The sequence below is a fragment of the Bacteroides sp. An19 genome, from assembly GCF_002160215.1.
Taxonomy (GTDB): domain Bacteria; phylum Bacteroidota; class Bacteroidia; order Bacteroidales; family Bacteroidaceae; genus Phocaeicola; species Phocaeicola intestinalis.
This window is the reverse complement of sequence record NZ_NFKD01000028.1, coordinates 1-53,196: the sequence shown is the minus strand read 5'-3', so window position 1 is coordinate 53,196 and position 53,196 is coordinate 1. Positions and strand designations below refer to the sequence as shown.

At 47.8% G+C, this 53,196-nt stretch carries 42 protein-coding genes and 1 pseudogene; 15 read left to right on the top strand and 28 right to left on the bottom strand.

The genetic code is table 11. From position 1 onward, the window contains the following. Positions 1 to 117: 117 nt before the first annotated feature. Positions 118 to 1,596 (bottom strand): family 10 glycosylhydrolase, encoded by a 1,479-nt coding sequence (locus B5F25_RS11580; RefSeq protein ID WP_087249699.1) that lies wholly within the window; start codon positions 1,594 to 1,596, stop codon positions 118 to 120. Between the two features lie 220 nt (positions 1,597 to 1,816). Here B5F25_RS11580 and B5F25_RS11575 point away from each other — a divergent pair, with 220 nt between their 5' ends. Both B5F25_RS11575 and B5F25_RS11570 read left to right on the top strand, forming a co-directional pair. After that, positions 1,817 to 3,064, top strand: a complete 1,248-nt coding sequence (locus B5F25_RS11575) for a DcaP family trimeric outer membrane transporter (RefSeq protein WP_087249697.1) — start codon at positions 1,817 to 1,819, stop codon at positions 3,062 to 3,064. 975 nt (positions 3,065 to 4,039) lie between these two features. Continuing rightward, complete coding sequence (locus tag B5F25_RS11570) at positions 4,040 to 6,151, top strand: glycoside hydrolase N-terminal domain-containing protein (protein WP_087249695.1); 2,112 nt, start codon at positions 4,040 to 4,042, stop codon at positions 6,149 to 6,151. A gap of 265 nt (positions 6,152 to 6,416) precedes the next feature. Here B5F25_RS11570 and B5F25_RS11565 read toward each other — a convergent pair whose 3' ends face one another. Continuing rightward, positions 6,417 to 8,708: an inorganic phosphate transporter gene (locus B5F25_RS11565; protein ID WP_022039772.1), complete on the bottom strand. Its 2,292-nt coding sequence runs from the start codon at positions 8,706 to 8,708 to the stop codon at positions 6,417 to 6,419. A 177-nt stretch (positions 8,709 to 8,885) separates the two neighbouring features. Between B5F25_RS11565 and B5F25_RS11560 the strand changes: the two are divergent. The 6 genes and pseudogenes from B5F25_RS11560 to rodA form a co-directional block, all read left to right on the top strand. Continuing rightward, positions 8,886 to 9,473: pseudogene (locus tag B5F25_RS11560) on the top strand (IMP cyclohydrolase); the annotation flags it as partial. A gap of 76 nt (positions 9,474 to 9,549) precedes the next feature. Next, positions 9,550 to 10,572, top strand: a complete 1,023-nt coding sequence (locus B5F25_RS11555; RefSeq protein WP_022039774.1) for a rod shape-determining protein — start codon at positions 9,550 to 9,552, stop codon at positions 10,570 to 10,572. Positions 10,573 to 10,579: 7 nt separating this feature from the next. Further along, positions 10,580 to 11,419 (top strand): rod shape-determining protein MreC, encoded by an 840-nt coding sequence (gene mreC / locus B5F25_RS11550; RefSeq protein ID WP_022039775.1) that lies wholly within the window; start codon positions 10,580 to 10,582, stop codon positions 11,417 to 11,419. 17 nt (positions 11,420 to 11,436) lie between these two features. Then, positions 11,437 to 11,937, top strand: coding sequence for a rod shape-determining protein MreD (mreD, locus tag B5F25_RS11545; RefSeq protein WP_087209821.1), 501 nt, complete (start codon positions 11,437 to 11,439; stop codon positions 11,935 to 11,937). Further along, a complete protein-coding gene (gene mrdA / locus B5F25_RS11540; RefSeq protein ID WP_022039777.1) occupies positions 11,937 to 13,787 on the top strand; it encodes a penicillin-binding protein 2 in 1,851 nt (616 codons plus the stop codon). The genes mreD and mrdA overlap by 1 nt, the downstream gene beginning before the upstream one ends. Then, on the top strand, positions 13,768 to 15,222 hold the full coding sequence (gene rodA / locus B5F25_RS11535; RefSeq protein ID WP_022039778.1) for a rod shape-determining protein RodA: 1,455 nt from the start codon (positions 13,768 to 13,770) through the stop codon (positions 15,220 to 15,222). Before mrdA ends, rodA begins: the two co-directional genes overlap by 20 nt. Here rodA and B5F25_RS11530 read toward each other — a convergent pair. The 8 genes from B5F25_RS11530 to B5F25_RS11495 form a co-directional block, all read right to left on the bottom strand. Continuing rightward, complete coding sequence (locus B5F25_RS11530; RefSeq protein ID WP_022039779.1) at positions 15,154 to 15,666, bottom strand: gliding motility lipoprotein GldH; 513 nt, start codon at positions 15,664 to 15,666, stop codon at positions 15,154 to 15,156. The two genes, rodA and B5F25_RS11530, sit on opposite strands and share 69 nt — an antisense overlap. A gap of 84 nt (positions 15,667 to 15,750) precedes the next feature. Continuing rightward, complete coding sequence (ricT, locus tag B5F25_RS11525; protein ID WP_087249693.1) at positions 15,751 to 17,226, bottom strand: regulatory iron-sulfur-containing complex subunit RicT; 1,476 nt, start codon at positions 17,224 to 17,226, stop codon at positions 15,751 to 15,753. Positions 17,227 to 17,325: 99 nt separating this feature from the next. Next, positions 17,326 to 18,453, bottom strand: coding sequence for a DNA polymerase III subunit delta (locus B5F25_RS11520; protein ID WP_087209827.1), 1,128 nt, complete (start codon positions 18,451 to 18,453; stop codon positions 17,326 to 17,328). Between the two features lies 1 nt (position 18,454). Then, the gene (gene metF, locus B5F25_RS11515; protein WP_087249691.1) at positions 18,455 to 19,408 is read right to left on the bottom strand and encodes a methylenetetrahydrofolate reductase [NAD(P)H]; all 954 of its coding nucleotides are present in this window, start codon (positions 19,406 to 19,408) and stop codon (positions 18,455 to 18,457) included. Between the two features lie 134 nt (positions 19,409 to 19,542). Then, positions 19,543 to 20,742 (bottom strand): cardiolipin synthase, encoded by a 1,200-nt coding sequence (gene cls / locus B5F25_RS11510; protein WP_241148404.1) that lies wholly within the window; start codon positions 20,740 to 20,742, stop codon positions 19,543 to 19,545. Between the two features lie 574 nt (positions 20,743 to 21,316). Then, complete coding sequence (locus B5F25_RS11505; protein ID WP_087209846.1) at positions 21,317 to 22,990, bottom strand: glycoside hydrolase 43 family protein; 1,674 nt, start codon at positions 22,988 to 22,990, stop codon at positions 21,317 to 21,319. 154 nt (positions 22,991 to 23,144) lie between these two features. After that, positions 23,145 to 24,368, bottom strand: coding sequence for a DUF4861 domain-containing protein (locus B5F25_RS11500; protein WP_087249687.1), 1,224 nt, complete (start codon positions 24,366 to 24,368; stop codon positions 23,145 to 23,147). 141 nt (positions 24,369 to 24,509) lie between these two features. Next, positions 24,510 to 26,117, bottom strand: a complete 1,608-nt coding sequence (locus tag B5F25_RS11495; protein WP_087249685.1) for a glycoside hydrolase family 28 protein — start codon at positions 26,115 to 26,117, stop codon at positions 24,510 to 24,512. A 266-nt stretch (positions 26,118 to 26,383) separates the two neighbouring features. On the opposite strand from B5F25_RS11495, the gene B5F25_RS11490 reads away from it, so the two are divergent. The 3 genes from B5F25_RS11490 to B5F25_RS11480 are packed head-to-tail and all read left to right on the top strand — an operon-like array spanning position 26,384 to position 28,979. Continuing rightward, positions 26,384 to 27,241: an enoyl-ACP reductase gene (locus tag B5F25_RS11490; RefSeq protein WP_087209834.1), complete on the top strand. Its 858-nt coding sequence runs from the start codon at positions 26,384 to 26,386 to the stop codon at positions 27,239 to 27,241. 14 nt (positions 27,242 to 27,255) lie between these two features. Further along, the gene (locus B5F25_RS11485) at positions 27,256 to 28,242 is read left to right on the top strand and encodes a gliding motility lipoprotein GldB (protein WP_087209837.1); all 987 of its coding nucleotides are present in this window, start codon (positions 27,256 to 27,258) and stop codon (positions 28,240 to 28,242) included. A gap of 32 nt (positions 28,243 to 28,274) precedes the next feature. Continuing rightward, complete coding sequence (locus B5F25_RS11480; protein WP_013617660.1) at positions 28,275 to 28,979, top strand: SAM-dependent methyltransferase; 705 nt, start codon at positions 28,275 to 28,277, stop codon at positions 28,977 to 28,979. 128 nt (positions 28,980 to 29,107) lie between these two features. Here B5F25_RS11480 and lipA read toward each other — a convergent pair whose 3' ends face one another. The 6 genes from lipA to frr all read right to left on the bottom strand — a co-directional run bounded on the left by lipA (position 29,108) and on the right by frr (position 35,761). Continuing rightward, positions 29,108 to 29,959, bottom strand: a complete 852-nt coding sequence (gene lipA, locus B5F25_RS11475) for a lipoyl synthase (protein WP_087249683.1) — start codon at positions 29,957 to 29,959, stop codon at positions 29,108 to 29,110. Between the two features lie 32 nt (positions 29,960 to 29,991). Continuing rightward, positions 29,992 to 30,144 carry a hypothetical protein gene (locus B5F25_RS21785; RefSeq protein ID WP_158100070.1) on the bottom strand — a complete coding sequence of 51 codons (153 nt, stop codon included), beginning with the start codon at positions 30,142 to 30,144 and terminating at the stop codon, positions 29,992 to 29,994. A gap of 124 nt (positions 30,145 to 30,268) precedes the next feature. After that, entirely contained in the window at positions 30,269 to 32,470 is a 2,202-nt protein-coding gene (locus tag B5F25_RS11470) for a S9 family peptidase (RefSeq protein ID WP_022038890.1), read from the bottom strand. Between the two features lie 182 nt (positions 32,471 to 32,652). Beyond that, on the bottom strand, positions 32,653 to 34,116 hold the full coding sequence (locus B5F25_RS11465) for an MFS transporter (protein ID WP_087249681.1): 1,464 nt from the start codon (positions 34,114 to 34,116) through the stop codon (positions 32,653 to 32,655). 15 nt (positions 34,117 to 34,131) lie between these two features. After that, complete coding sequence (gene rsgA, locus B5F25_RS11460) at positions 34,132 to 35,067, bottom strand: ribosome small subunit-dependent GTPase A (protein WP_087211701.1); 936 nt, start codon at positions 35,065 to 35,067, stop codon at positions 34,132 to 34,134. A 133-nt stretch (positions 35,068 to 35,200) separates the two neighbouring features. Continuing rightward, entirely contained in the window at positions 35,201 to 35,761 is a 561-nt protein-coding gene (frr, locus tag B5F25_RS11455; RefSeq protein WP_022038887.1) for a ribosome recycling factor, read from the bottom strand. A gap of 492 nt (positions 35,762 to 36,253) precedes the next feature. Between frr and thrA the strand changes: the two genes are divergently transcribed. The 4 genes from thrA (at position 36,254) to B5F25_RS11435 (ending at position 41,590) form a co-directional block, all read left to right on the top strand. After that, positions 36,254 to 38,686, top strand: coding sequence for a bifunctional aspartate kinase/homoserine dehydrogenase I (gene thrA / locus B5F25_RS11450; RefSeq protein ID WP_087249679.1), 2,433 nt, complete (start codon positions 36,254 to 36,256; stop codon positions 38,684 to 38,686). A gap of 124 nt (positions 38,687 to 38,810) precedes the next feature. After that, a complete protein-coding gene (locus B5F25_RS11445; RefSeq protein WP_087249677.1) occupies positions 38,811 to 40,022 on the top strand; it encodes a cofactor-independent phosphoglycerate mutase in 1,212 nt (403 codons plus the stop codon). Positions 40,023 to 40,039: 17 nt separating this feature from the next. Next, positions 40,040 to 41,344, top strand: a complete 1,305-nt coding sequence (gene thrC, locus B5F25_RS11440) for a threonine synthase (RefSeq protein ID WP_022038883.1) — start codon at positions 40,040 to 40,042, stop codon at positions 41,342 to 41,344. Positions 41,345 to 41,419: 75 nt separating this feature from the next. Continuing rightward, on the top strand, positions 41,420 to 41,590 hold the full coding sequence (locus tag B5F25_RS11435; protein ID WP_158098050.1) for a hypothetical protein: 171 nt from the start codon (positions 41,420 to 41,422) through the stop codon (positions 41,588 to 41,590). A gap of 210 nt (positions 41,591 to 41,800) precedes the next feature. On the opposite strand, the gene rfbB is transcribed toward B5F25_RS11435, so the two are convergent. The 12 genes from rfbB to B5F25_RS11375 form a co-directional block, all read right to left on the bottom strand. Then, on the bottom strand, positions 41,801 to 42,940 hold the full coding sequence (rfbB, locus tag B5F25_RS11430) for a dTDP-glucose 4,6-dehydratase (RefSeq protein WP_022038882.1): 1,140 nt from the start codon (positions 42,938 to 42,940) through the stop codon (positions 41,801 to 41,803). A 57-nt stretch (positions 42,941 to 42,997) separates the two neighbouring features. Next, positions 42,998 to 43,489 carry a metallophosphoesterase family protein gene (locus B5F25_RS11425; protein ID WP_022038881.1) on the bottom strand — a complete coding sequence of 164 codons (492 nt, stop codon included), beginning with the start codon at positions 43,487 to 43,489 and terminating at the stop codon, positions 42,998 to 43,000. Positions 43,490 to 43,495: 6 nt separating this feature from the next. Beyond that, positions 43,496 to 44,128, bottom strand: a complete 633-nt coding sequence (locus B5F25_RS11420) for a cytidylate kinase-like family protein (RefSeq protein ID WP_087211689.1) — start codon at positions 44,126 to 44,128, stop codon at positions 43,496 to 43,498. 98 nt (positions 44,129 to 44,226) lie between these two features. Continuing rightward, positions 44,227 to 44,397, bottom strand: a complete 171-nt coding sequence (locus B5F25_RS21780; protein WP_162614407.1) for a hypothetical protein — start codon at positions 44,395 to 44,397, stop codon at positions 44,227 to 44,229. A 94-nt stretch (positions 44,398 to 44,491) separates the two neighbouring features. Next, positions 44,492 to 44,713 (bottom strand): immunity 17 family protein, encoded by a 222-nt coding sequence (locus B5F25_RS11410; RefSeq protein ID WP_022038879.1) that lies wholly within the window; start codon positions 44,711 to 44,713, stop codon positions 44,492 to 44,494. A gap of 13 nt (positions 44,714 to 44,726) precedes the next feature. Further along, positions 44,727 to 45,152: a tRNA (adenosine(37)-N6)-threonylcarbamoyltransferase complex ATPase subunit type 1 TsaE gene (gene tsaE / locus B5F25_RS11405; RefSeq protein ID WP_022038878.1), complete on the bottom strand. Its 426-nt coding sequence runs from the start codon at positions 45,150 to 45,152 to the stop codon at positions 44,727 to 44,729. Between the two features lie 28 nt (positions 45,153 to 45,180). Then, entirely contained in the window at positions 45,181 to 45,996 is an 816-nt protein-coding gene (locus B5F25_RS11400) for a metal ABC transporter permease (RefSeq protein WP_087249701.1), read from the bottom strand. A 109-nt stretch (positions 45,997 to 46,105) separates the two neighbouring features. Next, positions 46,106 to 46,537, bottom strand: coding sequence for a phospholipase (locus B5F25_RS11395; protein WP_087211684.1), 432 nt, complete (start codon positions 46,535 to 46,537; stop codon positions 46,106 to 46,108). A gap of 2 nt (positions 46,538 to 46,539) precedes the next feature. Beyond that, positions 46,540 to 47,775 carry a 3-phosphoshikimate 1-carboxyvinyltransferase gene (locus tag B5F25_RS11390; RefSeq protein ID WP_087249671.1) on the bottom strand — a complete coding sequence of 412 codons (1,236 nt, stop codon included), beginning with the start codon at positions 47,773 to 47,775 and terminating at the stop codon, positions 46,540 to 46,542. A gap of 88 nt (positions 47,776 to 47,863) precedes the next feature. Further along, positions 47,864 to 48,826, bottom strand: coding sequence for a PepSY-associated TM helix domain-containing protein (locus B5F25_RS11385; RefSeq protein WP_087249669.1), 963 nt, complete (start codon positions 48,824 to 48,826; stop codon positions 47,864 to 47,866). Between the two features lie 255 nt (positions 48,827 to 49,081). Beyond that, positions 49,082 to 50,536: a DUF4374 domain-containing protein gene (locus B5F25_RS11380; protein WP_087209953.1), complete on the bottom strand. Its 1,455-nt coding sequence runs from the start codon at positions 50,534 to 50,536 to the stop codon at positions 49,082 to 49,084. A gap of 40 nt (positions 50,537 to 50,576) precedes the next feature. Then, positions 50,577 to 52,898 (bottom strand): TonB-dependent receptor, encoded by a 2,322-nt coding sequence (locus B5F25_RS11375; RefSeq protein WP_087249667.1) that lies wholly within the window; start codon positions 52,896 to 52,898, stop codon positions 50,577 to 50,579. Positions 52,899 to 53,196 lie beyond the last annotated feature (298 nt).

The window sequence follows — 53,196 nt, the reverse complement described above, 5'->3', positions numbered from 1 at the left end:
TTTTGTATTGCCGGATGACCCGAAGCCCGGCTTCCACCGCCTTCCTCCGCCCTTTCCGCTACGCTCCAAGGACGGAGGAAGGCGGTGGAGGAGTTGCACTTCTAACTTGACGGTGGGCTATTCATAATTTGTCAATTGGAAAAATTCCAGCGGTTCGCTTTCGTTCCCGCACCGGTCTACGGCGGTCACCGCCCAATAGAGGTATTCTTGCCAAGGCACTTCGGGCACATAGGTGTAGCGGGTGTCCTCGATGCGTGGGGCAATCAGGTTGAGGGGGTTCCGCGTGTCTACCGGATAAGTGTCCGACGCATAGAGGCGGTAATATACCGGCGAGAGGTTATCGGTAGAGGCTTCCCAGCGGAAACGGATGCCTCGGTCTAAAAGTGTGAAAGACGGCTCTTGGGGCTTGGCAGGTGCGATGCTGTCCGTCCATGTCATGGGCGGGACGAGTGCCGGAAGCGGGTAGAAATGTTGCCTCAGCTCGTCGAATACGCTTTTGGTATTGTCGAGCAGGAAGCGGGTACGGAAGTAAGCCTGTCCGTCCAGCCCGATGGAACGGATAAAATAGATTTGCCGGATGACTTCGTCCAGTTGCCAGTCCTGTTCTTTGGGGTGCAGGAAGTAGATGCCCAGTCCGGGCACAATCCACCGCCCGTATGCATTCTCTTTCCAGTCGAGGGCAAACGGGTAAAAGTGGTTTCCTTGGAAATACATCATGGGGAAAAGTGCGTCGTGGATGCCTTCTTTCAGCCATTGCTGGGCGTCCTGATACACCTCTTCATAGGCGTTCCAGCCGTGCGAAGAATAGCGTTCCGTATCGCGGTATTTGCCGATGGGCGAGCTGCTTACCTTTACCCACGGTTTCATTGACTTGACTTCGGTATATATCCGGCGCACGATGCGTGTGATGTTGTCCCGCCGCCATTGTGTCAGGCCTTGCCGTTTCCCATACTTGCGGTATGTGTTTTGGTCGGGGAAGCGTTCCCCCTGCTCGGGGTACCGGATGTAATCGAGATGGATGCCGTCCACATCGTATCCGGATACGATTTCGCGCACGATGTTTGCCAGATAATCGTCCGTTCCGGGATTGCCCGGGTCCAGGTACCAGCTTCCCTTGAATTGCCTGCAGAGCGAGGGGTGTTTGCGGGTCAGGGCGTTTTTCCCAAGCATCCGTATCTGGCGGGTGTTCCCGATGGGGATAGCCACGAGCCAGGCATGCAGTTCCATGCCCCGCCGGTGGCATTCTTCTATGGCAAATTTCAATGGGTCGTAGCCGGGATGCTTGCCTTCGGTACCCGTCAGCGATTCGGCGAAAGGCTCGAATGCCGAGGGGTAGATTACGTCTCCCCGCAGGCGGGTTTGGAAAAGTACCGTATTGAAGTTGGCTTGTTTCAGCTGGTCAAGGATATGGCATAGTTCGGCCTTCTGGCGTTCGATGCCTTGGGGAGAGACGGCTTTATGGCTAGGCCAGTCCATACCGCCCAGCGTAGTGAGCCACGTGGCGCGTATCTCGTATTTCGGGGCTGTTTGCGCGAAAGCGGTGAGGAAGGGGAAGAGCAGCAGGGCGAGAATCGTATATCGTAGCTTTTGTCTCATGTCGTGATGTTTTTAGGCGGGCAAAGATACAAACATTTTTCTTTTTTATTACTTTTGCGGGCGATGTTTATAAATGTGTTTTTGTTTGAAACGCGGATTAACGCGGATTAACGCAGATTATTTGATGTATTCTGTAGTCCCAGTGGGGTCGTGGATATTTATTAAATATAATTTGTGTTAATCTGCGCTAATCTGCGTTTCAAAAACGATAAGGATAAGTATGAAAAAGCAAGTTGTATTATTGGCAGCCCTGCTGGGAGGTACACTGGCAAGCAATGCGCAGAAGAAAGGATTCGACTATAAATTTTATGGTCAGGTGCGTACCGATTTGTTCTATAACAGCCGGTCGAATTCGGAAACGGTGGACGGATTGTTCTATATGTATCCGCTGGATAAAGTGGAAGACCCTAACGGAAAAGACCTGAACGATAACGGGAACAGCGATTTCTATACCCTTTATACCCGTTTGGGCGTGGACGTGACGGGACCGATGCTGGGCAAGGCAAAGACTTCGGCAAAGGTGGAAGTGGACTTCCGCGGTTCGGGCACAACGTATTCGCTCTTCCGCATCCGCCACGTGTATTTCAATCTTGACTGGGGCAAGTCGGCGTTGCTGGTGGGGCAGACCTGGCATCCGCTCTATGGCGATGTGGCTCCCGAAATACTGAACCTCAACATGGGTGCTCCTTACCAGCCCTTCAGCCGCGCTCCGCAAATCCGGTACCGCTTCACTTCGGAAAACTTCCGCCTGACCGCCGCCGCTATCTGGCAATCGCAATACCTCTCGGTAGGTCCCAGTTCCAACGAGCCGGGCGCTACCGCTACCCGCAAGCACCAGGATTTCATCAAGTGGAGCAGCATCCCCGAGTTTTATGTAGGTATGGATTACAAAAGACCGGGCCTGATAGCTGGGGCGGGCATCCATGTCAGTTCCATTACTCCCCGTACCCAGTCGGAAACCGACCACGGGACATATCATGTGGACGAACGCATCACGGGCATTTCGGGCGAAGCACATGTGAAATATACCCACAATAACTGGTTGGTGGCGGCTAAGAGCGTGTTGGGTACGAATCTTACCCAAGCCAGCACCGTAGGCGGATACGGTATCCGGAGCATTGATGACAAGACGGGCGAGCAGACGTATGCACCTCTCCGTACGTCTACTACGTGGGTGAATGTGGCATACGGCAAGACGTGGCGTCCGGCGTTGTTCTTTGGTTATCTGAAAGGATTGGGCGCTACGGAAGAAGTGCCCTACGGCACGTTAGGCACAGGAACCACCCTCGACCAGCTTTTCACCGGCACCGCCGAACTGACTTATAACCGCCCGCACTGGAAGTTCGGTGCCGAATATTCGGTGTGCAACGCCTGGTACGGCGATGAATTCGATGCGAAAGCCAAGGCGCTTTCTTCGCATACCGTCTTGAACCACCGCTTGGTAGTGACGGCTATTTTCCAGTTTTAAGGGGAAAAGTGTATTCGATTCCATGGCATCCCCGAAATGCCTATCGGTGACATTACGCCGAAGCATGTCTGTATCCGTGCATGCGAGGACGCTGAGTTCCGCTATTGCAAGAACGTACACCAGGAGGATGTGGAAGTTCAGGTAGTGAAGTAATCGGTTGGTTTCCATAGCGTTTTGTGATTTTGGTTCGAAGGCAAAGGTACGTCTTTTTTCCCGTCCGGCAATGGATTTGAAACGGGTGGGTGTGAAAATCTGTTAACGCTATGCGGCGATTGTTTGTATGATGCTGTAAATGAGTTGTATATGAATTATAAAAAATGAATATCCGCAAACATCCCATGTAGGGGCGTATCGCATACGCCCGAATGCGTCCACTTATCCACGTGGATGTCTTCAGGGCGTATGCGATACGCCCCTACAGCTTGTTTGGCGAAATGCGGTATTCACATAGGGTAATTTGAAATCACGTTATCCTACATTTTTCGCAAGCACAACAAACAATCTAACAGTTCTAACAGATAACAGTTATCTAAATTGAAAATTTGAATCGCAGAAAGTGCGCATATAAATATAATATATTATATTTATTAACATTCTCTCTACTCGTTGCTCGCTTGCCGTTTTCAAAAAAAAGAACTGTTATCTGTTAGAACTGTTAGATTTATTGACGGATTGCAAATTCGGCGTAGCAAATTTATATGTTATGCGCATATATATGCATAAGCTATTCCAGTTAAGTGCAGGAGGGGTAGCATATAGCTGCGCCGCGCCCCGGAAAAGCTTGCATGATTCAAAACTTTTTCGTAACTTTGTAGCGTAACCAAAACCTGATGCTATGCCGTTTCTACCTTTGTTTTTGCCCTTGTATTTTGCCTCTTGTGTATGTTTTTCCATGTTGATTTGAGTAAGAAGCCTTATCTTCGCAGCATCAAGATAATCAACGGAAACATTTATTTTAAAAAAGAAAAACGATACATGAAGAAACAGTTACTTTATTCGTTGGCTGCCCTTACGCTGGCAGCATGTGGCGTGGAGAAGCAGGAACCCATCGACCGCCGGGCGTTGGTGGAGCGCAACAATCCGCAAGTGGCGGCGATGGATTCGCTATCGTCGCTCTCGGTGGGGAACGGCGAGTTTGCCTATACCGTAGACGCGACCGGGCTTCAGACTTTCCCCGAAGTGTATAAGAACGGAGTGCCTCTGGGCACACAGAGCCAATGGGGCTGGCACAGCTTTGCCAATACGGGCAACTACAAGCCCGAAGACGCCCAGAAGGAATACGATTTCGGGCGCGGGCACAAGGAGGTGTATGCGTGCCAGTTCAAGGAAGAAGGCCGTCAGAAAGACGCTTCCAACTGGCTTCGCGTCAATCCGCACCGCCTGCATCTGGGCGTCGTGGGCCTGGAGCTGGACGAGTCGGTTACGCCCGGCCAGGTGAAGGATATCCGTCAGACGCTGGATATGTGGGACGGAGAAATCACCAGCAGCTTTTCGCTGGACGGAACCCCTTACCGGGTACAGACCGTTTGCCATCCTGAACGCGACATGATAGCCGCACGGGTGTCTTCCACTGCTCCTGCGGGCATCAAGCTCCGTTTCCCTTACCCTACGGGCAAGCATTGCGACGATGCGTGCGACTGGGAAGCGAACGACAAACATTCGACTACGGTGGTGGAACAAGACGGGCAGAGCGCCGTGCTGAAACGCCAGCTGGACGCCACGACCTATTATGTGACGGTGCGTTGGGAAGGCGATGCTACCCTGAAGGAGAAAGAAAAGAACTATTTCGTCCTGACTCCGGCAGACACGGCTTTTGCCTTTACCTGCCAGTTTACGCCCGAGCCGTCTGACGCGCCTGCCGTGACGTTTGCCCAGTCGGAACAGGCTGCATTGGCGTATTGGAACACGTATTGGACGAAAGGCGGGGCGGTGGACTTCTCGCTTTGCACCGACCCGCGCGCCAAGGAACTGGAACGCCGCGTGGTGCTGAGCCAGTACCTGATGGCTATCCAGTGCGCAGGCTCTACGCCTCCGCAGGAAACGGGTCTGACGTATAACTCGTGGTTCGGAAAGTTCCATTTGGAAATGATTTGGTGGCATCAGGCGCATTTCGCCTTGTGGGGACACCCCGAAATGATGGGACGCACCTTGGGCTGGTATGAAAAGGCGGAATCCGTAGCCCGACAGATTGCCGAGCGCCAGGGATTCGAGGGCGTGCGCTGGATGAAGATGACCGACCCGAGCGGCATCGAAGCGCCGTCGAACGTGGGAAGCTTCCTCATCTGGCAGCAGCCCCACCTGATTTACCTTGCCGAACTGCTTTACCGTGCCGAGCCGTCGGACTCGATTATCCGGAAATATAACAAGCTGGTACAGGAAACCGCCGAGTTTATGTACTCGTTCGCTACCTACGACAAGGAAAACGACCGCTATATCCTGAAGGGTGCCATTCCGGCCCAGGAAACCTTGCGTGCCGCCGATACGGTAAATCCTCCTTTCGAGCTTTCTTACTGGCATTATGCCATGGGCGTGGCTCAGGAGTGGCGCGAACGTGCCGGCATGGAGCGTGTGCCCGAATGGGACGTGCTGATAGAGAAACTCTCTCCGCTGGCATACAACGAAGACCACCTGTATCTTGCCGCCGAGACCGCTACGGATACGTATAAGGACATCCGTTTCACCTCCGACCACATGGCGGTGCTGGGTGCCGTGGGCATTCTTCCGATGAACAAGCTCATCCATGCCGACTATATGCGCAACACCCTCGACTGGGTATGGGACAACTGGAACTGGAACAAGACGTGGGGCTGGGATTACCCGATGACCGCCATGGACGCGGCACGCCTGGGCGAGCCTGAAAAGGCGGTGGGAGCCTTGCTGATGGACAAGCGCACCAACACGTATCTGGTGAACGGGCACAACTATCAGGACGGACGCCTGCGCGTGTACCTGCCGGGCAATGGCGGCTTGCTTACCGCCGTGGCGCTGATGTGTGCAGGCTGGGACGGTTCGGAAGGCGTGAACCCCGGATTCCCGAAAGACGGTACGTGGAACGTGCGTTGGGAAGGCTTGAAGCCGATGCCGTGAGTGTGATTTACGATTTGGCGATTTACTATTTTACTATTTTGGTAGAGACGTCACATTTATGAGGGGGTATCAAAATAAAAACACTATCAAAAAAGTAATGTCATCCTAGACAAAGTGCAGGATCTCGTATGCATAGTTTTCTGTTTCCGGGATCCTGCGCTCATGCTAGGATGACAAAATGAGGGTTGATTTCAATTTCAATTTCAATTTCAATACACCCTCAGGTTATTTCTTTATTGGAAATTTAAACGGGCTCTAAATATTCCTATTCGCTCAGGCTCAATGTGAGTGCTTCCTGCTGGGGTACATAGTCGTTCTGGAAGAAACGGCTTGCACGGAGCAAGTGGCGCCAGATGCTTACTAACTCTTGTGTTTCCTGTAAGATATTCAGGTACACCATGGCAGCTTTCAGGTTTGTGTTGTCTGTCTCCTGCAGGCGGTTCATCTGTGCCTTACGCAGAGCTGAAATCTTGTTTTTCAAGGCATCACCTTTCACCAGAATTTCATCGGTGTCGGCGTAGTTGTTATTCTCGATATCGGCCCGGGTACTTTCCATCAGTTTGCAGAGTTCTTCCCGGATGGGCAGGAAGTCGGCTATGCTTTCTTTCGAGATGGGGTTGAAGTTGTTGTCAACGTGTTCCTTGCAAGGCTCGCAGATACGCTTCAGGCAGTAAAGCATCTGTTCGCAGCTGTTGCTTCCAAGGTGAAACCATGTGTTTTTTTCGATGGCAATGGCGATGGGGATGCGGCGCAGGCCGAGGATTTCCTTGCGGCGGCGTTTTTTCAGCATCTTGCGTTTTTCTTCTGCCGAGTTCATTCCCTTCTTCAAGCTCTTCAGGTCTTCGTTGATGAAACCGTCGGTTACCTGTACGTAGGTTTTCTCTGTATAGTCGATGTATTCCGACAACGTTTCTCTGACGTGCTGGCGCAGGAGGGTAAAGGTTTCGTTTTTATCTTTGGTAGACATCATGCGCTTGAAGATGTCATCTTGTTTTTCTGCTTTTTGCTTTTCGCTGAACTTGATGTTGCTTCTTACCAGCAGGAATACAGCCACGCAGATGAAAATGAACATGCCCACAAAGCTGGTGTAATACATCAAGACGGTGACGATGGCACAGATAGTAAATGCCACAAACGCGGTGATGAACCATCCGCCGATGACGGAGAACATTCCGGTGATGCGATAGACTGCACTTTCGCGTCCCCAGGCGCGGTCGGCTAATGATGAGCCCATGGCTACAATGAAAGTGACGTAAGTGGTAGAAAGGGGTAATTTCATCGTAGTACCGATGATGATGAGCAATCCCGAGAGAACAAGGTTGACCGAAGCACGTACCATATCAAATGCTGCGCCGTTTGCCAGAATTACTTCATCTTTGTTGAAACGGCTGTCAATCCACTTGCGTACGTTGGCAGGGATGACACGTACAAGGAACTCATTGGTCGCGGTAGCACGGCGTACGATGGTTCTCGCTATGGCCGATGAGCCGAACATTTCGTCGCCTTCTTCCTGACGTGAGAGGTCGACCGAAGTCTTGATAACGTTTTGTGCTTTCTTCGAAGTGGCAAGTGCGTAAACCATTACCAATCCCGATAGAAAAAGGAAGATCATTGGTGTTTTGGCGGATGACATCAGCGAGTTCATCATGAAATCGTGTATGCCCGCTCCGTTGGCATTTGCCACATAGTCCATATAGGAAGAATAACCTGCGAGTGGCACACCGATGAAGTTCACCAGGTCATTGCCTGCAAAGGCGAGTGCCAGTGAGAAAGTACCTAACAAGACAATGATGCGGAACACATTCACCTTGCACCAGTGCAGGATTTGCATCAGCAGGGTGAAGAAGACGAAACATCCTAAAATCAGCATGGAATTATGGTTGTTGATCCACTCAAGCGTTTCGGGAGAAATATAAGGTGAACTTTTCAGTCCTTGAATAAGGATGAAGTAGGCAAGTGCCGTAGTAGAGAGGCCGCCGAAAATGCCGATGGTCCACGAGAGGTTTTTCTTGTAGTTGAAACTGAAAATGAGTCGGGAGATGTATTGCACCACCGTACCGGCTATGAAGGCGATGGCAACGGAGAGGAAGATTGCCATGATGACCGAGAATGCTTTTTCGGTGTTCATCATGTCTCCTAATGAATACATGCCTGTTTCATCGCCTATGATTTTCAGTATTGCCAGAATGAACGTACCTCCCAGCAGTTCGAACACCATGGAAACTGTGGTGGAAGTGGGAAGCCCTAACGTGTTGAACACATCGAGCAATACCACGTCGGTAACCATTACCGCCAGCAAGATGCACATGATTTCGTAAAAACTGAAATTGGAAGGTTGGAAGATACCGTGTCGGGCGATATCCATCATGCCATTGCTCATAATGGCTCCTAAGAAGACTCCTGCGGCTGCTACGATAATGATAGTGCGAAACTTGGCGACTTTTGCGCCTACAGCCGAATTCATAAAGTTCACGGCGTCGTTGCTGACACCCACCAGCAAGTCAAATACCGCCAGCATGAAAAGGAATATTACAATTCCTAGATAAACAGTTTCCATATTGTTGTTAGCTTGTTTTTCGGGTACAAAATTAGGTAAAATTCGCTTAATACATATTACAAAACTGTTACAAAATAAAAGAAAGATAATTTCATGCCCGGTTATTATGTTTATAAACAGATATTTCGTACCTTTGTACCCAAATAAAGAAATATTCACTTTTTAAAAAGTAGTAGTATGTCAGAAGTAAAGAAGATAAAAAGAGCTTTGGTGTCCGTTTACCATAAAGACGGACTGGACGAGATAATCCGCCTGTTGGCGAATGACGGTGTGGAATTCCTTTCTACGGGCGGTACGCGCCATTTTATCGAAGGATTGGGATATAAGTGTGAAGCTGTGGAAGATGTGACGGGATATCCTTCCATTTTAGGCGGCCGTGTGAAGACTTTGCATCCGAAAGTATTCGGAGGTATCTTATGCCGTCGTAGCCTGGAAGACGACCAGAAGCAGGTACAGCAATATGAAATACCGGAAATCGACCTTGTGATTGTTGATTTGTATCCATTCGAGGATACCGTGGCATCGGGTGCCGGTGAACAAGATATTATTGAGAAAATCGATATAGGCGGCATCTCGTTGATTCGTGCTGCAGCAAAAAATTTCAATGATGTGGTTATCGTGGCGAGCAAGGCACAGTACGCTACCTTACTGGATATTTTGAAGCAGAGAGGTGCGAAGACCACGCGTGAGGAACGCCGTCAGTTGGCTTGTGAAGCGTTTGGGGTGTCTTCTTCGTATGATACTGCTATCCATAATTGGTTTGAGGGTAAATAATCGGAAGCGGTTCCGGCTTGGAGTGTCCGACATTTCAATCTTGAATTTTTAATTTTGAATTTTAACCATGGGACTGTTCTCTTTTACACAGGAAATAGCGATGGATTTGGGTACGGCGAACACCATCATCCTGAGCAATGATAAAATAGTAGTAGACGAGCCGTCGGTAGTGGCGCTGGACCGCCGTACGGACAAGATGATAGCTGTGGGCGAGCGTGCGAAGCTGATGTACGAGAAAGAAAACCCGAATATCCGCACTGTGCGTCCGCTACGCGATGGAGTGATAGCCGACTTTAATGCATGTGAGCAAATGATGCGCGGGCTGATAAAGAAGGTGAATCCGGGACGCCGTCTGTTTACCCCCTCGTTGCGGATGGTGATTGGAGTTCCTTCAGGTTCTACCGAGGTGGAACTGCGTGCTGTGCGTGATAGTGCCGAACATGCAGGAGGGCGCGATGTTTATTTGATTTTTGAACCGATGGCGGCTGCTATCGGCATCGGGCTGGACGTGGAGGCACCCGAAGGTAATATGATTGTGGATATAGGTGGTGGTTCAACCGAAATTGCCGTTATTTCATTGGGAGGTATCGTATCGAATAATTCCATTCGTATTGCAGGCGATGACCTGACAGCAGACATTCAGGAGTATATGAGCCGTCAGCATAACGTGAAAGTGAGCGAGCGTATGGCTGAACGTATCAAGATACACGTGGGAGCGGCATTGACCGACTTGGGTGACGATGCTCCGGAGGATTACGTTGTACGGGGTCCTAATCGCATTACGGCTTTGCCGATGGAGGTACCGGTCTGCTATCAGGAAATAGCCCATTGTCTGGAAAAGAGCATTGCCAAGATAGAAACCGCCGTGCTGAATGCACTGGAGAACACTCCGCCGGAATTGTATGCCGATATCGTGAGCAACGGCATTTATTTGGCGGGTGGAGGAGCTTTGTTGCGTGGGCTTGACAAGCGTCTGACCGACAAGATAAACATTCCGTTCCACATTGCCGAGGATCCTTTACTGAGTGTGGCAAAGGGTACGGGCATCGCATTGAAGAATGTAGATCGCTTTTCGTTCCTGATGCGATGACGGGGGTATGCGGAACCTGCTGAATTTTTTGCTGAAATATGATTACTGGCTGCTTTTCATTGTATTGGAAGTAGTCAGTTTCACTTTGTTGTTCCGTTTTAACAATTACCAGGGAAGCGTGTATTTCACATCTGCTAACGGGATTGTGACATGGGTAGACAAGGCGGTGAGCAGCATCACGTCTTATTTTGGTCTGCGGGAAACGAATCAGGATCTGACTCGCCGCAACGTGGAACTGGAATTGGAGGTGGAACGTTTGAGCCGTGAGCTGGATGCCTATATGAAAGACAGTATGGCGGTGGTGCGGATGCGGCAAAGTGCTCCGGATGCTTATTGGGTAACCTCGGCACGTGTAGTGAACAACAGTTTGACGCGTAGTGACAATTATGTTACGATTGATAAAGGTACGGCGGACAGTGTGTATGCTGAGATGGGAGTGCTGAGCGGGAATAGTGTAGTGGGGGTGGTGTACCGTGCTTCGGCGCATTACGCGCTGGTGCTTCCGGTGTTGAATTCGAAAAGTAACATCAGTTGCAAGATACGTCGTACCGATTATTTTGGCGTGCTGAAATGGGAAGGTGGTTCATCGCAATATGCATGGCTGCAGGATATTCCCCGTCATGCCGAGTTTTCATTGGGCGATACAGTGGTGACCAGTGGGCATAGTGCCATTTTTCCGGAAGGTGTGCCGGTGGGGATGGTGGATGACCGCAAGGATAGCCATGACGGGCTTTCGTATTTGTTGAAAGTGCGTTTGTTCACCGATTTTGCACGGTTGACGGATGTTAGTGTGATTTGTTACGACGGACGTGCCGAACAGGTATCATTAGAGGATAGTATTAAATAAGGTATAAAGGATAATTTATGGTTCAGGCGTTGCATCGTGTTGTGTGGTTCGTGGTTTTGGTATTGGTTCAGACCCAGATTCTGAACCATGTACATATCATGGGTTATGCTACGCCGATGGTATTCATATATTATATCTTGGTGCTTAACTCGGAAATCTCGCGTAAGACCATTTTATTGCAAGCTTTCGTATTGGGATTGTGTGTGGATATATTCAGTAACACGCCGGGGGTGAATGCAGCATCTGCTACTTTACTGGCATTTGCCCGGCGTTTTTTGTTACAGATGCAGATGCTTCGCGAAACTACCGATGACTATGAACCTGGAATACGTAGTATGGGAGTGGGAGCCTTCTTGCGCTATGTGTCGAGTGCAACGCTATTGTTTATCATTGCCGTGCGCCTGACGGATGTGTTTAATTTTCAGCATGCAACAGGGCTGGCATTGCGCATCGTGACGGATACCGTAATGACAGTCGTTTGCATCATGTGTGTAGATGCGATGAGGAGGAAAAGGTAGTGGACCGGATTTATCGTTTGGCAAGAAGGAGGTATGTGATAGGCGGTGTGGTGCTGGTTGTGGTCATACTTTTTATCTTGCGTCTGTTCGTCTTGCAAATCTTGAGTGACGATTATAAGAAGAATGCCGAAAGCAATGCTCTGCTCAGAAGGGTGCAGTATCCAAGTCGGGGAGTGATGTACGACCGTACAGGAAAATTGTTGGTATACAATCAGCCTGCTTATGACATTACGGTCATTATGAAAGAAATCACTCAGCTTGATACAATGGACTTGTGCCGTACGCTGAAGGTTACGCCCGAATTTGTGCGCCGCCGTTTCCAGGACTTGAAGAACCGTCGCCTTAATCCGGGTTATTCGCCCTATACGCATCAGGTGTTTCTTACGCAACTTTCGGCAGAGGATTGTGGTGTGTTTCAGGAAAAGATGTTTATGTTCCCTGGTTTTTACATCCAACGCCGTACCATCCGCCAATATACGTATCCAGCAGGAGCACATATCTTGGGAGACATTTCTGAAGTGTCTAAAAGCGATATTGAAAAGGATGAGTATTATGCTCCGGGTGACTTTATCGGAAGTTTGGGTGTCGAGCGTTCGTACGAAAAACAGTTGCGGGGAGAAAAGGGGGTGGAAATCTTGTTGCGTGATGCTCACGGACGTATACAAGGCAACTACATGGACCGGAAATTCGATAAGTCTCCGGTTCCTGGTAAAAATCTGACATTGAGCCTTGATATCGAACTCCAGATGTTGGGTGAACGGTTGTTGGAAGGAAAAATCGGGAGCATCGTGGCGATAGAGCCTTCTACGGGTGAGGTGTTATGTTTGGTATCGTCTCCTACTTATGATCCTAGTTTGATGATTGGGCGTAACCGTGGAAAAAATCACCTGAAAATGGCCCGTGACCCTTGGAAACCCTTGTTGAACCGTGCTATTATGGGAACGTATCCGCCTGGTTCTACTTTCAAGACTACTCAAGCTCTGACTTTTTTGCAGGAAGGTATCATTGTTCCGGGTACGATGTATCCGTGTGTGAAAGGATTTTCGTTCCGTGGGCTTCATGTAGGTTGCCATGCCCATCCTTCGCCTTTATCCTTGGTGCCGGCGATAGCTACTTCGTGCAACGGTTATTTTTGCTGGGGCTTGTATCACATGATTGGGGCACGGCAGAAGTACGGCACTGTACAGAAGGCGATGAACACGTGGCGCGACTATATGGTTTCGATGGGATTCGGATATACACTGGGTATAGATTTACCGGGCGAGAAACGCGGTATGATTCCCAATGCTCAGTTTTACGACAAGGCATACCGTGGTTCGTGGAATGGTCTGACCGTTATCAGTATTGCCATCGGCCAGGGGGAAGTTACGGCTACTCCGTTGCAAATAGCAAATCTGGGGGCTACGATAGCCAACCGTGGATATTTTGTTACGCCTCATGTGGTGAAAGGCATTGAAGGGGAGCAGCTTGATTCTTTGTATCGCGAACGCCGGTACACGAAGGTGTCAGAAATGCATTACGAAGAAGTAGTGCAAGGAATGCGTTCGGCGGTGTTGGGAGGTACATGCCGGATGGCAAATCTGCCGGATATCGAAGTATGTGGAAAGACAGGTACGGCACAGAACCATGGAAAAGACCATTCAGCCTTTATGGGGTTTGCTCCGATGGACAATCCGAAGATAGCGATAGCTGTTTATGTAGAAAACGGTGGATGGGGTGCAACTTATGGTGTGCCCATTGGCCGTTTGATGATAGAACAATACCTTACGGGAAAACTGACGGAAGCTGATGAGGCTTTGGCTTCCGACATTCAACACAGAAGGATAGATTATGGCATACAGGAAAGATAGTTGGTGGAAATCGGTGGACTGGTGGACCGTGTCGCTTTATTTGATTCTGGTGACGTGTGGATGGTTCAGCGTATGTGGGGCAAGCTATGATTATGGTGAGCCCAATTTTTTCGATTTGACTACGCGGGCAGGTAAACAATTGATGTGGATAGGGTGTTCACTGGTCTTAGGCTTTGTATTGCTGATGTTGGAAGATCGGCTTTATGATACGTATGCTTATCTGATATATGGGATTCTGTTGCTTTTACTGTTTGGCACCATTTTTAATCCACACGAGATAAAGGGTTCACGTTCATGGATTGTGCTGGGACCGGTCAGTCTTCAGCCGGCTGAGTTTGCCAAATTTGCCACAGCACTTGCTCTTGCCAAGTTTATGGGCGAATATACTTTTTCTATCGACCGGTGGAAGGACATGGTAGTGGCACTAGCCATTATCTTGGTACCGATGATATTGATTGTATGCCAGAAAGAAACGGGGTCTGCACTTGTTTATTTGTCTTTTTTCCTTGTGTTGTATCGCGAAGGCATGACTGGGTCTATATTATTTGCCGGCGTTTGTGCTGTAATTTATTTCATTGTGGGGATACGTTTCAGTGGCGACTTGATGGGGGATGAATTGACTTCATGGGGGGAGTTTTCCGTGATGGCTTTGATTATAGCATTCTCCGCTTTGCTTGTAAGTTCGTATTGTCGTGAAAGTCGTAAGCCGGTAATTTTTATATTGTCATTCGGCTTGGGACTCATGTTGCTCAGTCTGTTGTTTTCGCTTTATGTCATTCCGTTTAATGTGGCATACGTCCAGCGTATTGTATGTGTGTGTTTGTGTTTATACCTGCTTTATTTGGGCTTGCATGAGCGGATTCGGAATTATTTTTATATTTTTTTATTCACCATCGGTTCGGTAGGCTTTTTCTTTTCCACAGAATATGTATTCAACAATGTGCTTGAAGCGCATCAACAGATTCGTATAAAAGTGTTGTTAGGAATGGAAGATGATCCTACAGGGGCTGGTTATAATGTGAATCAAAGCAAGATTGCCATTGGTTCGGGAGGATTTTTAGGAAAAGGATTCCTGAACGGTACGCAGACAAAATTGAAATATGTACCCGAACAAGATACCGATTTCATCTTCTGTACGGTAGGTGAAGAACAGGGTTTTGTCGGTTCGGTTACAGTCATTCTTTTGTTTGCTGTCTTTATTTGGCGTTTGATTCATCTGGCTGAGCGGCAAAGTACCCGGTTCGGCAGAGTGTATGGTTATAGTGTCTTGAGCATCTTTTTCTTCCATCTCTTTGTTAATGTAGGAATGGTATTAGGGCTGACTCCCGTTATTGGCATACCGTTGCCTTTTTTCAGTTATGGAGGTTCATCGCTTTGGGGATTTACTATCCTGTTGTTTGTCTTTTTGCGTATTGATGCGGCTCGTGAACGATAGGCGGATACCTGCATCGGTAATTCCTTGCAGGCAGGAGTCTTTCATTACCTGGACCAGTTGAAGCAAGGTGTCGGCAGAAGTTAGCGTAATATTTCCTACGCTTAAAGCATACTGATATAGGCTACCCGCATTTCCTTTTCCTTTCCAGTCGCCTTTTGATGAGGCAAGTTCAACATGGAATGTATCTGGCGGAAAGGAATCAAGCGGGTGGATTAAAGCAATCCAAAGATCCCGGTAGGGGTACATTTCGGTATGTCGCAATCCGATTTCCAATTCGTACCGGTTCCCGGTAAGTGTGTCGGGGATGGTGAACGAAAGGGTGTCTTTTCGTTTCCAACCTTGTATAGGAATCGCTTGGTAGCGGTGGAATACTGTAGGATTGTTTTCGCATCCTGTAAGTAAAACGGTTATGATAGACAGGGAAAACAATTTAAGTAGTTTCATGTTTTGAGTTCGGTTTAGACACAGAGACACGGGGTAATGCCTGCGTCTCTGTGTGGGAAATCACGGATGATTTGTATCGTTTGTTTACATTTGCGGCTGCTGGGGGGCGTTTCCTCCTTCATCAGCGTTTCCTTTGTTCTTAGGGCGACGGTTGTTGTTCCGGTTTGGTTTTCCTCCATTATTGTTGGCAGAAGCAGGGTGATTCGTGTTTTCTGCTTTTGCTCCTTCTTTGGTTTGGGCAGTTACAGCGGGCAGTTTTTTAGTATTTTGTTTGACAGGTCCTGCCGGCAATTGTTTGTTTACACCTGCTTCTCCTTGCTGTTCATTATTTTTGTTTTTGGGGCGTTCAACTTTATTTTTTTGTTTTTTGCTATGTGGCGCAGAGTTTTTTGTTTCTGTTGCATTGCCTCCGTTCGGTTTAGTGTTATTTTGCATTTCCTGTGCGTTGGCGTTGCGTTGTTTCTCCGGATTCTTTTTCTTCTTTTTGTTTTTGCCACTCTTGTTTTTATCAAATCTGGTAACACTTTCTTGTTCCAGCAAATCTTTTGATTTCGGGTCTTCGGCATCATTGTCTGCCGCAAGTTTGACCGGTTTTTCCCCTTGCTTGTTCATGTTAATGATTTCGAATGCGCGTTTGGGTGAAATGGTCACTTCGTTGGCAAGGAAATTCTTATCGGTAGAGTAAGTGATGGCTCCTCTTAATATATCTGCTTTGAAATAATAATAGGTGGAATCAGCGGTTTCCAGGGTAATTTCTTTGCTGGGCAGCCTTTTCTGACATTCCACGTAAGCATCCACTTCGTAATTGAGACAACATTTCAATTTGGCGCACTGACCGGCAAGCTTTTGTGGGTTGAGTGAAATATCTTGATAGCGTGCGGCACTGGTGGAGACAGAGACAAAGTTGGTCATCCACGTAGCGCAGCATAATTCGCGTCCGCAAGGTCCGATACCACCGATACGTCCAGCTTCCTGACGGGCTCCGATTTGTTTCATTTCGATACGCACGCGGAACACTTCAGCCAGTACTTTGATAAGTTGGCGGAAATCTACACGTTCATCGGCGATGTAATAAAATATAGCCTTGTTTCCATCTCCTTGGTATTCTACGTCACCGATTTTCATTTGTAGTCCTAATTGCAAGGCTATTTGCCTTGAGCGAATCATAGTGTCATGTTCGCGGCTTTTGGCTTCACGGTATTTTTCCAGGTCCACAGGTTTGGCTTTGCGGTAGATACGGCGTATTTCAGCATCAGGTTTAATGTTTGCCTTGCGCATCTGTAACGGTACCAGACGTCCTGTCAAGGTCACTACACCAATGTCGTGTCCAGGACTGGCTTCTACGGCTACGGTGTCCCCTTTTTCCAGTTTCAGGCGGTTACTGTTTTTGTAATATCCTTTTCGTGTATTCTTGAATTGGATTTCCACCATGTCTTCCAGTTCGGCATTGCCTGGAATATCGGCAAGCCAGTCGTACGTATTCAGTTTGTTATCTTGTTTTCCGCAGCCCTTGCAGCACAAGGAGCCGCTTCCGTTTTTTAATATAAATTTATTCTCCATATAAGTATTCTGTTCTTGAGTTCTTGAGTTTTTAAGTTCTTGAGTTCTTGAGTTTTTAACTAATCAACTGATTAACTTAAGAACTTACAAACTAACCGTTTATTTTTTCACTAACCATACAATTATTTTCAGCACGAAATCAAAGAACACGAATTTCGGATTCGCGTTTTGTTCGATATGCCGGGCTGCTTCTTGCAATTCACCAAAAATGCCCATAACGTTTCGTTCATTGATATACGGGGCAAAACGAGTGGCAAACTGTTTTTCTTCACGCGCCATGTAGTTCATTTCCGGATGATGGAAGTTGTAGATAAAATTTTCGCGTAGCATCCGTTCGCTATAGTCTAAAAAGCTTTTTTGCCGTTCACGTCCCAGTGCAGCTACTTGTTCGCTCCATGCTTTCAGTTCTTTTAATCGCCGGGCGTATGCAAGGCGCATCAATGAAGTGAACAGGTCGAAAAACAAACGTCGTTCTTCACTTAGCCGGATGTTTCCTATCGCTGCAATGATACTTCCTTCCGATAAGTGGGCTATTTCGTTGCTGTCTTCAGGGGTGAGCATATAGCGTGAAGCCAGCATCGAGGCAATTTCTTCTTCGGGCAAGGGGGGGAGTCGAAAACGCTGCATACGACTGACTAGCGTAGGCATAAGGGCATCGGGCATTTCACTTACCATCAGGAATACCGTGTGAGCCGGCGGCTCTTCCAATAGTTTGAGTAGCTTGTTGCCGCATTCGGCATTCATCTTTTCAGGCAACCAGATAATCATTATTTTGTATTTGCTGCGGGAGGGTTTGAGTGCAAGACTTCGTTGGATTTCGTCACTTTCGCTCACAAATATTTGTGCTTGTTGGTTTTCGGTTCCCATTCGTTCCAGCCACATTTGCAGGTTAAAGTAAGGAGTGTCAAGCAATTGTTGACGCCATGCATCCAGATAATCTGCTGATACAGTGTCACGTCCGCTTTTTTTCTTTACTACCGGAAAAGCAAAATGCACGTCAGGGTGTGCCAGTTTGTTCATCATCAGACATGAAGGACAGTGTCCGCATGCGTCGTCTGACCCCGGATTATCACAGGTCAGGTATCGGGCAAAAGCTATGGCAAGGGGGAGTTTTCCACTTCCCGGCGGACCGTAAAGCAACATGGCATGAGGCACACGTGTTTCATGCACCAATGTCAGGAGGTGTTGTTTGGCTTCGGTTTGTCCTATGATGTCTTTCAGATACATGTCAGTATATGGCTTTGGCTACACGGCTCACACTTTGTGCGGCGCCTACGGTATAAAAATGGATACTTGGAACTCCATGTCTCATTAATTCCCGGCATTGATTGATGCACCATTCCACACCCAGTTCGGTAGCTTCTGCATCGGTATGGCATTTCATAGCTTCTGCTACCAGTGTCTGTGGCAGGTCTACTTTAAAGGTTTTCGGAATGACAGACAGTTGCGAAAGTTTTCCGAAAGGCTTGATGCCTGGAATGATGGGGACGTTTATCCCTTCGGCACGGAGGCGGTCGACAAATGCAAAGTATTTTGCATTGTCATAGAATAGTTGCGTTACAGCATATTGTGCACCTGATTCTATTTTTTGTTTCAGCCAGTAGATGTCCTGTTCCATATTGGGGGCTTCTTCGTGCTTTTCGGGATAACATGCTACTCCGTAACCGAACGGATGTACCGGTTCCTTAATGGGTGAACCATCGATGAAAATTCCACGGTTGAAGTCATTTATCTGATTTTCCAGTTCGATGGCATGGCTATATCCGCCAGGTTCGGGGGTAAATACAGATTGGTGTTTTGCCTTGTCACCTCGTAGCACCAGCAGGTCAGTGATGCCTAAGAATTGCAGGTCAAGCAGCATGTATTCGATATCTTCGCGTGTGAACCCACTGCATAATACGTGAGGAACTACCGGGATGCCATATTTGTTCTGGATAGCGGCTGCAACGGCTACGGTTCCCGGACGGCGCCGCACACGTTTTCGCTCGAACAATCCATTACCCAGTTCGGTGTAGACGTATTCGCTTCGGTGAGTAGTTATGTTGATGTATTTCGGGTCGAACTCGCGGAGAAGGTCGATGGTTTCATATACTTTTTCAATGCCTGTCCCTTTAAGCGGAGGCAGAATCTCGAACGAAAATGCGGTCTTTTCCGAGGATTTTATCAAATTGATTACTTTCATTCTTTTGTCTGTTATAATGCTATATAATGACAAAAATAAGAAAAATCTTGCATTCGCACCATAGATTTCATTAAATTTTATACTTTTTCGAGGCTGTTCTTGCATTTGCCGGAACCTGCTTGGCATTCCGGATTTCAAAGTACCGGTGTAAACAGATGGGCAAACCAGCCTATGAAGCGTTTCCAGGGTGTACGGTCTTTATAGACATCTTTGGTCATCACTGTACTGTTCCGTTTGTCCTGATTGAAAATTTGCACCAATTGGTCGGTAATGGGAAGATCGAATAGGAAAGCATTGATTTCATAGTCGTAGCGCAGGCTCCGGCTGTTCAGGTTGGTGCTTCCTATCGTGCAGAAACGGTCGTCTACCATCATTACTTTCGAATGGTGAAACCCTCCGTTGTAAATATAAATGCGTGCACCTTTCTTGCGTAACTTGTTGGCAAAATAAAATCCGGCATCGGGGGTAAATGAGATGTCCGATTTGCCTGGAATCATAATTTCCACTTTTACTCCTCGTTCCAAAGCCCGTTCGATGGCACGTCTTACACTTATCGTGGGGGTAAAATAAGGGTTGATGAGTTGTATCTTATATTGGGCGGCATCAATGGCGGCAATATAAGCGTGCCGCATAGCTTCGGGATGAGTCTTGGGGATGCGTTGCACGATTGCCACTTGTCCTCCGGCGTGTCGGGGTGGGGCATTAAGTGAGTCGGCATTGAAAGGGAAATAGGTTTGTCCTTTGATTTCTTGTCCGGTTTCTTTTTCCCATGTGTCTACAAATGCATGTTGTAATTCGTTTACGGCAGGGCCTTTGATGCAGAGGTGCATGTCTCGCCACGCTCCGATTTTAGGTAGTCCGTTGATGTAATAGTCGGCAATGTTCATTCCGCCGGTATAACCGGTTTTTCCGTCGATGACCACGATTTTTTGGTGGTCACGGCTGGCGATATGGTTGAAGTAGGGGAAGGTAATGGGGTCAAACGTGACGATATCGATACCTTTTTCCCTCAATGCATTCAAATGGCGTTTGCGTAATGGCCGGTTGTTCGACATATTTCCGAAAGCATCAAACATGGCACGTACCTCGACTCCCTCTTTTGTTTTTAGGGCAAGCAAGTCGAATAGGGCATTGGCTATGGAATCATTCCGGAAATTGAAATACTCTAAATGGATATGTTGTTTTGCTTTGCGTATTTCGGCAAATAAATGGTCAAACTTTTCCCGTCCACTGGGTAAAAGGGTAAATTGGTTGTTGTTGATAATTTTATATCCTTTGTTTTGCAGGTAATGTGCGAAAAGTGAATCGGATGGAAGCCATTTTTGAGCTTGCATATACAAAGTGCCGGCAGCTATAAAGGTAAGCAGCAACCACAGATTGAGGTATGGGAAACAATAACAGGCTCTTTTCATCTTCATTTAGTTTTTGGGCGACAAAAATAACCAATAAAACAATAGGGTGTGATTTTTTGTACTTCGTTTTTCTTAAAAGGTGAAGTATCGACCGTAAATAGTGTGAATCGGACAAGAAACAGTGACGTTATATAGGGGTGTCTTTTCCTTGAATATTTTGTATTGTCTCTACCATGTGGATAAAAAGGCTGCCACAAGAATAAAAACGATTTATGAATATCCTTTAGCCAATATCTGCTCCTAAAACGACTGCATCGGCAAATCTAAAGGACATTCATAAAACGATTTGTATGCTTGCGGCAGCTTAGAGTCTGTTTTAAATTAATCTGGTAGAATCTTGCTTTATTGGGATTTTTAAACAGGCTCTTAGAGACAGATGACTTCGTCTGGTGTAAGATTAATAATCTTCCGCTTGTAAGATTAATAATCTTGCAGCCTGAAGATTATTAATCTTACAGCGATAGACCTATATTTTGTAGAAATCCAAAACAGTTCCTTATTCTTTCGTAATGTGGAACCAGTCTATGTCTGCCCATCCTCCGTCATTGGTGACGATAGCAGGACGGGTGCAGAAAGTACCCACCTTGGCACCTATCCATTTGCCTTCTTTTACTTGGAAAGGTTTGCCTAATTTCTGGAATTTCTTTCCATTCGTGCTATAACTCATCTGGCACATTACGACAAGGTCGTGTCCGCCTTCGCTTTTGCTTATCTTTTCACCGGTAGAAATGATTTCGGCACGCAGGTAGATTTCGTTTTCTTTCAGAGGCACACTGGCATTGACGGTTTCTGTTCCTCCACGGTCTGCCTTTTTGCATTCCACTTGCGAGAGCACCAGTCCGCTTTCCGTGTTCTCAAGAATGATTCCGGCATAGTCCATACCCATCACCACCAGTCCGGTGCGTTCGCCCTTGTATTTAGCGATAGGAGCGAACTTCAGTTTCATGGTTGCCTTGAAACTCGGTGCAGGGAACTTTTGGAGCAGCATATTGGGCACATCCCACAAGCTCTTGTAGTTTTCTGTTACTGGATAAGAATAGAGGCGCAGGCACCCGTGTTCCTCATCGCAAAAGTGCCACTTATCGTTGATATTTGCGTTCCATTGCCATTGCAAGCCAAGAATATTGGTGTTGAATTCATCACTTTCCTGCGGAGTGCAAATCGGATAAGTTTTTCCCACATTCGGTTTTTTCCAAGTCAATACAGGGTCACCGCATCCGTCTCCGTCTTTATCTTCACCGATAACGGGCCAATCGTTCACCCATTTCATCGGCTGGAGGTGTACAAGGCGTCCGGCTGCGCCTACATCCTGAAAATGCATGAACCAGTCTTCGCCTGTAGGTGTGTCTACCCATCCGCCTTGGTGAGGACCGTTGACAGGGCTGTCGCCTTGTGCCATCACGGTACGCCATTCGTAAGGGCCATATACGTTTTTCGAGCGTGCTACTACCTGCCAGCCCGTTGGTACTCCACCGGCAGGGAAAAACATGTAATAATATCCATTGCGTTTGTAGAACTTGGGACCTTCGCAGGTTTCGTGCGCTTCGTGTCCGTCGAATACGATTCGTGAGGGTCCGATGGTACGGGTGGCATCGGCGCTCAATTCGCATACGGCAATGACGCTTTTCAGTCCGGCACGGCTTCCGGCGTAAGCGTGAGCAAGATACACACGTCCGTCTTCGTCCCAAAGCGGAGTGGTGTCAATAATTCCCTTGGCTGCTTTCACTAATACCGGTTCGCACCACGGTCCTTTCACATCCTTGGCTTTCACCATAAAGATACCTTGATCGGGGTCTCCCCAAAAGATATAAAACTCTCCGTTATGATGACGGATGCAGGGAGCCCATACACGGTTTCCGTGCTGAGGGGCAGTATCGGTTACAGGAGGCAAGGCATGAGGCACTGCAACACCTGCGAAACTCCAGTTCACCAAGTCTTTGGAATGAAGCACCTGAAGTCCGGGCAAACATCCGAAACTGGATGAAGTGAGGTAATAATCTTCGCCCACACGGATAACATCGGGGTCGGAATAGTCGGCATAAAGAACCGGATTTTTATACGTTCCGTCACCTTGGTCGGCCACCCATACTTCCGAAACATAGTTATCTTGGGCGTGCAGCGCAGGAAGCGCACAGCCTCCCAGCAGGATTGAGAGTAGAAGTTGTTTCATCTTGTACATTTACAATTTACGGTTTACAATTTAGATTTCACTTTTTGCCTATTACGATTGAGATATGCGGTTTACCTGCCCTGCCGGGCAAATTTTATGATTTTTTATACTTTAGGTCAAATGCCGGAGTATGGGCAGCACACCGCAACCTTGCTTACTCGATGACTTGTATCTTAACAGGCTGTTCCAAATACTTCTTCCATTCTTGCACGTAGGCAAACCATTTTTCTTTGGTCGGATATCCAAAAGTTTCCTTGCACGATGTAAACGACGTGTAATAACGGAATGAACTTTCGCCGGGAGCGCTCACGGTATAAAGGAAGTTCTCCTTGTCGGCGGTTTCTTTTACGACCAGTTTCTTAGGGATATACGTAGCAAGACCTACCGTTTCCTTTTTATACTTCACCGTATCGTTTACGGGCCAATCGGTTCCCCAGCTTGCTACGAGTCCTTCATGGTCGGAATACATTGCGGCATGTCCGGTTATGTTTTGCACACCGGTAGCAAACACTTCATCGGTCAGCGGAGCATCAAAAATCACATCCACCTGTGCATCACGGTGTCCGGCATAGAGGGTGTAACGGTTTATCATATTCAGTTCTTTACCCTGATATTGCCAGCCTTTCACTTCGGCATCTACTACGGTACGTACCGGACCGTCGGCAAGAATCCGCTGGCCACGGATGTCAACGGGCTGAATCATGGTAGTCTGCGTGCCGTCCCATCCCCGGAGCGTTCCGGCTCCGCAACTATTGTTCACCTTGATGACGTCATCCCCGAATCCCCGCTTCAATTGCTCATCAGTAGGATAAAACTGGCTTTCCTCGATTTCCAGTCCCTTGCGGAATTTGCCATAAAGGTCTGTGGTCTGCTTTTCGTTGAAATAAATGCGGTATGCTACCAGCTCGCTTTCGAAAGCGATGCCATGATGTTGCTGAATGGTATACGTATAAGCGTTTCCATCGGCATAAATGGCATACCCTTTGGCATATTGGTTTTTCTTGGAAGTACGGAACAACATTTCGGCAAAAACACGTGCGGGATATACCTTATCGCTCTTTTTCGGAGAAAGCGTGACGGTCAGTGTCTTTTTGCCTTGTGCAGGTACGTCGATGACAAATGCCAGCTCGTCGGCACGGGTATCGCCATTCATATCGTCCAACTGGGAGGGTATTTCAGAAGTTCCGTCGGATACAACTGCTGATTTTACTGTAAACCCTGTTTTCAACGTATGAAGGTCTATCACGACAGGTTCATCGGTTTTTTCTGTTTGCCAAGGGTTCTCCACAACCACTTGAAATGTTTTCTCTGAGTCTTGTGCGGAAGCAGAGATACTTCCTGCCAGCAATGCTAAGCCAATGATAGCAAATGTTTTCATAAATATGTATACAAAATTAATCGATATCTCACTACAGAGACCACAGAGGTATACAGAGACTTTAAATTTATTTCCTCTGTGCTACTCTGTGCCCTCTATGGTGTATAAGCTAATTATGAAAGTTATTTAAGAATCAAACAATCAGAATTTATAAGACTCGGCTTTATTTCCGATTTTTTCGTACTTCTTATCTCCTACGGTAATGTTGGTTACCCCCATCATCTTCAGGTTATCGCCACCTTTGGTCGTGATAACTTTCACATTCTTCAAGGTCGCGTTTTCGGCACGGTTCAATGTCACGCCGTCTTTTGCATCGGAAATGGTTACATTCTCAAGGAAAATGTTCTTGATAGGCATTTCGGGAAGTCCGTTGAACAATACAGCACGTCCTACATTCTTTGCGGTGACATTCTTGATGAAGATATCACGGAATGCCGGAGTCTCCTCGGTTACCAGAGGCACAACTTCCTCTTTCGGAGCACCCGAAGCATTTCCTTCACCCGGTGCATTACCACCATAGAACAAGTCGAAGATAAGCGCCTCGTTCGGGATATTAATCATGTTGATGTTATTGATGTGGATGTTTTCCACTACCCCGCCACGGCCGCGTGTACTCTTGAAACGCAAGCCAACATCGGTACCAAGGAAAGAGCAGTTGTCTACATAAATGTTTTTTACTCCTCCAGACATTTCACTACCTACTACAAATCCGCCGTGTCCGTGCAGTACCACGTTGTTGCGGATAATTACGTTTTGACAAGGTTCGCCGCGCAGGCGTCCGCTTTCGTCCTTACCCGACTTGATGCAGATACCGTCGTCTCCCGCGTCAAAGCTGCTGCCGAGTACCAGTACACGATTGCACGATTCAATGTCGAGTGCATCTCCGTTTTGTGAGTACCAGGGATTGGATACGCTGATTCCTGTAATGGTCAGGTCTTCGCATGAGAGGGGATGCAGACACCAGCTGGGTGAGTTTTTGAAGGTTACTCCTTCGAGCATTACTTTCTTGCACTTGATGAGGCTCAACAGCACGGGGCGTAACCAGTCGCGGATACTGGCCCATTCCTCATCGGTTTCGATACCTTCGGGCACATTGAAGTCTTTACACGCATTGGCTCCTTTAATAGAACCTTCGCTTGGGTACCATATATCTCCTTTTTCATTGAGTACGCCTCCCGAAGCGACCAGTTTATTCCATTGTGATGAAGTCATCTTGCTTTTCTTTACGGGGCGCCAAGTGTCTCCGTTCCCGTCTATTACACCTTTGCCTGTGATGGCTATGTTTTCAGCACCGTTGGCAGATATGGGCGATTGGCACCGTCGTGTCTCCAGTCCTTCGAATGAAGTCTTGATAATAGGATATTGTGTGTGGTCGGCTGTAAAGAGCACCAGAGCATTTTCTTCCAAGTGCAGGTTGATATTGCTTTTCAGTACGATAGGTCCGGTAAGCCACAAACCTGCCGGTACTATCACGGTACCTCCTCCTTGTCGGGATACGGCTTCGATGGTTTGAGCAAATGCTTCCGTGTTGAGCGTGGTCCCGTCGGCAGTAGCACCGAACTCAGTTATCGAACGGGAATAGGCGGGAAACACGGGTTGTTGCACTTTGGTCATTTGGAATGGCAGGTTGCTATACACATCATCCGGGATAATGGGCGTATTTGCCTGTGCCTTTGTGGTTCCAGTACCAATAAAAGTTGCTATTCCTACAGAAAGCAAGTAATGTCGTAACGTGTTAAATTTAATCATATTCTTATGTTTTTTTGAGTTTTGCATCAAGGTATGATAATATTCACAAATGTAGTGCTTTTCGTTTAGACTCATGTGAATATTTTGACTGAATAGGTAAAAAAAATGGGCGGATGTGGAACTTTTATGCGCAAAAATTGGTAGGAGAATGGATAATTTAATCACTTGGCAGGTAAAATTGTTCATATTTGCTATTTCGTTTGTTGAAAATAGTTCGATTAATGGAAATGTTTGTATCTTTGTCCCGAATTTATAGTTTAAGACGTATGAGTTATAATTTATTAAAAGGAAAAAGAGGTATTGTATTCGGTGCCTTGAACGAGCAGTCTATCGCATGGAAAGTAGCAGAAAAGGCTGTAGAGGAAGGGGCTGTGATAACATTGTCCAATACTCCGGTAGCAGTCCGTATGGGAGAAATATCAGCTTTGGCTGAAAAACTGAATTGTGAGGTAATACCGGCTGATGCAACGAGTGTGGAAGATTTGGAAAATGTGTTCAAGCGTTCGATGGAAATATTGGGCGGTAAAATAGACTTTGTATTGCACTCTATCGGTATGTCGCCCAACGTGCGTAAGAAACGTACATACGATGATCTGGATTACGACATGTTGAACAAGACGCTGGATATTTCAGCTGTTTCGTTCCACAAGATGATTCAGAGCGCGAAAAAACTGAATGCCATCAACGAGTACGGTTCGATTGTAGCCTTGAGTTATGTAGCTGCACAACGCACATTCTACGGCTATAACGACATGGCAGATGCGAAGGCATTGCTGGAATCTATCGCACGCAGCTTCGGATACATTTACGGACGCGAGCACAACGTACGTATCAATACGATTTCCCAGTCGCCGACGATGACTACCGCAGGTTCGGGAGTGAAAGGCATGGACAAACTGTTCGACTTTGCCAACCGCATGTCTCCGCTGGGTAACGCTTCGGCAGACGAATGTGCAGACTATTGCATCGTGATGTTCTCTGACCTGACCCGTAAGGTGACCATGCAGAACCTGTATCACGACGGAGGTTTTTCAAGTGTAGGCATGAGTTTGCGTGCAATGGCAACTTATGAAAAAGGCCTCGATGAATATAAGGACGAAAATGGAAATATCATTTACGGATAAATAATCATTTCTGAATGAAAAAACTTTTATTCATATTATTAAGCGTCATTGCCTTTGCATCCTGTCAGTCAGATATGCAAAGCGGTGACGCTTTGTCTGACAGAAGGATAAAAGTTTTTCGTTATGACCGTTTACAATATGAGGCGACCGTCATGAATAGCATTTCAGCTATTCAGAAAATGAATATGGATTATCCGCAGGCTACGCGCATCCTTATTGAAGATGTGCTGATGTTGGGCAGCGTGGATGCACCAGACATTAACGAACGTTTGTGTACTTATTATTCCGATTCGGTCTTGCTTCGTTTGATGGAAGAGGCGGAAGAGAAGTTCAGTGATATGACACCGATAGAGGAACGGCTGACCGAGGGGTTCAAGCGTTTGAAGAAAGAAATTCCTTCGCTTCCGGTTCCGCAGGTGTATGCTCAAATTTCTGCTTTGAACCAGTCGGTGGTAGTAGGGGACAGTTTGTTGGGAATCAGTCTGGATAAGTATATGGGCGAGGATTATCCTTTGTACAAACGTTATTATTATGCATACCAGCGCCGCTCGATGACCCCCGAACGTATACTTCCCGATTGTTTTACTTTTTATTTGGTAAGTCTGTATCCGTTTGGATGGGAAACAGGTCATCGTACTCTTTTCGATGTGATGATGCATCAAGGAAAAATCAATTGGCTGGTGCGAAAAATCCTGGGGTATTCTTCGGATGCAGAAATGCTGGGTTATACCAAGGCTGAAACAGACTGGTGTAAGAAGAATGGGAAGAAACTGTGGGACTGGATGGTACGCCGGGGACATTTGTCGAGTACCGACCCGATGGTAATTCGTGCTTACACGCATCCTGACCCTAATATTATTTTAAAAGGAGAGCCTATACCTCCTATTGTAGGAGTATGGTTGGGGATGCAATTGACGGATAAGTACATGAAAGAGCATCCGGATGTATCTGTCGAAGCTTTGCTGGAGTGTGAAGATTTCAGAGAGCTGACACTCGAATAAGGGACGGCTTTACCTAATTAGTTTTTTAAAGTATGGATACAGCATTATATTTATTGCCGGTTACATTGGGTGACACGGCTATCGAACGTGTTCTTCCTTCCTATAACAAAGAAATCATTTTACAAATCAAGCATTTTATTGTAGAAGACGTGCGTTCGGCACGGCGTTTCCTGAAGAAAGTAGACCGGGACATCGATATCGACGGGCTGGCTTTTTATCCGCTGAACAAGCACACCGCTCCGGAAGTGGTGTCGGGCTATCTCCGTCCTTTGGAAGAAGGACATCCGATGGGGGTAATTTCAGAAGCCGGATGCCCTGCCGTAGCCGACCCGGGAGCCGATGTCGTGGCTATTGCCCAGCGCAAGAATCTAAAGGTCGTTCCGCTGGTAGGCCCTTCTTCTATCATCCTGTCGGTAATGGGCTCGGGCTTCAACGGACAAAGCTTTGCTTTCCACGGTTACTTACCCATCGACCCTTCCGAGCGCATAAAACGTATAAAAGAACTGGAACAGCGCATTTACGGCGAATCCCAGACCCAATTGTTCATCGAGACTCCGTACCGGAACAATAAAATGGCAGAGGATATCTTAAAGACCTGCCGCCCGCAAACCAAGCTTTGCATAGCCGCCAACATCACGTGTGAAGGCGAATACATCAAGACAAAGACCATCCGGGAATGGAAGGGGCATTTGCCCGATTTGTCTAAAATCCCCTGCATCTTCTTAATTTATAAATGAGACTTTTCGCTCCGGATGACGGAACGGATAAACGCATGCGGAAACGCATCCGTATGTATTGCCCTACGCAAGCGGCTGCATCGGGCATCGCAACCGCTTGCATCAGCCATCGCAGGCGGTTGCGTTTATCAAGTGAACCGGATGTGTTTTTCCGCATGATACGAGGAGCGGACCAACGGACCGCTCTCTACGGTAGAGAATCCTTTTTCTTCGCCTATCTCTTTATACTTCTGGAATTGCCCGGGAGTGATGTATGCCGCTACGGGATAATGCTTCCGGCTTGGCTGGAGATATTGACCGATAGTCAGAATCTTGCATCCGCATGCAAGCAGGTCATCCATCGTCTGTTCTACTTCTTCCGGTGTCTCTCCTAAACCGACCATTATGCCCGACTTTGCTGTAATTCCGCTTTCGGCTATCATCCGTATCACTTGCAGGCTCCGTTCGTATGTAGCTACACTCCGCACCAGCGGGGTGATGCGCCTTACGGTTTCCAGATTGTGTGAAATGATATCGGGACACGCATGGATGACAAGCCGGATAAGTTCGGCACGCCCCTGAAAATCCGGAATAAGTGTTTCAAGGGTGGTATCAGGGTTCATTTCCTTAATGCATCGGATGGTCTCTGCCCAATGTGCGGCTCCCAAGTCGGGCAAATCGTCTCTGTCTACCGAGGTTATGACTGCATGGTCCAACTTCATCAGACGAATAGACTCCGCTACGTGCCGGGGCTCTTCCGGGTCGAGCGGAAGCGGCTTTCCGCTTTGGGTATTGCAGAACTTGCACGAACGTGTACAGATGGCTCCGCCAATCATGAAGGTAGCGGTTCCTTTTCCCCAACATTCACCCAAATTCGGGCAGCGCCCGCTGGAGCAAATGGTGTGCAGCTTGTGTGTATCTACGATGCGTTTGGTATCGGCATAACGGGCATTGGCACCGATTTGTATCTTGAGCCATTCAGGCTTTCTTACGTGTTCCATGGTATATGTTATTTCACCACAGATTACACAGATTAAGAAGCTGTTTTGAATTTCTCCAAAAAGTTTTTCTTGGCTTGATGTGTTCGTTTTCGTGTGTGCTTTGGGCGATTTTTTGGTCCTTTTCGCTCCTGTTCTTCGTCAGATAGCCCGCTATCTTCCTCATCACAGAAGCGAAAATGCCTCAAAAACTCATCCCAAATCAGCGCACGATAAATTCAAAACAGCTTCTAAAAAATATTTTTCTCTGTATTCTCTCTGTGGCAAGTTCTTAATCTTTTTTTATCTGTGTAATCTGTGGTGAAAATCACATTACAGGTTTTCAATAAAGAAATTCGCTACGCGGTTCATCAGGTGTGTCCGGGTGTTTCCTCCTGATATGCCGTGGTTGCGGTTGGTATAGATTTGCATATCAAACTGGATGCCCGCCTGTACCAGCGCCTCGCTGTATTCGGCACAATTCTGATAATGCACGTTATCGTCTGCCGTACCGTGTATCAGAAGCAGGTTTCCGTGAAGCTTCGGTGCCCGGAGAATGGCAGAACCGGCACGGTATCCGTCGCCGTTCTCTTTCGGAGTGCGCATAAAGCGTTCGGTATATACCGTATCGTAAAAATGCCAGTCGCTGGGAGCGGCTATTGCCACACCAGCCTTGAAGACCGGCGTACCTTCGCTCATTGACATCAATGTCGTATATCCTCCGTAGCTCCAGCCCCAGATTCCGATACGGTTGGCGTCTACATAAGGCAAGGTGCCGAGATAGCGTGCCGTTTCTACTTGGTCGTGCGATTCCTTTACACCGAGGAAAAGATACGTGCATTTCTCGAATGCAGCCCCTCGTCCGCCTGTACCGCGTCCGTCCACGCATACGCTGATGTAACCATGGTCTGCCATGTAGGCTTCGAACATGCCTCCGTCGCTAAAGCTTCCGATGCCCCATTCGTCTAACACCTGTTGCGAGCCGGGACCGCTGTACTGGTGCATGATGACCGGATACTTCTTGTTCGGGTCGAAACCGGCAGGTTTCATCATCCAGCCGTTCAGCTCTACGCCTTCCGTAGTGCGGAAAGTGAAGAATTCTTTCTGGGGCATATTCAGGGTGGCAAGCTGCCCCTTCAGTTTACTATTATCAAGCAAGGTGGTCAGTTCCCGTCCCCGGTTGTCATTGATTGTGATGAGGGTCGGAGTGTCTTTGCTGGAGTATTTATTGATGTAATAAGTCAAGTTTGTATTGAAAATAGCGGTATTGGTCCCCGTCCGCGTGGAAAGCTTCGTTTTCTTTCCTTTGCGGTCTATTTTGTAAACGGCACTCCGGAGCGGGCTTTCCTCGTTGCTGGTGTAATAGAACACATCGTTCTTCTGGTCCCAGCCCAAGAAGTCTTTTACTTCAAACTCGCCTTTGGTCACCTGACGCACCAGGTTTCCGCCGATTGTATATAAATAAAGGTGATTGTATCCGTCGCGCTCACTCATCAGCACGATGTTTTCGGGATAGAAACGGATGTTGCTGTATGCCTGTTCCTTAACGTACTGCTCCGATTCGTCGCGGATGATGCTCTTGCAGATGGCACTCCGCGGGTTTGCCATGTACACGTTGAACCGGTTCTGGTGGCGGTTCAAGGTCATAATGGCAAGTTTCTCAGGGTCTGACGTGAATTTGATGCGGGGAATATAGCCGTCCGCATCAAGCGGAAGGTCCATTTTACGGGTCACATGGCTCTTGATATCGAAAGTATGTACGCTCACTTTCGAATTCACTTCGCCGGCTTTGGGGTATTTATACGTATAAGCGCCGGGATATGTGGCATACTCCGTGCGTTCGGGCGCCATGCCTTTGTACCACGGGAAGCTGAACATCGGCACTTGGCTTTCATCAAAGCGGATGTAAGCAATCATCTTGCTATCGGCACTGAAGTCGAAAGCACGGTTAAAGCCGAACTCTTCCTCGTATACCCAATCGGGAATACCGTTTAATACCTTATTATATTCTCCGTCCTTTGTCACTTGCGACTCGCTATTGCCGAAAAGCAATTTGACAAGGAAGATGTTATTGTCGCGTACAAAAGCGATTTGGAATCCGTCGGGCGAAAAGAGCGGCACCTGTTGCGGCCCGTTCTTCGAAAGCGGTTCTATGGTATTGTTCCTTATATTATAAATGTAATATTCTGCCGTGAACGAACGGCGGTAGATAGGCTTTGTCTCGGTCTGGATGAGAATCAGCTTTTCATCGGGCGACATGATGTAATCATCAAACGACTTGATGGGGCAATCGCGCGCGGTTTCCACATCGAATATGCTTTCCACTTCTTTTCCGGTTTTAAACGAATACTTCACAATCCGTTTCCGGTCGGCACTGATTTGTGTGTAATGCTCACCGTCCAGCATCGGCTTGATGCCATAAATGTTTTGGGGGCGGTATGTTCCGTTAGCCACGTCTTGCAGCGTTACCTTCTGCTGTGCGAATGCACATACGAACGCCACGAGCAGGCAGCTTAATGCAAGTAGTCTTTTCATTGTAGTTGATAGTTTATATGGTTGTAATATCGGCAAAGGTATGAAAAAATACTTATATTTGCATAACCCGTTGTCAATGTTTGTATCGGAGCATGGAAATGCATGCTATTTATTTTACATTTTTAGAAACAGTTTTGAATTTATCGTGTGCAGATTTAGACCGATAGATTTAAAACAGTTTTTTACGGTTTGATGGGTTTGTATTCAGGAACAAGTGCTTTCATGATAATCCATCCGATGAGGTATGCCACCGAGCAGATGCAGAAGATGATGAAATATCCTGCCGGCTTTCCTGTAAAGCCCATAAAGGCGAGCTGGGTGTTGGCGGCATAATCGAACAGGACTCCCGAACCCATATTGATGAGCGAAGAGCCGATGCCTCCCGCCATGCCTCCGAAGCCGATGATGGTGGCGATGGCGTTTTGCGGGAACATGTCGCTCACGGTACAATAAATATTGGAGGACCATGCCTGGTGGGCTGCTCCGGCTATACCTATAATAATTATCGGGTACCAATATGAATAGGCTCCCAGCGGTTGGGCTAGTAAGGTGATGATTGGGAAAAAGGCAAAGATAAGCATGGCGCGCATACGTCCCTTATAGGGGTTCATTCCTTTTTTCTCCACGAAGTAAGTGGGGAGCCATCCTCCGATGATGGATAGCATTGTGATGGCATAGAGGACGAAGATGAGCAATTGTGCCATCGGGGCGTTGGAGGGCAGGTGGTAGACATCGCTCAAATAAGCGGGAGTCCAGAACAGGAAGAACCACCAGATGCCGTCGGTCAGGAATTTGCCTACGGCGAATGCCCATGCCTGTTTGTAGCGGATGCATTGCAGGAAAGACATCTTGGGTAGGTTTTCTCCCTCTGAGGAGGCTTGTGGCTCTTCTTCTTCTTCTTCATTTTGTTCGATGTATGCCAGTTCGGCTTCGTTCACCAAACGGCTTTCGCGCGGGCGTTTGTAGAGGAATACCCAGAAGCCCATCCATACGAAGCCTAACGCACCGATGATGACGAATGCCATTTCCCAACCGTTTCCTACGCCTAAATCGCGGAAATAGCTTGCCAGGGTAGGGATGCTGACCGGGGCGACAAGTGCACCGATTGCAGCTCCACTATTGTAGATACTGGTTGGGAAAGCACGGTCTTTCTTCGGAAAATACTCGGCGGCGACCTTGGTGGCCACAGGAAAATTGCCTGCTTCGCCGATGGCTAAAATACATCGTGCGGCAATGAAGAAATAAACGCTCACTGTGGCGATGCTTAGTGCCAATGCCGAACCGGTTTCGGCTTGTTTCAGGGCTTCTACATTATCTACGCCTACCCACCATTCGGTAGCGATGCCACAAAAGGCATGGAGGCAGGCACCTAATGACCAGATTCCGATTGTCCAAAGATATCCTTTGCGTGTGCCCATCCAGTCGATGACCCGTCCGGCAAAAAGCATTCCAAGGGCATAGACGATGGCGAACACGCCGGCTATGAATCCGTAGTCGGTGTCAGTCCAATGGAATTCGGGTGCGATAAAGTCTTTCCATGTGAGCGAAAGAACTTGCCGGTCCATGTAGTTGATGGTGGTTGCCATAAAAAGCATAAAGCAGATGGTCCAGCGGAAGTTGGTCATCTTGTTTGGTCGTGTTTTCATAAGGGTTTATAGAAATTAATATGCAGAGCGGTATTTGCCTTCTTCACGGTCTTCCAGTATATTCAGGTAAGAGGCATAACGTGACTCACTGATGTAATGGTTCTCTACGGCTTCGCGTACGGCGCAGCCCGGTTCGTGCCGGTGGGTGCAGTTCCCGTACTTGCAATGCGCGGAGAATTCGAAAATCTCTTTGAAGTAATGGCTCACTTCTTCGTCTTTCATGTCGAAGGTGCCGAATCCTTTGATGCCCGGTGTGTCGATGATATATCCTTCGCCTTCTACGGGGAACATTTCAGAAAAAGTCGTGGTGTGCATGCCTTTGTTATGGGCTGTGGATATTTCTCCGGTTTTCAGGTGTGCTTCGGGCAGGATGGCATTGATAAGCGTTGATTTCCCTACGCCCGAATGTCCTGAAAAGAGGGTGATTTTCCCTTTCAGTTCTTCCTTTATTTCATTGATGCCTTCATTATTTAGGGCAGAAATGCGGAAGCAAGGATATCCGATATGGGTGTAAAGGTGAATAAGCCCTTCCAAATAGCGCAATTCGTCTTCCGAATAGAGGTCGGTCTTGTTAAACACCAGTGCTACCGGCACCCGATAGGCTTCGGCGGAAGCCAAGAAACGGTCGATAAAGATAGTGGAGGTTTCGGGATAATTGACGGTTACTACCAACATGCACAAGTCGAGGTTGGCTGCAATGATATGCGATTGCTTGGAGAGGTTCGAAGCCCGGCGGATGATGTAGTTCTTGCGGTCTTCTATTTCGGTGATGAAGGCGGTCCCTTCGGGGTTCAAGGCGATTTGTACACGGTCGCCTACCGCAATGGGATTGGTGCTGCGTATTCCCTTCAGGCGGAAGTTCCCTTTTATCTTGCATTCAATCTGCCTTCCGTCTTCGGTCTTTACCACATACCAGCTTCCGGTGTTCTTGATGACTAATCCTTTTTCCAATGTTTTATTTAGTTGACTAGTTGACCAGGTACCAGGCACTAGGTCTTAGATACTCAAGTCGTATCAAGTAACCTGGTCAACTAGTATCTACAACCTAGTCAACTAGTACCTTGTAACCTAGTCAGCTATAAAATTATACAGTCATGATTTCTTTGTCTTTAGCCGCCAGCATGTCATCTATTTGCTTGATGTACTTGTCATGCGATTTCTGGAGCTTGGCTTCCGAATTCTTCTGCTCGTCTTCGGGCATACCGTCTTTTACAGCTTTCTTCAAGGAGTCGATGGCATCGCGGCGTGCATTTCGTACGCTTACTTTTGCCGTTTCACCTTCTGCCTTGCATTGCTTGGCGAGTTGTTTACGGCGCTCTTCTGTCAGTGGAGGGATGCCGATGCGGATGATTTCGCCGTTGTTTTCGGGCATGATACCCAGGTCGGAGTCGATAATCGCTTTTTCGATGATGCGGAACATGCTCTTGTCCCACGGTTTGATGGCGATGCTTCGTGCATCGGGGGTAGTGACCGCCGCTACATTATTAATAGGAACCATGCTTCCATATGAATCTACACGGATGCCGTCAAGCAGACGTACATCGGCTTTTCCGGCGCGGATATGTGCCAAAGCATCTTCCAGATACATGATTGCCATATCCATTTTTTCTTCAGCGCTGCTGAGGATAGTTTTAGAATCTGCCATATTCTTGTTGCTTTAAATATTTTGTCGATAAGTTTATGTGAACAAAAATAGGGGATTTTTTATTCTCTTGCAATAGTTTGTGAAGATTTTCGCTGGAAAGTGTGCAATCATCCGTCCTTTGACGCTTGTTTTCGGCTTCGCGGGCATGAACTTTGACGGATTATTCCAAAAAAAACGCCGAATATGTTTGTTTATGGAAAAATGTTACTATATTTGCGAACGATAAAACAATTATACATGAACCGGAACAATCTACATATCATTCTGATGTGTGCCACGGGGCGTATGTCCCTCTATACATCTGCCACTGGGATGACCCCTCGGGGTTGAGCGGTTGTATAATGGTGTTTCTACGTGATACACGCCTGTGGACGCAGGCATTTCTTCATTTTTATGATTCAATAATAAGTGTTTATAATTCATCGCACACAGATGAAACGGATTTTTTAAGGGTTCATCGTGTGCCATCAATTAGTTTTATCGAACAATCGTATGAAAGTATTGAAATTCGGCGGAACGTCGGTAGGTTCCGTCAACAGCATGTTGAATGTAAAGAAAATAGTTGAGGCGATAGATGATAAGGTAATCGTAGTGGTTTCGGCGTTGGGAGGCATCACCGACAAGTTGATAAAGACTTCGAACATGGCGGCATCGGGCGATTCGGGATACGAGAAAGAGATGAAGGAAATCGTGAACCGCCACATCGAAATGGTTTATACGGTGATTCCTGCGGGCGAGAAACGGGAGTTGCTTCTCGATTGTGTGAATGAGCTGCTGAGCGAATTGAAGGATATCTTTCAAGGCATTTACCTGATACGCGACCTTTCGCCCAAGACCTCGTCGACCATCGTGAGCTATGGCGAGCGTTTGTCTTCCATCATCGTGGCTACGCTCATCGACGGGGCGCAATGGTTCGACTCCCGCCTGTTCATCAAGACGGAAAAGAAGCACAACAAGCATATCCTCGACTCGGAACTGACCAACCGTCTGGTGCGCGAGACCTTCCGTGAGATTCCGCGCGTATCGTTGGTGCCGGGCTTTATCTCGTCGGATAAGGATACGGGCGAAGTGACTAATCTGGGCAGGGGCGGTTCTGATTATACCGCTTCTATCATCGCCGCGGCGCTGGATGCCGATGTGCTGGAGATATGGACGGATGTGGACGGGTTTATGACCGCCGACCCGAGGGTCATCAGCACCGCTTACCCCATCACCGAACTGAGCTATGTGGAGGCGATGGAGCTTTGCAACTTCGGCGCGAAGGTGGTTTATCCGCCTACTATCTATCCGGTGTGCCATAAGAATATACCTATATTAATAAAGAATACATTCAATCCCGACGCTCCGGGCACTATCGTGAAGCAGGAGGCAGACCATTCTTCGAAAGCCATCAAGGGCATTTCTTCTATCAACGACACGTGCCTTATTACGATGACCGGACTGGGTATGGTAGGCGTTATCGGCGTGAACTACCGCATCTTCAAGACCCTGGCGGAGAACGGCATCAGTGTGTTTCTCGTATCGCAGGCTTCTTCGGAAAACTCTACTTCTATCGGCGTGCGCAATGAAGATGCGGCACTTGCCTGCAAGGTGCTCGATGAAGAGTTCGCCAAGGAAATCGAAATGGGCGAAATCAGCCCGATGAAAGCCGAGGGAGGGCTTGCTACGGTAGCTATTGTGGGTGAAAACATGAAGCATACGCCGGGCATTGCCGGAAAGCTCTTCGGTACGCTGGGGCGGAACGGCATTAACGTGATAGCCTGTGCGCAAGGTGCGTCGGAAACCAATATCTCGTTTGTGGTAGAAGGCGGTTCGCTCCGCAAGACCTTGAATGTCATCCACGATTCGTTTTTTCTTTCCGAATATCAAGTGCTGAACCTTTTCATTTGCGGCATCGGTACGGTGGGGCATAGCCTGATAGACCAGATACACGGCCAGCAGGAACGCTTGAAGCAGGAACGGGGGCTGAACCTGAAAATCGTGGGAATCGCCAACGGGCACAAGGCAATGTTCACCCGTGCGGGAATCGACCTTGCCCATTACCGTGAGGAACTGGAAGAAAAGGGCATGCCTTCATCGGTGCAGGTATTGCACGATGAGATTATCGGGATGAATATCTTCAACTCGGTGTTTGTGGATTGTACAGCCAGCCCCGAAATCGCTTCCTTGTATAAGGATTTCCTGGGGCATAACATCTCGGTGGTGGCGGCAAACAAGATTGCGGCTTCTTCGGATTATGAGATTTATGCCGAGTTGAAGCGGATAGCCCGCCATCGGGGTGTGAAGTTTTTGTTCGAGACCAATGTAGGAGCAGGACTTCCGGTCATCAATACCATCAATGACCTGATTAATAGCGGAGACAAGATATTGAAAATCGAAGCTGTATTGAGCGGCACGCTGAATTATATCTTCAATGAAATCAGTGCCGATGTACCTTTGAGCCAAACCATCCGGAACGCAAAGGAGCAAGGATATTCCGAACCCGACCCGCGTATTGACTTGAGCGGAACCGATGTGGTGCGCAAGTTGGTCATCCTGGCACGTGAAGCAGGTTATCGCCTGAACCAGGAAGATGTAGAGAAACACTTGTTCATTCCCGACAGCTTCTTCGAAGGGTCGCTGGATGACTTCTGGCGCAAGATACCTTCGCTGGATGCCGATTTCGAGGCACGCCGCAAGGTGTTGGAGCGTGAAGGCAAGCGCTGGCGGTTCGTGGCACGCTTCGAAGGCGGAAAGGGAGTGGTAGAACTGGTAGAGGTAGACCGCCATCATCCGTTCTACGAACTGGCGGGAAGCAATAATATCATCTTGCTTACCACCGAGCGCTATAACGAATATCCGATGCTTATCCAAGGCTATGGAGCCGGTGCGAGCGTGACCGCCGCCGGAGTGTTTGCGGATATTATGAGCATTGCGAATATTTAAGTTTAGGTACCAGGTGACTAGGTACTAGGGACTAGGTTTTGAATAGTCCGATTCTTAAAGTACCTAAAACCTAGTATCTAGTCAACTAGTACCTAGTTACCCGGTCAACTAAAAAGAAAACGAAATGAAACATCTGATTATATTAGGAGACGGGATGGCGGATTGGGCTGTCCCCTCTCTGGGAAACAAGACTTTATTGCAATATGCCCATACGCCCTGCATGGATATGCTGGCACGCATGGGACGCACCGGAATGCTGAAGACCGTAGCCGACGGGTTTCATCCGGGAAGCGAGGTGGCGAACATGTCGGTGATGGGGTACGACCTGCCTACGGTGTACGAGGGACGCGGGGTGTTGGAAGCCGCCAGCATCGGAGTCGATTTGGAGCCGGATGACATGGCGATGCGCTGCAACCTGGTATGCATAGAGGGCGATACCCTGAAGAATCATTCGGCAGGCCACATCACCACCGAAGAAGCCGACGAGCTGATTCGTGCCTTGGAAGAACGCTTAGGCTCCGACCGTATCCATTTCTATACCGGCGTGCAATACCGGCATTTGCTGGTGGTGAAAGGCGGAAACAAACACGTGGCTTGCGTGCCTCCGCACGACATCCCGTTGCAGCCCTTCCGCCCGAATCTGGTGAAGGCGTTGGTTCCCGAAGCGCAAGAAACCGCCGATTTGCTGAACGGGCTGATTATGGCTTCGCAAGACTTGCTGGCTTCGCATCCGCTTAACCTGAAACGGATGAGCGAGGGCAAAGACCCGGCGAACAGCATCTGGCCCTGGAGTCCGGGCTATCGCCCGAAGATGGAGCCGTTGGCGAATAAATACCCCTCCATCCGCAAGGGCTCGGTGATTACGGCGGTCGACCTCATCCGGGGCATCGGACGCTATGCCGGACTCCGGTGCATCGATGTAGAGGGTGCCACGGGGCTTTATACCACCAATTACGAAGGCAAGGCACAAGCCGCCATCGATGCCCTGAAGACCGATGATTTCGTTTACCTGCACATCGAAGCAAGCGATGAGGCAGGACATGAGGGCGATGTAGACTTGAAGTTGAAGACCATCGAATATCTGGACCAGCGTGCCGTTAAACCCATTTGGGAAGCGGTAAAAGACTGGGACGAACCGGTGGCGATAGCCGTGCTTCCCGACCATCCGACCCCGTGCGAATTGCGCACGCATACCGCCGAGCCGATACCTTTCTTGATTTATTATCCGGGCATTGAGCCGGATGCGGTGCAGGCATACGATGAGGTGTCGTGCCGGGAAGGCGGATACGGCATGTTGGAAAAAGACGAGTTTATGAATTTATTTATGAATAGCTGAAACTTTCACCACAGATTATGAAATATTACAGTACCAATAAGCAGGCTTCCGACGCTACACTGGAAGAAGCCGTAGTGCGCGGACTGGCAGGTGACAAAGGGCTTTACATGCCCCGCGAAATCAAGCCTTTGCCCGCATCGTTTTACGATGAGATAGAAAACCTTTCGTTTCAGGAAATCGCTTACCGCGTGGCGGACGCTTTCTTCGGAGAAGATGTGCCGGCGGATGTCTTGAAGCAGATTGTATATGACACCTTGAGCTTTGATGCGCCGGTGGTGAAGGTGAAAGACAATATCTATTCGCTGGAGCTCTTCCACGGGCCTACGCTGGCGTTCAAGGACGTGGGCGGACGCTTTATGGCACGCCTCTTGGGCTATTTCATCCGCAAGGAAGGAAAGAAGCAGGTCAATGTACTGGTAGCTACGTCGGGCGATACGGGAAGTGCCGTGGCAAACGGTTTCCTGGGTGTGGAAGGCATTCATGTGTATGTGCTTTACCCGAAAGGGAAGGTGAGCGAGATACAGGAAAAGCAGTTCACCACGCTGGGGCAGAACATCACCGCCATTGAGGTGGACGGCACGTTCGACGATTGCCAGGCACTGGTGAAAAACGCGTTTATGGACGAAGAGCTGAAGGCGCACATGCAGCTGACCTCTGCCAATTCCATCAATGTGGCGCGCTTCTTGCCTCAGGCTTTCTATTATTTTTACGCTTATGCCCAGATGAAGAAGCAGGGCAAGGCGGACAATCTGGTCATCTGCGTGCCCAGCGGGAACTTCGGAAACATTACGGCAGGGCTTTTCGGCAAGCGGATGGGGCTTCCGGTAAAACGCTTTATCGCCGCCAATAACCGCAATGATATTTTCTATCAATACTTGAAGACGGGTGTCTATACGCCGCGTCCTTCGGTAGCGACCATTGCCAATGCCATGGATGTGGGCGACCCCAGCAACTTCGCCCGTATCCTCGACTTATACGGAGGAAGCCACGAGGCTATCTCCGGCGAAATCAGTGGCGAGACTTATACCGATGAGCAGATTCGCGAAACCGTGCAGAAGGCTTACGAGGAAACCGGATACCTGCTCGACCCTCACGGGGCGTGCGGTTATCGTGCGCTGGCGGAAGGCTTGAAGCCGGGCGAAACGGGAGTGTTCCTCGAAACAGCCCATCCGGCAAAGTTCTTGCAGACGGTGGAAGCCATTATCGGAACCAAGGTGGATATCCCCGAAAAGCTTCAGGCGTTTATGCGCGGTACGAAGCAAAGCGTCCCGATGCCGAAAGACTTCGCTTCGTTCAAGGCATACTTGATGAATGAAAAATGAAGAATTAAGGATGAAGAATGAGGTGAAACATCACTCATTCTTCATCCTTAGAAGCTGTTTTGAATTTATCGTGCGATGATTTGGGATGAGTTTTTGAGGCATTTTCGCTTTTGTGATGAGGAAGATAGCGGGCTATCTGACGAAGAACAGGAGCGGAAAGGACCAAAAAATCGCCCAAAGCACGCACGAAAACGGATACATCAAGCCAAGAAAAACTTTTTGGAGAAATTCAAAACAGCTTCTTAATACAGTCAATTTGCAGAAAATGGATAAATGTCCGCCAACAGCCAATGCATATCCTTAAAAAATGCATATATACTGCATTCGCGGTTGAATATATACTTCATCGGCTTACGAATATATCTTCATCGGCAGATGCAGTACTACTGCGTTTTCAACTCAGACGGATTGGCTAATGGCGGACATTTATTTGTAGAATCCCCCGGTTTGAAAATTCTATTTATTTTTGTACATATTTTCGTAATAGTTCTGGTAATCTCCGCTTGTTACGTTTTTTACCCATTCCTGATTGTCCAGATACCATTTCACGGTTTTGACAATGCCGTCTTCAAATTTGGTTTCGGGCACCCACCCCAAGTCATGAGTTATTTTTGATGGATCGATGGCGTAACGTTGGTCATGACCCAGACGGTCTTTGACAAAAGTAATCAGTGATTCGTTTATCCAATCAATTTTGATTTGTCCGTTTTCGTTCGTTTCTTTTTTCTTCAGCATCTTCCGGTAGTCGGGTTCTTTTTCCATTATCTGGTAAATAGTGCCAATGATTAATCGGACAATTTCGATGTTTTGTTTTTCATTGTGTCCTCCTACGTTGTATATTTCTCCGTTTTTCCCGTGACATACTACGAGGTCAATGGCTTTGCAATGGTCTTCTACATACAGCCAGTCACGTACATTCGTACCTTTTCCATATACCGGCAGTCTCTTGCCTTCGAGTATGTTCTTTATTACCAATGGAATCAGTTTTTCTGGAAATTGGTAAGGACCGTAGTTGTTCGAGCATCGTGTAATGGTTACAGGCATTTTGTAAGTGTCACGATAGGCAAGGACGATGAAGTCTGCACTGGCTTTTGATGCACTATACGGGCTGTGCGGACATAATGGGGTATCTTCGGTAAAGAAGCCTTCATCTCCCAATGAACCATATACTTCATCGGTGGACACCTGATGGAAACGTACATCGCGCCTCCACGTCGGATAGCCTTGTTCGTCTTTACCGGTCACCCATGCACAGCGGGCTGCATCCAGTAGGTTTTGTGTTCCTAAAATGTTGGTCTGTAGAAAAAGTTGTGGGTTTTCGATGCTTCGGTCCACGTGGCTCTCTGCTGCAAAGTTGATGATATAGTCAAATTTGTATTCAGAAAACAACTGGTCGGCAAGATTGCGGTCGCAGATATTTCCTTTGATGAAATAGCAACGATCGTCGTCTATATCTTTGGCAATAGTGCCTAAGTTGCCGGCGTATGTCAGAGCATCCAATACGACTACCCGTATATCTTCATGTTTAGCAAGAATGTATTTTATATAATTAGCACCGATAAATCCGGCTGCTCCTGTAACTAAATAGGTTTTCATAATGTTACTTTGTTTAAGCGGTGCAAATTTCGGAAAGATTTTTCAATCAAGCAAGCATTATTCGTTTAATTCTATTACTTCCAGGTCAGAAAAATTACCTTTATCGATACGGAAGCGTACCAAAGTGCGTACTGTATGGAAGCCATACTTGCCGGCAGCACCCGGATTGATGTGCAGCAGTCCCAGCTTGGAATCATATTTCACTTTCAGGATGTGCGAGTGGCCGCTGATGAACAACCGGGGAGGATGGGTTGATAAAATATTCCGTACCGACGGGTCATATTTCCCGGGATATCCTCCGATGTGCTTGATGAGTACATCTGTTTCATCTATGGTAAACCGGTTGATTTCGGGGAAGCGCAGACGGATGTCTTGTCCGTCGATGTTGCCATACACGGCACGTAACGGACGGAAAGCTTCCAGCTTTTGTATGATTTCCAGGGAACCGATGTCTCCTGCATGCCATATTTCGTCACACGGTTCGAAATATTTCAGGTAACGTCCGTCCCAATAGCCGTGTGTGTCTGATAAGAGTCCGATGGTGGTCATTGTTATTTATGGGAGTTGCAGTTTCAGCTTGACGAATTGCCTGATGAAATCGACTGTTCCGTCGATTCCCAGTACTGACGAGTCGATGCAAAGGTGGTATGTCGCGGCGGCTCCCCATGTGTTGTAGCTATAATAATTATAGTAGGAAGAGCGTTTCTTGTCGGCTTTTTCCATAATTTCTTCTGCTTTTTCTTCGCTGATGTTCAGTCGTTTGGTCAGGCGCTCGATGCGTGCTTGGGGGGAGGCTGATACAAAGACGTTGGCACATCGCGGATGGTCACGCAATACATAGTCGGCACATCGTCCTACAAAGAGGCATGATTGTTTTTCAGCAAGGTGGCGGATGACATCGCTTTGGATTTTGAACAGAGAGTCATTGCTCAAGTACGAATTATAAGGATAAGCTCCTTCGGTAATGAAGGGGAACCGTGTTCCGAACAGTCCTCCTAACAGGCTTTGCGAAGCCTTTTCGTCGGCTTTCTCGAAAAACTCTTTACATAATCCGCTTTCTTTTGATGCGAGGTTTATCAGTTCTTTGTCGTAAAAGGCGATGCCAAGGTCTTTTGCCAGTTTTTCTCCGATTTCTTTTCCGCCGCTCCCTAATTGTCGACCAAGATTGATTACAAAATGCTCGTTCATAACGCTTCTGTTTGAATTATTGTTAATGTATAGAGCAAATGTAAATAAAAAAAAGGAAATAAGGAAATAAAACCGTAAGAGAATCGGGGCAAATGTATCTAAGAAGCTGTTTTGAATTTCTCCAAAAAGTTTTTCTTGACTTGATGTATCCGTTTCCGTGTGTGCTTTGGGCGATTTTTTGGTCCTTTTCGCTCCTGTTCTTCGTCAGATAGCCCGCTATCTTCCTCATCACAGAAGCAAAAATGCCTCAAAAACTCATCCCAAATCATCGCACGATAAATTCAAAACAGCTTCTAAATTATGCAGATTATTTTCAATGACGGAGAGGATTATCTTCTAATCGGGGCATTTGTGTGATTGTAATCAGATGCATCCTTTTATTGACAGAAAGAAAAATATTCCCGTAGCTATCATTAACAGGCCGATAGCGGCATAAAACAAGCGTGCCCGCTTCCTTCCGGCATTGGCCACGATGAAACGGGTATTGTGTGCGGTGAAGAACCAATCCCAGTTGAACAATGCTGCCAGCAGGGCGAGCATACCCACCAGCACAAACAAGGCTTGTATGATATAATGTACGGCCATTGTGATGTCGATATTATGCTTCGGCGTCGATGCTGACCGTTCGGCTTCCGTCTTCCAATTCGTCGATTCGGACTTTCACGGCATCACCCGGGAGCAAGTCGTCTATCAGTTCAGGCCATTCGATGAAACACAAGGCACCGCTGTAGAAATAGTCTTCATAACCCATATCGTATACTTCTTCCAGCTTTTTGATACGGTAGAAGTCGAAGTGGTAAATCAGTTCGCCTGTGGTGTCCGAACGGTATTCGTTTACGATGGCGAATGTGGGTGAGTTGATGACATCAGTCACGCCCAGTTCTTCGCAAACAGCTTTGATAAATGTGGTTTTTCCGGCTCCCATTTTGCCGTAGAAAGCAAACACAGTGTTGTCACCCATAGCGGCGATGAAAGCTTTTGCCGCTTCATGGATATGCTCGAGGTCTGTAATCGTTATTTTCATATACTTGTTGGATAAACTTTTTGCAAAGTTAATGATTTTTTCGTAGCTTGTATCTCATACGGCTCAACTTTGCGAGTGCATAGAATAAGATGGACACAAAAATGATGGATGCTCCTGATGGTATCTGATAGTGGTAGGAGAGGATTAGCCCTCCCAGGCAACTGATATATCCGATGCCGATGGAAAGCCAAATGATGTGCTTGAATCTGTATGTGAACAGGTTAGCGGTCATCTGGGGTAAGGTGAGGAGTGAGATTGCCAGCACGATGCCCACCATACGCAAGCAAGATACGATGGTAAGGGCGATGAACATCATCAGAATATATTCGAAGCATGTGACGGGCATCCGCTGTGAACGGGCAAATTCAGGATCGAATGCAATGGCTACGATGGGGCGCAGGAAAAGGGCGAAAAATATGGTAAGCACACTGCTTAGTATGCCTAGCAAAAGGATATCTCCTTGTGTGATGGTCAGGATGTTCCCGAAAAGAAACGATGAAAGATCGGGCGTGAATCCTGGGGAAAGGAAGCTGAAAATGATGCCGATAGCCATTCCGAATGTCCAGAATACGGCAATGGCAGAATCTTCGCGCATATCGCTTCGCTTGCTGAGCCATTCTACTCCGAATGCAGAGAGTACTGAGAAAATGGCGGCGGCAAGTATGGGCGGGATACCGGTGTAAAGTCCGATGCCGATGCCTCCGAACGAAGCGTGAGTGATACCTCCGCTGATGAATACCAGCCGGCGTGTGACAATGTAGGTGCCGATGATACCGCAGGCAATGCTGGCAAACAGGCTTCCCAACAAGGCATGTTGGAAAAAAGTGTATTGTAGTAAATCCATCATAAGCAAATGAGTTTGTTCGTCCGTAAGTCTTTGAGTCTTTAGGCCGAAGCATACCTGTAGCTTATAAACTTACCAACTCAAAAACAAAAGAACCCGGTACTTGATTTTAGTTGTTTATTGCATTGTTTCTTCTTTCTCCCACAATGAGAAACAATTCATCTTTCAGTTCGTCGGGTAGATTGATACCCCTTAATTGCAAGCTACGGCTCCATCCTGCTACATCTTCTTCCTGCATTGAGTAAAGAATATCGCGAAACTCGTCCGTTTCGTCTGCCGTGTATTGGTCTGCCGGACGTCCTTTGAAGCGGTCCAGCTCTTCGTCATCGTAATATTCTATTTGTCGGCTTACGGCGGCCAGGAGGCTTTCTTTTTCACATACGGCGTGTTGTCCGCAGCATTCGCTATCCACCGTAACCACAGGTGGGGCTTCTTTCAGTTCTCCTCGTGCAATTTTCCGGTGTAGATTCCGGTTATAGAAATATCCGGCTACCAGTCCAAACAGGATGACGCCTGCCAATATAATAAGGAGTATTCCCATAGTCAGTTTTTCCCGTTGATGGTGAATCCAGTCGCCTGCAGGTCGTCCCAGAAGTGAGGATATGATTTACTCACTACCTGCGGGTTGTTGATGGATAATTTCCCTAGTGGAATGCAGGCAGGAGCAAAAGCCATTGCCATCCGGTGGTCTTCGTATGTATCGATGCAGGGGGATATGTCGGAAGGGCACCGTTCTCCGTTCCATTCCAAGATACAGCTGTCAGTTTCGGTCAGCACATAGCCCAGTTTCTTCATTTCTTTCATCAGGGCGGCTATACGGTCGGTTTCTTTGATTTTCAAGCTTTGCAGTCCACTGAACCGGAAAGGGATATTCAGTAAGGCGCAGGTCACCACAAACGTCTGTGCCAAGTCAGGCTGGTTGATGAAATTGTATGTCATCTGCGATACCGGTTTGCCTTCTTTTTGTAGCACTACTTTGTGGTCAAGGTATTGTGTCTTGACACCCAGCGACGAGAAAAGGTGGGCTACGTATGCATCTCCTTGCGGGCTTTGCCGGAACAGCCCCGGAAGTTCTATTTGTGCTTCGGGCGCGAGGGCACAGATTTCATACCAATATGATGCAGCGCTCCAGTCGCTTTCCACGTAATACGATGAGGGTGCTTCGTAAGGATGAGGTTCGACATAGAGTTGTTTTTCATTTGCCCATCCGGCTTTTGCACCGAAACTTTTCATCAAGTGCAGGGTAAGGTCAATATACGGACGGGAAATGATTTCTCCTGTCAGGTTGAGTGTGAGTCCGTTTTTCAGGGCAGGACCAATCATCAGTAGGGCAGAAATGTATTGCGAACTGACGTTGCCCGGTAGCGTAACATCATGGTTTATCAGTTGGCGTCCCGTAATGCGCAAAGGTGGATAGCCTTCGTTCCCGCTATATTCCACGTCTGCTCCCAGTGTACGTAAGGCATTGACCAGTAAGCCGATGGGGCGTTGCTGCATACGTTGGGTTCCGGTCAGTATGTGTGTGCCCGGATGTACAGACAGGAAAGCGGTCAGGAAGCGCATGGCAGTGCCTGCAGCCCCGATATCGATAACCGGAGGCATTTCTTGCAGGGCATGTATCATCACGCGTGTGTCATCGCAATCAGAAAGGTTTTCCGGTTTCGAGAAAGCTTGTGCCAGTGCGTTGATAATGAGTGCACGGTTGCAGATGCTTTTCGAGGAAGGCAACGTGATGTTGCCGTATATCTTGTCGGGGGAAGTTAAAATGATTCGCTTCATACGATGTGTGTTGTTGTTCCGGCGACAAAGATAAGATAAAAAAATGAGATACCGGATACATCTTGGAAATATGATTCGGTCTGCGATGTTAATCTCTGCGGATTTGGGATTTTTCTCGCCGGCGTGTCCGTTTCCACCATAAATAATATCCGCTTAAAGGGAGGATACCTCCAAAGAGCGCGGCAAGAAAATAAAGTATTTTGGTGGTTATTCCTCCCCAGCTTCCGGTATGGAAGGCATAAAACCATCCTTTCAGGCTTTGTGGGGCGGAGGCGTTTGCATCTTTCCAAGTGATTTTCACTTCGTCTTTGCGGGACCTGTCTTTGCCTTTGTCTGTGTGACGTACTTGTGTGGAAGAGGGCGTTTCGCCGAAGAGCGAATAAGCAGCCGTGCGGTACCAGCCGAAAGACCACGTGAGTCCGGTGAGTGCCATTACAAGCAGGAAAAGAGTGCTATAAAATCCTATTGCCACATGACTATCGTACCAGAAACGGCGCCAACCTTTGGTGCACGACACGCTGAGGCGGTTTTTCAGTGCCTTGCGTGTGCGAGGTATCCAGATGATGAGTCCGCTTATCAGGATAAATACCATCACTAGTGTGGTGATTCCTACAATGATTTTTCCTACCGACTTTTCGCCTTTCGAGGCAGGTGGGTCCAGCAGCCAACGGTGTAGTTTACGCATGGTCTGGAAGAAGGGATACGATTGGGTCCAGCCCAGTACTTCCCCTGTATAGGGATTGACACTAAGCTGTTTCCGGCCTGTTTCGCGGAATGAGGCAAAAGCTGTTTCGTGCGGATTGGCTGAAAGCAGAAGTGAAGAAAGGTGGAGCGAGTCGGACACTTGTGCTTGGATGTGCGTTGCCAGTTGGGAAGGAGAGAGAGGCTGGACATCTTCTGAAGGAGGAACAACGGTATAAAGCGAACGTTGAAGTGCCTGGGTAATATCCCGTTCGAATACCAGAGCTGCTCCCGACAAACAAATGATACTGATGATGATGCCTAAAGGGAGCGAGAGCCAAAGGTGGAGTTTTGCAAAAAGTTTTCTCATTGTGTACAGATGTTTAGATCGCTACAGGGATGAATTACAATGTGCCTATTGTAGATGTCATCATAATAGAATAGAGAGTTGGTTCAAGCATGCGTTTTGATGAACATAAGTGCGTTGGCCGTTTCACATAAGTGACTCGGGCGTTTCACATAAGTAAGTCAGTCGTATCACTTATCTTAATCACAGAGGCGCACAGAGCTTTTCATTTTTTTTGTGTTACTCCGTGTCTCCTCTGTGGTGAAAAGGTTTATTCCGTTATTTTGAGAGTTTTCCTAATGCCGATACAGATATGACATCATTTACTTGCAGGCCGGTTGTAGCCACGCCTGTAGTGGGGTCGATGCGGTAAATGGTCTGGCTGTTTTCGGAACTGGTCGTTACGATGGGGATATAGGCGTATCCATTGTCGCTACACGGGGTGCCGATGCTGGAAAGTGTATTGGCATCGGGTAAGCCGGTTACTACGGTCAGTGTGCCTTCTTCGCCTTTGAATACAGCCAATTCATTGCGTGGAGCACTGGTTCCACTCATATTTTCGGCTCCTTCGCTATACATTTGAAGCAGGAAATAATCGTCTGTGATGTGCCAGCAACGAAACATTGGGTTTTTGTTTCCCAGCATTTCCAGATTTACGTAATAGTTATCATCGAATACGGTTTCGCCTGCTTTGATACGCACTACTCCCGAAGGCAGCTGACCTTGCACGCGGTTGAACTGGGTACCGTCGTTATTGGTTACCGGTGTGGTGGTAGTACGTCCGTAACCCGGTGAGAATACATAGAGGTCGCCATTGTCTGCTGCCCAAATTGTCTGGTAGTATTGAGAGCGCATACGTCCGCTGGCAAAACCGATTTTACCGGTACGGGCAATGACAGGAGTCTCGTTGAAATCGTCTCCACTATAAATGGCGACGAAAGCACTGTCCGGATACTGGGTTGTGGGAATCATTCCAGCGGTATATTGTCCCGAACCGCTTCCTCCGCTTCCATTTGCCACATACGATGGGTCTACGATATATTCGGGATAGGTATTTACGCCATAGTGGCTCATCCCCATGGGAACTACTGATGTGTAAAGGCGGTTGTTTGCTTCTACAAAGCCAGCAAAACTTACCCGTTCACCATTACCCAGGAAGTTTTCGGCAATACGGCTTCCGGTAACGGTACTTCCGTCCAGTACGCTCAGGTAATTGAATTGCAGATAATAGGCATAATTGCCTTCGTTGTCTTGTTCGGCGGTGCCGGCATTGGTAGAGGCGGTTATTACATTGTCTCCCCACGTGCCGTATGTTGTCGTACGGTTGAATGTGTACTGGCGGTCTTCCACTACATTGCCGGCATCGTTCAGCTTAAAGGAGAAACCGGTTCCGTTATTTCCATCGTTGTATTGGAAGCTGAACAGGTAGTTTTCGCGATAGAATATCCAGTTGGAGGCTGTTTCGGTCTCGTATCCGTTGCCCAAAGCCGTCACTTGACCTTCGTCCAGCGATTCGGACGTTACGAGGTAAGTTGCTGTGTTGGAGCCTTGACCTGCTTCTGCCACAATTACGAAACGGCTGAGGGTTTCGTCTGTAGGGGTATCGGGATTAGGGTCGGGTGTAGGATCCGGTTCTTCGGTTTGTACGGTTTCGTCATCACTGCAAGCTGTAGTACAGATACAGCCGAAAGAGAGGGCAGCCATCAGTGCCCATGAGAAATGTTTTTTCTTCATCCTTGTTTGTATTTAAGTTTAATAATTTCTGTTCCAGTCTTTATCCTCCGAAGTATACGCGGAATTTGCCGTAAAAGGCACGGCCGGCTTTTTGGAGGCTGAAGTTATCGTAAAGTTTTTCGTCCGTCAGGTTCCGGCATTCCAGTGAGAGGTTGTACCGTCCGTTTTTTATCGAATAGCCGATGCTCAGGTTATGTGAGAGCTGTTCGGGTACTCGACTCTTGGTAGAAGGGTCGCCAAAGCGTTCCCAATATAAAGGGAATTCGTGTTGGTAGTATCCGTCGTACGATATGGTAAGTACATTGCCTTCAGCGAAAAGGTCGTGCCATGTGAAGCTGGCATCGAAGTTGGCAAAAACATATGGGAGGTTCGGCATACGTTGGCCGTACGTGGCACTTTGCTGCTGGGTATTTTCCGCAGTGTAACGTTCATCATCACGTACGTTGATGTTGTTGTATGTGCCTCCCAATGAGAACCAGCGGGAGTAATTGTAACGTGCCGATATGTTGAAACCTTTCGTCTTCACCCGTCCGTGATTTTCGTAGATGCCGTAACTCATTCCACTTACGGTGCTCAGTCCGCGTTGGATATAATCTTTTGTGTCGCGGTAAATCAGCGTACCTTCCACATAGATGCCGTGCTTGCCGAACTGGCGGTTATAGCTGAGGTTGAAGTTCACGTTGTCACTTTTTTCGGGACGCAGATCGGTTTTACCGGCTTCCAGGTCTTCATCGCCGAATAGCTCATCGGTGGTAGGCAGACGGTATGCTTTTTCATACGAAAGCTTTGCCTGGAGCCCTTTGATGATGAAGTATGTGCCGGCGGCTCCGTATCCGAATGCGCTGGTATGCCTGTGCCTGCCGATGTAATTGCCTACACCGTCTTCGCTTTGCGATACCGGACCTTGGTTATACTGGTTGTAATATTTCCCGAAAGCTGAGAAGTTCCATTTTTCTGTAGGCATCAGGCGGTATGAGAGGCCCGTGATATTCTTGCGTGTGATTTTAGGTATGCTGAAGTCGGAAATCTTCGAACTCCCGTCTACATACGAACGGGTGGTGCGCCGGAAGGTGCTCAAGACGTGATTCAACGTAAATGTATGTGCCGTTCCGATGCGGTAGTTGGCGGTAAAGGTTCCGTTCCAGTTGGTATTCTTTGATTCGTTGTCTTGATACGACTGTTCGCCATGACTTCCGGTGAACTTGCGGTCTCCCAGCCAGTTGTATTTATATGTGGCGGTGTCGATGTTATTTGTAATGTTATGATTATAGTTGGCGGTCAGCATCACATCCAGTCCTTTGGTGAAGAGATTGCGTTTGCTGTATTCCAGTGAAGGAACGAACGAGTGTCCCTTGCGGTGTTTCTCACCAAAGACGATATACTGGTATACACCTGTCTGTATTTCTTTGTAGAAATTAGAGAAGGTGAAACCCAGCATCAGGCGGTCTGCCCATTTTTTGTCTACAAGACCCACTTTCCCGATGATGGCTTCGTTATGAAACTGGTCGTTGAAGCGGCGTATGTGATAGATTTTATTGCGGTCGGTATTTTCTGTTATGCCATCATCGCCGAATTCGGTAATATAGTTGTCGATGTAGTAATCGTTGTCCGAGAAGTTTTGGAAAGCGTTTATTTCATACATCAGTCCGTTGCGGAAGGTTTGTCCGAAGTTGATGTATGATTTGTGCGTATTGAATGATCCATACGAGTACGAAGCGTCCAGATGCCAGCTACGGCGACGCTTGTTGGTCACAATATTGATGACTCCTCCCAAAGCATCGGTACCGAAGCCTACGGGGACCACACCTTTATATACTTCAATACGTTCGGCAAAGTTTACCGGTATGTTGTTGATGTCGAATGCTGTACCAGCACCCTCCTGAGGTACTCCGTCGATGAATATTTTTACATGCTTGCCCGAGAAACCGTCCAGCATCAGTTGCATGTCTGAGCCTACGCCTCCCGATTCGCGCAGTTTCAGTCCGGGCAGTTGGGTCAGGGCATCGCTCAGGCTTTTGGTGGAGTTGTGTAGCTCCCGTGTGTCCAGTGCTACGGCGTTGAATGCCGATTTCTGCACACGGCTCACCCCGTTGGATACTACTACCACTTCATCCAGTTGGTGTGTAGCAGTCTTTAGCACGATGGTCTGCCGGGTACGCTCTTCATTTTTCAAGGTGATTTGTTCTTCGAATGTCTCAAATCCGATGGCGGAAACTACCAATGTATAGGTACCTGCGGGAGCTTTCAGATGATAGATGCCCCGTTCGTTGGTGGTACATCCATAACTGGTGCCTTGCAGATAAACGGTGGCGAAGTCGATGATGCTTTTATCTTCTGCCGAAATGATTTTTCCCGACAGCATGGCTCGTTTTTGTGCCGAAACAGTGAGAGAACACATTAATAAGCAAATTAATGTGAGGACGCAGTGTTTTGTCATTTTTTTATTGTTATTTTTAATGATTCTAATTACGCTGCAAAGGTACGGAGTCTGCTTTTGTGCTGCAATCCCCAAAAGTAGGTATTCCGCCTTTGTAATTTGCGCCCACCGTCAAGTTAGAAGTGCAACTCCGCCACCGCCTTCCTCCGTCCTTGGAGCGTAGCGAAAAGGGCGGAGGAAGGCGGTGGAAGCCCGGAATCAGGGTCATCCGGCAATACAAAAT

Excerpts from the sequence above, each read along its gene's own strand:
- B5F25_RS11580 (WP_087249699.1), bottom strand. The coding sequence starts at position 1,596 with ATGAGACAAAAGCTACGATATACGATTCTCGCCCTGCTGCTCTTCCCC.
- B5F25_RS11575 (WP_087249697.1), top strand. The coding sequence starts at position 1,817 with ATGAAAAAGCAAGTTGTATTATTGGCAGCCCTGCTGGGAGGTACACTG.
- B5F25_RS11570 (WP_087249695.1), top strand. The coding sequence starts at position 4,040 with ATGAAGAAACAGTTACTTTATTCGTTGGCTGCCCTTACGCTGGCAGCA.
- B5F25_RS11565 (WP_022039772.1), bottom strand. The coding sequence starts at position 8,708 with ATGGAAACTGTTTATCTAGGAATTGTAATATTCCTTTTCATGCTGGCG.
- B5F25_RS11555 (WP_022039774.1), top strand. The coding sequence starts at position 9,550 with ATGGGACTGTTCTCTTTTACACAGGAAATAGCGATGGATTTGGGTACG.
- mreC (WP_022039775.1), top strand. The coding sequence starts at position 10,580 with ATGCGGAACCTGCTGAATTTTTTGCTGAAATATGATTACTGGCTGCTT.
- mreD (WP_087209821.1), top strand. The coding sequence starts at position 11,437 with ATGGTTCAGGCGTTGCATCGTGTTGTGTGGTTCGTGGTTTTGGTATTG.
- rodA (WP_022039778.1), top strand. The coding sequence starts at position 13,768 with ATGGCATACAGGAAAGATAGTTGGTGGAAATCGGTGGACTGGTGGACC.
- B5F25_RS11530 (WP_022039779.1), bottom strand. The coding sequence starts at position 15,666 with ATGAAACTACTTAAATTGTTTTCCCTGTCTATCATAACCGTTTTACTT.
- ricT (WP_087249693.1), bottom strand. The coding sequence starts at position 17,226 with ATGGAGAATAAATTTATATTAAAAAACGGAAGCGGCTCCTTGTGCTGC.
- B5F25_RS11520 (WP_087209827.1), bottom strand. The coding sequence starts at position 18,453 with ATGTATCTGAAAGACATCATAGGACAAACCGAAGCCAAACAACACCTC.
- metF (WP_087249691.1), bottom strand. The coding sequence starts at position 19,408 with ATGAAAGTAATCAATTTGATAAAATCCTCGGAAAAGACCGCATTTTCG.
- cls (WP_241148404.1), bottom strand. The coding sequence starts at position 20,742 with ATGCAAGCTCAAAAATGGCTTCCATCCGATTCACTTTTCGCACATTAC.
- B5F25_RS11505 (WP_087209846.1), bottom strand. The coding sequence starts at position 22,990 with ATGAAACAACTTCTACTCTCAATCCTGCTGGGAGGCTGTGCGCTTCCT.
- B5F25_RS11500 (WP_087249687.1), bottom strand. The coding sequence starts at position 24,368 with ATGAAAACATTTGCTATCATTGGCTTAGCATTGCTGGCAGGAAGTATC.
- B5F25_RS11495 (WP_087249685.1), bottom strand. The coding sequence starts at position 26,117 with ATGATTAAATTTAACACGTTACGACATTACTTGCTTTCTGTAGGAATA.
- B5F25_RS11490 (WP_087209834.1), top strand. The coding sequence starts at position 26,384 with ATGAGTTATAATTTATTAAAAGGAAAAAGAGGTATTGTATTCGGTGCC.
- B5F25_RS11485 (WP_087209837.1), top strand. The coding sequence starts at position 27,256 with ATGAAAAAACTTTTATTCATATTATTAAGCGTCATTGCCTTTGCATCC.
- B5F25_RS11480 (WP_013617660.1), top strand. The coding sequence starts at position 28,275 with ATGGATACAGCATTATATTTATTGCCGGTTACATTGGGTGACACGGCT.
- lipA (WP_087249683.1), bottom strand. The coding sequence starts at position 29,959 with ATGGAACACGTAAGAAAGCCTGAATGGCTCAAGATACAAATCGGTGCC.
- B5F25_RS11470 (WP_022038890.1), bottom strand. The coding sequence starts at position 32,470 with ATGAAAAGACTACTTGCATTAAGCTGCCTGCTCGTGGCGTTCGTATGT.
- B5F25_RS11465 (WP_087249681.1), bottom strand. The coding sequence starts at position 34,116 with ATGAAAACACGACCAAACAAGATGACCAACTTCCGCTGGACCATCTGC.
- frr (WP_022038887.1), bottom strand. The coding sequence starts at position 35,761 with ATGGCAGATTCTAAAACTATCCTCAGCAGCGCTGAAGAAAAAATGGAT.
- thrA (WP_087249679.1), top strand. The coding sequence starts at position 36,254 with ATGAAAGTATTGAAATTCGGCGGAACGTCGGTAGGTTCCGTCAACAGC.
- B5F25_RS11445 (WP_087249677.1), top strand. The coding sequence starts at position 38,811 with ATGAAACATCTGATTATATTAGGAGACGGGATGGCGGATTGGGCTGTC.
- thrC (WP_022038883.1), top strand. The coding sequence starts at position 40,040 with ATGAAATATTACAGTACCAATAAGCAGGCTTCCGACGCTACACTGGAA.
- B5F25_RS11435 (WP_158098050.1), top strand. The coding sequence starts at position 41,420 with ATGATTTGGGATGAGTTTTTGAGGCATTTTCGCTTTTGTGATGAGGAA.
- rfbB (WP_022038882.1), bottom strand. The coding sequence starts at position 42,940 with ATGAAAACCTATTTAGTTACAGGAGCAGCCGGATTTATCGGTGCTAAT.
- B5F25_RS11425 (WP_022038881.1), bottom strand. The coding sequence starts at position 43,489 with ATGACCACCATCGGACTCTTATCAGACACACACGGCTATTGGGACGGA.
- B5F25_RS11420 (WP_087211689.1), bottom strand. The coding sequence starts at position 44,128 with ATGAACGAGCATTTTGTAATCAATCTTGGTCGACAATTAGGGAGCGGC.
- B5F25_RS21780 (WP_162614407.1), bottom strand. The coding sequence starts at position 44,397 with ATGATTTGGGATGAGTTTTTGAGGCATTTTTGCTTCTGTGATGAGGAA.
- B5F25_RS11410 (WP_022038879.1), bottom strand. The coding sequence starts at position 44,713 with ATGGCCGTACATTATATCATACAAGCCTTGTTTGTGCTGGTGGGTATG.
- tsaE (WP_022038878.1), bottom strand. The coding sequence starts at position 45,152 with ATGAAAATAACGATTACAGACCTCGAGCATATCCATGAAGCGGCAAAA.
- B5F25_RS11400 (WP_087249701.1), bottom strand. The coding sequence starts at position 45,996 with ATGGATTTACTACAATACACTTTTTTCCAACATGCCTTGTTGGGAAGC.
- B5F25_RS11395 (WP_087211684.1), bottom strand. The coding sequence starts at position 46,537 with ATGGGAATACTCCTTATTATATTGGCAGGCGTCATCCTGTTTGGACTG.
- B5F25_RS11390 (WP_087249671.1), bottom strand. The coding sequence starts at position 47,775 with ATGAAGCGAATCATTTTAACTTCCCCCGACAAGATATACGGCAACATC.
- B5F25_RS11385 (WP_087249669.1), bottom strand. The coding sequence starts at position 48,826 with ATGAGAAAACTTTTTGCAAAACTCCACCTTTGGCTCTCGCTCCCTTTA.
- B5F25_RS11380 (WP_087209953.1), bottom strand. The coding sequence starts at position 50,536 with ATGAAGAAAAAACATTTCTCATGGGCACTGATGGCTGCCCTCTCTTTC.
- B5F25_RS11375 (WP_087249667.1), bottom strand. The coding sequence starts at position 52,898 with ATGCTGTCGGGAAAAATCATTTCGGCAGAAGATAAAAGCATCATCGAC.